The sequence below is a fragment of the Demequina globuliformis genome (assembly GCF_000975155.1).
In the GTDB taxonomy this organism is placed as follows: Bacteria; Actinomycetota; Actinomycetes; order Actinomycetales; family Demequinaceae; genus Demequina; species Demequina globuliformis.
On sequence record NZ_BBRG01000001.1, the window covers coordinates 227,890 to 285,560 of the forward strand.

Sequence of the window (57,671 nt, forward strand, 5' to 3'; positions counted from 1 at the left end):
ACAGACGGCGGCGTCATCCTCACCGAACCCAGGCGCCATGTGGACAATTCCCGTACCGTCCTCGACGGACACAAAGTCAGCGACGAGCACCTGGTGCGCGTTGGCGAGGTCGGTGAAGTAGCCGAATGGGGGCTCATAGGTGAGGCCACCCAGGTGTGCACCCGCGACGGTGGCCAGCACCGTGGCGTCCTCGCCTAGCTCGCGGGAGTAGGCGGCCAGACGCGCAGCCCCAAGAATCAGCTTGCGGCCGGCAAACGCGGACTCAGCGCCGGGCGCGACCACGACGTAGTCGATCTCAGGGCCGACGGCGACCGCGAGGTTGCTAGGCAACGTCCACGGCGTGGTCGTCCAGATCAGCACCTCTGCCCCGGTCAGTGCGTCCCGCACTGAAGCCTCGAGAGCCGACTCCGCCACGGCATCGGCCATGAGCGGCATGGCCACGGTGAGCGCCGGGTCCTGACGGTTGGCGTAGACGTCGTCGTCCATGCGCAGCTCGTGGTTGGACAGGGGCGTCTCATCACGCCAGCAGTAGGGCAACACTCGGTGACCTTCGTAAGCCAGGCCCTTGTCGTACAGCGTCTTGAACGCCCAGATCACCGACTCCATAAACGTGGGGTCGAGCGTCTTGTAGTCGTTGTCGAAGTCCACCCAGCGCGCCTGTCGCGTGACGTACTCCTGCCACTCATCGGTGTAGCGCAGCACGGAGTCCTTGCAGGCCTTGTTGAACTGGGCGATGCCCATTTCTTCGATCTGCGCCTTGTCCGTGATGCCAAGGATCCGCTCGGCCTCGAGTTCCGCTGGCAGGCCGTGTGTGTCCCAGCCAAAGCGGCGCTCCACCTTTTTGCCGCGCATGGTCTCAAAGCGCGGCACCACGTCCTTCGCGTAGCCCGTCAGCAGGTGACCGTAGTGCGGCAGTCCGTTCGCGAATGGCGGTCCGTCGTAGAACACGAACTCCTCCGCGTCGCCGCGGTGATCAATCGACGCCTGGAACGTGCCGTCTGCCTTCCAGTACTCGAGCACCTCACGCTCGATCGCAGGGAAGCGCGGCGAGGCGGGGACAGAGGAATCGGGCCGATGCTGGGGGTAGGCACTCATAGCGGCGTCAGTGGTCCTTACGGGAGTTGTCTCTCACAGTTCCGTACGAGGACGCCGTTGCCGTGCTGCTGCACGCCCGCGACGCGGTACCACCTCGCTTGCCACGCTCCCCTGCCGTTGCAGGCGGATCGCGACCGCTCATGCCCTCGCTGCCACGAGGACGGACGCTGTGACGGGCTGCCCGTGCGGTTCTACTGAGTCCCGCGCATGGCGCGAAGCCGTTCTTCCGCAAGCTCTCCGGTGATGGCCGGGTCGTCGCTGATGGCACTAGTGTATCCGCTCGCATGATCTCGCCGGCAAGCGGCCCCAGGCAGCGACGCGAGGCCGCTGTCAGACGCTCATGGGGGCGGCACGCAGGCACGCGATGTGCATCGCGCCACAGCGCATGATTTCCTGGAACATCGCGGCCGTGCGCACCGTTGTCGGAGCAGGTGTCCCCGGTCGCGTCCTTGCGCCTGCGATGCCGCCCCCACACACGCCCCCCACCTGAAGGAGTTTCTGCATTGAGCACCATGCCGCGCACGCGTGAGCTCGATATGCAGGCGTACCTGGGGGAAGAGCGAGCTACAGACTCCTCGTTTGAGGAAGAGTCCTTCACCGACGAGCCCTACCCGGACAGCCAGCCTTACCTTGCTGCCGACGCGACTCGCACCATGGAGATTGTCGAGCGCATCGAGGCTGAGGAGCACCTCGCGGCTGAGGACGGCCTCGCGAGCGCCGACGACGATGCCAGCGAAGGCACGGCGCCCGCCGCGGGAGCCGCGGGGCCAGCCTGGGCGCCAACGGTGAGCGCGGACACCGAAGACCCCGGCGACAGTGCCGAGAGCGCCGTCGAGTCCACCCGCGAACTGCCCGCGATTCACGACGCGGACCCGCTGAGCGATGAACACACGGCTCACCACGATCCGCTCGAGGCGGAACCGACCACGCTGTCTCTCCCGGTCGTCGGTGGCTCCGCCGCCGTGGTCCTGGACGAGCCGGAACCTGGCTACCGCTCCGAGGCGTCGCTGCTGGTGTCTGCCAAGCGCGCAAAGCTGGGCTTGTTCGCTCTCGCGACGGCCGCTTTTGCGACGGGCGTGAATGAAGCGTCAGTGGTCGCGCTCAGCGCTGACATCGCCGCGGGGCTGGGCATCCCGGTCGCCACGATCGGCATCCTGGCGACTGCGTTCGCTCTCACGGTGGTGCTCACGGCCATTCCCCTCACCCTGGTCACCAAGCGATGGAGCCGGCGCGTCTCGCTGACCATCGCCATGGCGGTGTGGAGCGTGGGCCTGGTGATCGCCGCGTCTTCCACGTCGCTTGGCCAACTCGCGGCCGGCCGCGTGACCTCGGGGCTGGCACACGCGCTCTTTTGGGCGATCGTGGCTCCTACAGCCGCAAGCCTCTTTGCCCCGCACCTGCGCCCCAAGACCGTCACCGGGATCATGCTCGGGTCTGCGGCCGCCGGCGTGCTCGGCACGCCCCTGGTGACGCTGGCAGGTTCGCATCTGGGTTGGCAGGCGCCCTACATCGCGCTCGCAGCGCTGGGAATCATCCTGGCGGTGGCACTCGCATTCGTGTTGCCGTCATCCGCCACGACGTCGGGCACCTCCCACACTGTGGGTGACTTGCCCTCGCGCAGCGCGTTCTTCCGAGTCCTCACGGTCGCGTTCCTAGTCGCCATGGGAATGTCGACCACTTGGACCTACATTGTCCCGTTCTTCACCGAGGTCTCGGGCCTGTCAGCGGACATGCTGCCGCTGCTCTTCGCTCTCGGCGGCCTGCTCGCGGTCGCCGCCACCATGCTCGTTGGCAAGTTCCTGATCCGCCACGCCGTCCGCACGGTAGCCGTGGGCGCCGCAATGGTCGCGGGCGCGTGGTGCATGTTGGCGCTGGGTCAGGCCTGGTCCGCCATCGCCTTCCAGGCCATGCAGGCGGCCGGCTGGGCCGTCCTCGTGGCCGCCCTCCTTAATTGGGCGATGCGTCACACACCGTGGCGCACAGAAATGGGTGGCGGGATGTACACCACAACCGCCAACGCCGGCGCAGCGGCGGGTCCACTGGTAGGCGCCGGGGTGGTCAGCGTGTGGGACACCACCGTGCTCCCCTACGTCTCCCTCGCCATGTACGTGGTCGCGCTTGCCGTCACCGTCACGGTGTCCAAGCGCACGCGCAAGAAGCTCAACGTGCCTCGCAGCGTGCGGGCGGCACAGACCTCGATGGTGCAGATGCAGGCGCGGCGCTCCGCGTGGGCACGCCGCCAACGCGACCTCGCCCGCGAGCGCAGGGCCGCCGGCCGCCCACGCCGCCGGGCCGCACCGAACGCTAAGAGTGAGCGCATGGCCAATCGCAGCGAACGCCCAGAGTTCACCTCCGCCACACCTATGCGCTAGGGATTTCCCGCCGCTTCCACTCGCGGCCGACGTGCTCCGGCGTGACACTGGACGGGAAAGGAGAACACCATGCTCCACAACAGCCCCGCATTCAGTAGTTTCTCGACCGACTCGGCCGCCACGGCAGCGAAGTTTTACGGCGAGGTCTTAGGCCTCGACGTCACAGCGATGGACGGCGAAGGCATGGGCGCGATGGTGCGCGTGCGGTTCACCCACGGCGCGACCGCGTTGATCTACGAGAAGGAAGACCACGCTCCGGCCACCCACACCGTGCTGATGTTCCCGGTCGACGACGCCACCGCAACAGCGCGGTGGCTGACCGAGCGTGGCGTCGCACTTGAGCGCCTCGAATGGTGCGATGACGACGGCGTGGCGCGCGATCCGTCAGGCCTCACACCGAACACGGCGTGGTTCAAGGACCCCGCCGGCAACTGGCTCAGCATCCTGGAGTCCGATGACGAGGGCTAAACGCCATGTGATTGCCTTCATGGGCGTGGGCGCCGCCACCCTCAGTGCCTGCGCGGGGACGCCCTCCGAGGCGCCGGCCGCCACCACCGGCGGCTCACCGGTGCCCGCAGTCTCCGCAGGAGGTGCCACAGCCGCGCCTTCGATAGCGCCACCGTCTGTGAGCACCCCCATCACCGAGCTTGACGTCGCGGGAGTGACCGACGCTGCCACGGGGCTGCCCGCCCCGTGGGACGCGGAGGTGGCGCCCGACGGCACCGTATGGGTGTCGCTGAGGGACACAGGCGAGATCGCCCGTGTCGAAGCCGGGGAAGTCACCACGCTCGCGGGTCCGGGCGCGGATGCCCTGGCTGCCACCGTGGAGGCCGCGGGCGAGGCGGGGCTCCTTGGGCTCGCCCTCCTGCCCTCCGATCCCCGCGTTCTCTACGCCTATGTGACCCGTGCGGACGGCAACGCTGTGGTGAGAATGGCGCTGGAAGACGACGCCCTCGGCGCACCTGTAGACGTGCTGACCGGCATCCCGAAGGCTGCGAACCATGACGGCGGACGTATCGCCTTTGGGCCCGACGGCTACCTTTATGTGGCGACGGGAGACGCCGGCCAACCCGAACTCGCGCAGGATCCTTCCTCGCTCGCGGGGAAAGTTCTGCGGCTCCAGGCGGACGGCACGGACGCAGACGGGGCGCCGGCGCCGGACAACCCGTGGGGGACGCTGGTGTGGTCCATGGGGCATCGCAATGTTCAGGGACTCGCATGGCTTCCTGACGGGACCATGGTCGCCTCCGAGTTTGGGCAGTCTGACGCCGACGAGCTCAACGTCATCGTTCCTGGCGCAAACTACGGGTGGCCCCACGTCGAGGGGCTCGTCGGCGCTCCGGAGGGAACCGAGTTGGGCGCCACAGTCTCGGGATTCACGTATCCGGTCGCGCAGTGGAGTCCCACGTCGACGGCGTCGCCCAGCGGCATCGCCGCCAGCGCCGCAGGCGTGTTCGTGGCCGCGCTGCGTGGCGAGGCAGTGTTCTGGGTCCCACTCGACGGTTCCGCTGCGAGCGGCTTCGCGGAGCCACAGACTCTCCTGGACGGCGTGGGCCGGGTGCGGGACGTGTCTCATAGCGCTCGCGGGGAACTGCTGGTGCTCACGAACAACACCGACGGTCGCGGCGATCCGAACGACGGCGACGACCGCCTGCTCCGTGTGGAGTTGACGCAGTAGGCCACCGATAGGTCCCGTAGGACGCGGAAGCCCCCTGAGGCAGCGGCGTCAGCCGCCTGCCGCGTCGTCTCCCCTGCACACGCGCTTTTCCGGAAGTGCAGCCACCATGAGCGCGTGGGGAGCGGTGCCATCGCGCTTGTTGAGCGCGGTGTACTTTGCGTAGACGGCGCGCAAGTCCTCGGACAGTTCCGCGCGCTCCTCAGCGGTAAGCCAGACGGAGTCGTGGCGCATCGAGTAGCGCTCGTCCTTCCACTTGTCCCCTGTGGCTGCGACCGTGTGCGCAGCGGTCGTGACGATCAGGTCGGAGAAGGTCTGCACAGCCGCGAGGAACTCGGACACCGAGCCCGAGGTGAACTCCTCTGGCGTCAAGAGCGCCTGGTCAGGCAATGCCCGGTAGGTGCGCTCCATCGCACCGCCCTTGCGCTCCTCCTTCACGATCTCGATCGCGCCGCCCTGTTCCAGCTGCTTGAGAGCGCGATAGAGAGAGGCCTGCGGGACGTCAGGAAGAATGTTTTGCAGATCACGCGCGGTGAGGTCCTCAGCGCCCAATGCGATCACCACCTGCATGCGGACGGGGTGGAGGAGGAGTCGTGCGCGGTCGCTGGCCATTGGGCCATGCTACCCGCGAAGGACCAGGTAGGTCGTGGACACGCGACAATGGCGCCAAGCCCGACAAACGGGACGAGACGGCTGAATCGTTTCGACCCGAAACCTAGTCGCGACGCACAGTCTTGGTGGCGCCGCCTTGCTCGCGCGGGCGCACGACCAGCAGGTCGATGTTCACGTGGTGAGGGCGGGTGAGGGCGTACTCGATGGTGTCGGCGACGTCATCTGCCATGAGTGGCTCAATGCCCGCATAGACCTGATCGGCACGCTCACCGTCACCAGCGAAGCGATTGAGCGAGAACTCCTCGGTGTGCACCATGCCTGGCGCGATCTCGATCACCCGCACACCCGTACCGGTGAGTTCCAGGCGCAGCGTGCGTGTCATGGCCGCCTCGGCGTGCTTGGCCGCAACATAGCCCCCGCCATACTCATAAGGCTCGTGGCCCGCGGTCGAGGTCACGTTGACGACGTCGCCGCGACCCGAGTCGCACAGCGCGGGCAGGAGCGCCTGCGTGACGCGGACAGTTCCGACCACGTTGAGTGCGTACTGCTGGGTCCAGGCCTCGAGGGGCGCGTCAGCGATGAGCTCCCAGCCCACGGCCCCTCCAGCGTTATTGACGAGCGCATGCACTGGCTGCTCCACGGAGTGAGCAAGCTCATCGACGTCCGCGTCGCTCGTGATGTCCGCGACCACCACGTCACAGCCGGTCTGAGCAGCGAGCGCCTCGAGGCGCTCGGCGCGACGCGCCACTGCTGTCACCCGCCACCCGGCGGCGATCAGCCGCTTCACGGTTGCGGCACCGATCCCAGACGAGGCTCCTGTCACCACGGCATGCAATTGAGGTGTCGTCATGGTCCGAGCCTAGTGTCCCCACGTCACTCTTCAGGAGCGTGCGCACACACTGACCGGGGCATCGGCCCACTGCCACATTTGCGGCGGCGCTCTACTGTGTGCGCGGCCGACGCCGTCCCAGGCCCGGAAGGAACTTTCCGGTGCGTGCTGCGTACGCGTCGTATCCCTCATACGCGCGTACCAGGTAGCGCTCTTCGACTCGCGTCTTGACCTCAAAGAACACGACGAGCGCAAACACGCTCGCCCAACACAGCACGCGCCCTGCGCTCACGGCCACCCCGGCGCACATGAGGATGAGCGCCGTGTACATGGGGTGGCGGACCCATCGGTAGAGTCCCCGCGCCACCAGACCCACGCCGTTGGGGACCGGTGACGGCGTCAATGACCCGCCCAGGGAGCGACCCGTCCACACCACACCCACGGCGCCAGCAACGATCATCGCGAGCGCGAGCCCCAGCGATGACCACAGTTGCGGGCCTACAGGCGCCACCGCCGTCACCGCGACCGCGAGGAATGCAAGCCCCTGCACAGCGACCATCACCCAGCGGCCCTCGTTGATCACTCGTGCGAGGCGACTCATGAGACCTCCTCGCGGGCTTCCCGCTTGGCCGCCGCGACAGCCTCAGGAGATGTTTCCGGCTGGTTGTCGTCAATCCATGCGTCGATGCGCTCCCACCACGAGTACAGCCACTCCAGGCGGGCGTCGCGGTCGGCGGGGATGTCACCGGGTTCCGTCGCCCACCCGCGCAACACGATCTCCTTGTCGACGGGCAGCTCGCGCCACACATCACGCACGGTGCTGAGCCGCTCGAGGCCGGTATGCGCGACCATCACCACCGTTGCCTCAGGACAGGCCTCCATCGCCGCGAGCACTCCCCCGGCGTGCGGCGGCATCACATGCGGCATGGCCTCGGCACGCGCCGCGAGCTCGTCATGGCCCGCCTGTCTCAGCTGCGCAATGCGCTTGGCTCGGCGCTTGGGGGTGGCGTTGGCCCCCTCGGGAAAGATCAGCAGCGCGTCGTCACCCTTGAGTCCAGCGGCGAGGGAAGCGATCGACGACGTGCCGCTCGGTGCGCCCTTCTTGCGGCGACCGTAGGGTGCCACAAACCGCGTCGGGACCCTGTTGAGCAGAACATCGACGGCGGGGTCCCATTGCAATGTGTCCTTGAGAACGATCGCGGGCTCGCGCCGCAAGCGATTGATGAGGGCCTCCACGATGATGAAGGAGTCGCCCGGACCAGCGTGGCGTGACACCACGATGACGGGACGTCCTGGCGCCAGCGCATCCAGATCCGCGTCCTGGAAGGTGATGGTCAGGCGCAGGATCCGGCGCGCCGCTCGGAACAACGACTTGAGCATCACTCCGGCAAGTCTGTAGTGCTTGCGCTGGAATCGATCGCTGCGCACCTTCCAGCCAAATCCCGAGCCCACCCATAGGAAGAACATCCACACCAGCGCCAGTGCATCCCACATCAAGTAGAGGCCGGCCATGAACAGCACGCGCAAGATCCGTACGCGGCCAGGGAGCGCCCACGCCACCGCTCCCGCAACGATGAGCGCCAGCCACACCGCCGTAGGCGTCCACAGCAGCGCGAGCAACACGATCCCGGGCGCAATGACGCAGCGGCGTACCCACACCGGGGGCAGCCTCCACGACATGCGCCGGCGCGCGCGCGATGCCTCGCTCATGCGCCCACGCCCGCCTCGCTGAGGTACGCCGCACTCGCCTCATACGCGGCGGTGATCCTGTCCTTTGTCAGCTCCAGATTCTTGAAGGCTCCGAGTTTGCGGTCGCCCGGTTGAGGCCCTCCGTAGGGCAATACGTGGACCGTGACGCCGGCGGGCACCTCGGCCAGTTCGCGGACAAACCGGTGCCTGCGGGAAATCTCGAAGGTCACTTTGGCGACGTCCGCTGGGTTAGCTGGGACCGTCAGCGGCTCGTCGATCCGGCCCACCTGCAATACATAGACCATGTCCGCGCCACGCCGAATCGCCTCAGCCAACGGAATCGAATTCACCACGCCGCCATCGACATAGTGCTCTCCGTTGATGAGAGTAGGCGGCAGCGCGGCGGGAACGGAGGCGCTCGCGATCACCGCGTCAATGAGCGGTCCCGAGTCGAACCAGGTTTCCGCATTGCGCTCGATGGACGCCGCGCACACGGCGAAAGGGATCGTGAGTTCCTCGAACGTGCGCACGTCATCCAGCACCGCCTCGATGAGTTTCTTGAGCGGCACTGACGAGTTCAGGTGCGTGCGCGAGCGGGCCAGGCGGCTCAACTGCTTGGTGAACGGCTCTCCGTAAATCGTGGAGGCCGTCGGCGAACTCCACGCCGCCTCCAGCGACTTCACGACGTCCAATGACGGCTTGTGCGCCACGGCCGCACCGTTGATGGCGCCGATTGACGTGCCCACCACCACATCAGGCGTAATGCCGGCCTCGAACAGCGCACGCAGCATGCCCACCTCGACGGCGCCTCGCACCCCGCCGCCTCCCAGAACAAAACCGACTGTCATGCCACTGATACTGTCACGAGACGTGATGCCCGCGCAGGCGCCGCCAAAGACCGCTCCGCGCGAGCCGTGCGTCACCCAAGGCACGCTCTCGCAGGGGCGACCGGGCCAATCGCACGCCGGACGTCACGAGCGCTACGACACCTCCCGGTCGCGCCGGCGACGCCACGCGGCGCCGAGGACGAGGGCCGCACCGAGGGCCACGAGCAACCCCGCGAGCCCCACCGTCGCCGGCGAGAGTGAGCCTCCCGTCACGGGCAGTGCCGGCGCCGGCGGCGATGACGGGGCCAATGGCGTGGACGTGCTGTCACATGGCAGGCCGTCACTGGTCACCCCATCAACGCACCACCCGCTGGAGCTGCCCGAGCCACCACCCGGCGGCGTCGGAATACAGTCATTGCCCTCGCAAGCGGGGTTGGCGGGCTGGAAGGCGACGTTCACGATGCTTTGGTCGCCGGCTGCCGTGACGGTCACCGAATAGGTCAGCGTCACGGTCTCACCCACCTCTAGCGGCCCTTCCCAACGCAGGTAGGGATCAGTCATGGTCACCGTGCCGACGCTGGGCTCGGCCGCCGCGTCGTTGTTGAAGTTCGCGTCGTCGAGGACATCCGTGAGGTCATCAACGACGACCGCGGCAAGGGCATCCGTGTACGGCGCGTCGCCGGTGTTCGTGGCCGTGACAGTGAACGTGACGGTGTCACCGATCTGTACGCCGCCTGCCGGAGCATCTGCACGCTTGTTGATGTCAAGGGCGGGGAGGTCGATCGGGTTCTGCGTCGAGCAGTCCGGGTTGAACACGGCGAGCACGGTTGGCAGGTAGAAGCGCGACGTCCGTGGTGCGCTCATCGAGGGATCCACCGCGCACACGGATTCCGGCGGTCCGGTCACGGTGTTGTCGAGAACGCCGTCACCCATGGGCGGCGCGTCCACCTGGACCGAATAGGTGATCGTCACCGACTCGCCCGGGGCCAGCGCGCCAGTCCACCTCAGAGTCTCCCCCGGCACAGATACCGTCACGGTCCCGCCGGTTGCCTCAGCGTCCTCCAAGTACATGGCGTCGTCGAGGACACCGGACAGATCATCGGTGATAGTCGCGGGGTCATCAAGCGTGTACTCGAACGTGCCCGTGTTGGCGACCACAACCGTGTACTCGACCTGCTCCCCGGCCACGACTGACGCGGCGGCATCCGAGGTCTTCACAATGTCCAGCGACCGCACCGGAATTGTCACCACGCAGCCGTTGCCCTCGCAGGTGGACTCTGGCGGGCCTTCAACCACGTTGTCCAGTTCGCCATCACCGGTCGGCGGGTCGTTGACGCGCACCGAATACGTGAGCAGGACCTCCTCCCCGGCCACGAGAGGCCCCGTCCACGTCAGGTCGGTGCCAGAGAGTTGGAATGACCCTTCGCCCGTGGAGCTGACGGCATCGTCCAGATATGTCGCGTCGTCAAGCACGCCGGACAGGTCGTCCGTGACGATCACCGGGTCGCTACCTTCGTAATCCACGCTGCCGGTATTGCGCACCGCGACCTCATACGTGACGGTTTGGTAGGGGCCAATCCAGTCATCGACATCGGACGCCTTCTCAATCGCCAACTGGCGCACCGGCACGGTCACGGTGCATTCCTCGGGGAGCCCGGCGAGCGCATCTCCTTGGGGTGGGTTGCCTGCGAAGCAGTTGGACTCGGGCGCGCCGGCCACAGTGTTGACGAGCGTGGCTCCCTCCGCGACGGGGTCGTCCATCTGCACGGTGTACGTGATGGTCACGGTTTCTCCCGCGGCAAGCGGGCCCGTCCACGTGATGACCTCTTCCCCATCATCGAAGGCGAGCGTGACGCCTGGACCCTCGGAATCAGCAGCCAGCTCATCGATCCACGTGGCGTTGTCCAACACATCAGAGATGTCATCCCAGACGTAGGCCGGGTCTTCAGCACCGTAAGGAATGAACCCGGGATTGGTGACGGTGATCTCGTACGTCAACAGCTCGCCTGGCACCACCTCCTCTTGGAGGGCACGCTTGGTGAGCTCGACAGTTTTGTCAGGCGACAGCACCTGGCAGTTCTCGGGATCTGCTTGCTCGTCCGGGTAGCAGTTGGACTCCTCAGGGCCTGTGACCGCGTTGAAGAGATCTCCATCCCCAAGCGACGGATCGTCAATCGAGAAAGCGTACACGAGCTCGATTGACTCGCCGCCGGCCAGTGGCCCGGTCCACGTAATGGTCTCTGAGCCCTCCGTCGACCCGTCATAGATGGGCGGGTTGGCGGGGTCCTGCACAGGGCTGGTCGTCGCGTCCAGGAACGAGGCGTCATCATCCACTTGGCTCACGTCATCGACGATCACTACTGGATCGTCATCCGTGTAGGCGCCACCACCCGTGTTGGTCACCGTCACCGTGTACTCCACGGTGCCAGTGGCGGCGATGTCCGCCGCGTCGTTGACCGTCTTCACGATGGTCAGCCCGCGCACCGTCGAGGTCGTGGTGCACTCGCTGGGTAGCTCCTCGCCAGCGCCGGGCTCCGCGCACGTCGACTCAGGCGGTCCTGTCACCGCATTGACGAGCACTCCGTCGCCTGCACCGGTGGCGGGATCGTCGACTGTCACGGTGTAGCGAATCTCCACGCTCTCGCCTGACGCCAAAGCGCCCGTCCAGGTAAGGGTCGGGGCAACGAAACTTCCAGGGCCGGAGGCCGTGGCGGTGTTGCCGTCAACGATGGTGATGGCGTCATCCCACGTGGCGCCCTGGAGAACGTCGCTCAAGTCATCGCTCACCCGTGCGGGATCGCCCACCGTGTACTCAAAGGCGCCGGTATTCGTCACGGTGATGACGTACTCAATGGTGTCGCCGTCCACGAACGGGCCGTCATCGGTCGTGATCTTACTTACCGCGAGCGCCCGCACCTGCGCCGTCGTCGTGCAGCCCTCCTCCTCGCCCGTGTCACACGGACCCTGGCCGTCAGGGTTGACGACCGCATTGGTGAGCACGCCATCGGCACCGTCGGGGGCATCGGCCGGATCAAGGACCGTCACCGTGTAGTGAATCTCAACGATCTCTCCCGGCGCCAACTCGCCTTCCCACAGCAGCGAGGGTTCGGTGTAGGTCAACGTCACCGTTGGGGTCTCATCGTTGAGGTCGACCACGGTGGGGCCGCTCGTCAGATCAGCGTCGTCCTCGACGTTCGACAGGTCATCCGTGACCCGAGCGGGGTCGCTCGCGGTGTAGGTGTAACTGCCCGTGTTCGTCACCGTGATGGTGTACTCGATTTCCTGCCCGGGAATCACCGCGCCGCCAGCATCAGAGGTTTTCGTGACGTCGAGCGAGCGCACAGGGTCGGTGGTCGAGCACTCGGCGGCGGGGTCAGCCTCGTCGCACGAGGACTCTGGCGGACCCGTCACCGCGTTGCCGACGGCGCCGTTCCCGCCCACATGCGGATCGTCGATCGTCACGGTGTAGGTGATGATCACCTGCGTGCCGGCTGCGAGCGGGCCCTCCCATGTCAGCGTCTCCCCGGCCTCGTCCGCCGTGGTTGTCCCCACGTCAGGAACGGTGGAGTCGAGGACGAGGTTGGAGGCGTCATCCAACACATCCGACAAGTCGTCAACAATGACGGCGGGCTCGTCCTCCGTGTAGTCGCCGGATCCCGTGCTGTCGATCGTCACCGTATAGGTCACGTCATCCCCGGGCCCCACAGGGCCGCTTGCACTCGAGGTCTTGGTGATGCCCAGTGCTTTGACGCCGGTAGTGGTGCCGCAGTCGCCATCCTCTGAGTCGGTTTCGCAGTTCGACTCCGGTGGCCCCACGACGAGGTTGTCCATCTGTGAATCCACGCCCGCGGGTAGGGGATCATCCACGGTCACGTCGTAGGTAATCGTGATGACTTCGTCCACGGCGAGCGGACCAGTCCACGTGAGCTCACCGGTCGCGTCGTCAAAGGCCACTTCTGTCTCGGGGTGGTCGGCTTGATTGCTGGCCACCTCAATCCCGTCCGGACCATCGGCGACGAGCAGGACGTCGCTCAGATCATCAGTCACGGTGGCAAAGTCTGGATCCGCATAGGCATGCGAACCGGTATTGGTCACAGTGACGGAGTACGTCACCGTCGCGCCCGGCACCACTGCACCGTCGGGCGAGGCCGTCTTCACGATGTCGAACTGTCGCACGTCGGTTGTGGTGGTGCACCCCGGCGCGGAGGGGTCTTCACACGATGACCCCTCGGGCCCCGTCACCGCGTTGACCAGCTGGGCGCCCTGCGAGACCTCGTCATCGACGTTGACGGTGTAGACGATCGACACCGAGCCGCCGACCGCGAGGTCACCCGTCCACGCGATGGTCTCGGTCGAGGCCTCAAAGGTGGCGCCCGGATCCACTGGGTCCACGAAACCCACCCACTCGGCGTGGTTCAACACACCGTTGAGGTCATCCTCGACCGTGACATCAGTGAGGGCGGCCGAGCCCGTGTTGCTGATGGCAATGGTGTACGTCACGTCTTCCCCAGGAGACACCACACTCTCCGACGCCGCCTTCTCGATGTCGAGCTGGCTCACCGGGACGGTCACGGTGCAGCCGGGACCGGCAGGGGTGTCGGGGTCGCCGTCGTCCTCACAGGTTGACCCAGGCGGACCCACAACCGTGTTGACCAACTCGGCGCCTTCGGCGACCGGGTCGTCGAGTTCGACCTGGAATTGAATCTCGACTACCTCTCCCACTGGCACATCGCCGGTCCAGGCGACGGTGGCGGTGTCCGCGTCGAATGCCGCTTCTGGCGGCGTGGGGGGCGTGATGAACCCCGCCCATTGGGCGTGTGTGAGCACGTCCGTGAGGTCGTCTGTCACGCTCGCGTCCAGGTACACGGTGTCGCCGGTGTTCTCGATCGCAATGGTGTAGGTCACGGTGCCACCGGGTTGAGCGACATCCACATCCGCAGTCTTCGTGATGTCGAGAGCGCGGACGGCGACGTTGGTGGTGCATTCGGTGGACAGCGGGTCGTCGTCTTGCGAGCAGTTCGCTTCCGGAGGGCCCACAACGGCATTGTCGAGTTGCCCATTGCCGGTCCCGTCCGGCTGATCGACGATCACCGCATACTGGATCGTGACCGTCTCACCGACGTCGAGGGTCCCATCCCACGTCAACGTAGAGGTGCCGTCGAAGACCGCGTCTTCGGGTGTGTTCCCGTCGACGGAGGACGTTTCGGAGATTCCGAAGTTTGCGTCCCACGTGGCATCGTCCAACACTTCACTGAGGTCATCGTCGATGTGAGCCAACGGCACTCCGTCAGCCCCATAGGCGACTTGCCCACTGTTTTGCACGGTGACCGTGAACACCACTTGATCGCCGGCGTCGACAAAATCGGTGGGTTCCGCCTGCTTGTTGATGGTCATGGAGCGAATGGGCACGGTCACGGCACAGTCGGGATCGACCGGGTCCTGATTGGCGTCACAGTTCGACTCGGGAGGGCCGACGACCGTGTTCTCGGCTAGCCCGTCAGCGCCTGCTGGCGGCGGGTCCGACGCCCGCACGGTATAGGTCACGGTGACCGCGTCGCCGGCAGCAAGCGGGCCCTCCCACGTCAGGATCGGCTGGTTGAACGTGGGCTGCGGCGCGGACAACGGCGTCGCCACCGCTCCGAGCCACACGGCGTCGTCGAGCACCGCACTGACGGTGTCCGTGATCACCAGCGGGTCGTCAGCCGTGTAGTCCACGTCGCCGGTGTTGGTGATCACCACCTGGTAGGTGATGAGGCCGCCTGCCACTGCGAACTCATTAGGCGACGTCTTCACGATGTCGACGGCGCGTACCGGGGTGGTGGTGGAACAGTCTGGGTTCGTGGAATCTGGCTCACAGGTCGAGCCCTCGGGCCCCACGATGAGGTTTCCCAACTCGTGGTCGCCCAAAGGCGGATCACCGACGGTCACCGTGTACGTCACGACCGTCGTCTCGCCCGCTCCTAGAGGTCCTTCCCAACTCAACAACTCCGACGCTTCGTCGAAGTCCGTGGCGCCTGGGCCCGTGCCCGGAGGGGGAACGATGGTGACGTTGTCGTCCCACTCAGCGTCGTCAAGAACCGCCGACAGGTCGTCATCAAAACTCGCCAACTCCGACGCGTCGTCGTAGTCGACAGCGCCCGTGTTGGTGATCTCGACGGTGTAGGTCACTTGGCCACCAGCGTCAACGCTCTCCGGGGCGACTGACTTGGCAATCTCCAGTGCACGGATCGGCACCTCGGTCGAACACTCGCTGCGGTCGCCGGAGTCGGCACCACAGGTGGACCCTGGAGTAGACGTGACCGCGTTCGTCAGGACGTGGTCATTCGCCGGGTCGAGGACCTGGTCAACGCTAACCGTGTACTCGACTTCGACGACGGCACCCGGGTTGAGCAGCGGCGATTCCCAATGAAGAACGTTGCCGTTGAGGTTCGCGGTGCCGGCGTCTCCCGTACCGGCCACGAGCGTCGCGGTCGGACCGGAGGCCAGCGTCGCCTCCAGAAGGACGTCCGTCAGGTCGTCATCGAAGTACGCGTAGTCCGGGGGTGCAAGAGGTGCGCCACCTGTGTTCTCGACCGTCACTGTATAAGTCAGGTCGTCTCCGGCATGGACCTCATCGACAGGCGAGACGGACTTACTGACCGACAGAGCGCCCACGAGGGTCTCGGTCGTGCATTCCGCGGGGAACTCTCCTGTATCCGGGTCCTCGACGCAGTTGGATCCGGGCACGAGAGCCACGTTTGACATGTCGCCGTTCGAACCGGCGTCGGGCTCATCGACGATGAAGGAGAACGTCAGGACGAGCACGTCGTCTGGGGCCATCGCGCCAGACCACTCGAGGATGTCGCCGGTCACTGTCGGGTCGGGCGCGGGCGCGCCGTTGAGCACAGCCGCCGCGTCCCCCTGATACGTGCCGTCATCGACCATCTCCGCCAAGTCATCGGTGACCACCACGGGGTCAATCGTGGTCGCGCCAAAGTTTTCCGCGGTGATGGTGAACTCCACGGTGTCACCCACGGCGACAATGCCCTCTGGAGTGACCGACTTGTCAACAATGAGGCCTTCGACGGGAACGGTCGTGAAGCACTCCTGGCCCTGAGGGTCAGCGAGCGCGGGACAGTTGGACTCCGTCGGCCCCGTCACCGAGTTCGTGAGCACGTCGCTCACGGTTGCCTCGTCGCCGTCATCCACTGGAGGCGTGTCGACCATCACGTCGTAGGTGATCGTGACGCTCTCCCCCGCGGCGAGAGGTCCTTGCCAGACGAGCCGTTCGCTCACTGCATTGAACGTCCAACTCCCCACGTCTGCAGGGATGGTCGGGGTCACCGCAACGTTGCCCACCCACGTCGCGTCGTCGAGCACATCAGTAAGGTCGTCAATGAACCGTGCGGGTGCGCCCGTCGTGTAGTCGATGCCGCTCGGATTGGTCAGCGTGACTTCATACGTCACGACCTCACCTGCAAACACCGCCGCCGGATCGCCAACGATCTCCTTGGCGATCGCGATTTCCGGCGCGGCGGTCAGCACCGGGAAGTCCTCGACTTCTCCACCAATGACGGCGCCGTAGGGTGACAAATCTTCTGTGTCCACCACGCCCGGCAGCAGTCGAATGCGGCCATATGTGTTCAGCGCATTGAGCTGAATCGGGAAAACGAGGTCAAAGATTCCAGTGGTGTTGGCAGGAATGGTGAGTGACTGTTGCTCCGTGTTCACATCAAGAACGTCGTTGCCGTCGAAATCAATGAAGCCCACCAAGGTCGCGGCTTCGTCAGTGTTGTTGGTCACCGCGACCGGGACCACCGGGAACGTCGTGGTGTCGACAACGATCGAACCCTGAACGGCGTCTTCGTCGTCCACATTGGCCACGTCGTCACCGTCAGCGCCACCGCTGGGTGCGCCATCGAACTCCGCATCGAGACCACCTGGGAAGCCGAGCATCAGTGGAGCCTCCCCGGCGTCGGCATCGAAGTCGAGCAGAGCGTGACGCGCACCGTCCGCGTTCAGCGTGGTGAAGTACTCGTCCGGCAAGTCACCAAAATCCATCGGCATCGCCGCCGTTGGACAGCGCGCGCCGTCGAGCGCCTCGGTAGACGCGCCATACGCGAAGAAGTCGGCATCCCCCGTCACTGACAGCCGCCACAGGAGACCGGAGGCGTCATGATGCGCGTAGAAGTAACCGTCCTGGTCAGTGAATACCGCCGGGAATTCGCCTCCACTGACGGCCGTACCGTCAGGAGCCTCAAGAACCCCCACATCTGCGACCGTGGCGAAGGTGCCGGCCGCAGTGTCGAACGCGACGACAGTCCACTCGTCGGTGGCACTCGGCGTGGACCCAAGTGAGTACAGGACGGGGTCGGCCGCCCCATCGGGCACCACTGCCCAGTCGCCGAGGCCTTCTGCGCCGTCGAGGTCGGCAGTGCCGCTGGCGACCACGTCGAGGAAGGTGGCGGAGCTTGGGTCGAGGTCAACGCGCGCCCACTCAACGGGGTCGCTGTCCCCGCGGGCGAGCCACAACTGTCCAGCCGCATCGATGTCACCCGCAGTCCACGCGCCGCTGAGCGGCACAGCTGTGCCGGCCTCCATCGGGATGCCCAGCACTTGGATGGTGCCGTCTGCACCCACGCGCACAATCTCCGTGGCATCATCGCCAGTCACCGTCGCCCCGTAGAGATAGTTGTCGAGCGGGTTGTAGCCGAGCGCGTCGACCTCATCGGGATAAGCGTCCGCGAGGAGCTCCGATTGCTCCCCGGTGACAAGGGTGACAGTCACAACGTCAACGGGGCCGGCGCCGGTGGTCATGATGCCGTCTGGCGTGCACTCGAGGGGGAAGGGCGGCACAGCGAGAATGCGGTGGTCTTCGATTTCCCCGTCCGCAGCGGGTCCGTCTGGCGTGGGGTCGTCCCATGCACCCGGAACGATGCGCAAACGGACATACACCGATGCATCAAACGTCGTTGCCTCATCGAACGTGAGATTCGCAGTGGTCTCGCCGGCGTTCGCCGGGACCGCTGCGGTGGCTCGCTCGTCTACGGTGAACGTGCCGTCACCATTGAGGTCCACCCACCCTGCGACCGTGGCGGCGGTGTCAGAGTTGTTGGTGACGGCGACGGCGAGCGACACGGGAGCGTCCATGTCGAATGTGGTGCCCGGCGCAAGGCCTTCCTCGTCGGCCCCGCCTGTGGTGTCGTCCCCGCGCGCGCCCGCGCCTGGCTGACCGTCAAACTCGTCGTCTACTGTTCCGGGGGCGCCGAGGTAGACCTCCGGGGCATCGGTGCCATCAGGGTGGATCAAACTGTGGCGCGCTCCATCGACGCCAAGGGTGGTGCCAAAGGAGTTGGGGGCGTCACCAAAATCGACGGGAATGACCGCCTCTGGGCAGCCCACAGCATCGATGGCCTGGGGCGCAGGTCCGTAGGAATAGAAGTCTGTTGCGCCACCAGCGAGTGCAACACGCCAAATCTGCCCGGTGTCGTTGCTGGTCGCGTACAGGAATCCATTGCCGTCGACCGCGACACCGCCGATCTGCGGGGTGGCGCTGCCCCCCGTGATCGAGGTTCCATCTGGCGCGGTCAACAATCCGAGGAGTTGCACTGTCTCGAACGCCTCAGTGTCCGTATCGAACTCCACCAACGCCCACGTGCCCCCGGTCGTGAACCCGAGTGTGTACAGGTTCCCTGAGGCCGGGTCGAAAGCCCAGTCCAGCGCCACAGACTCGATGGCGGATGGCAACGGCGCAGTTCCCGCGGCCACTACCGACAGGAACGTGGGATCGCCGTAGGTCGTGTTGATGCGCGCCCAGGTCACCGGGTCGGTGCCGCCCGTCGCCACCCACAGGTGGTCCGCCTGGTCCATGTCGCCCAGCGTCCAGCCGTCAAGCGGCACGGCGGTCCCTGTCGAGTTGGTGGCCTCCCCCAGCTCCAGGTACTCACCGTCCCCCGTCGCGAGCACCACTGCCGGCCCGGTGTCCGCTCCGGTGCTCACTCCGTACACGTAGCCGTTGTTGGTGTTGTAGCCGGCTGCATCGATGGTGACGATGTCCTCCGCGAGCAGCGCAGACTCTCCGGTGACGAGGTTGAGACGGTAGGCATCCACGGGGTCGCCGTCGATCAGCACGGGGCCGGGCAGGCACGGGGACGGCTCGGGCACAACGCGTGCCGCCCAGTCCTCAACCTCGCCAGTGCGCACGCCAGCGCCCACGGTCGAGGTGTCCGTGGGCATCTGGTCCTCGTCCTCGTAGGCAAGGCGCAAGCGCATAAAGGTGTTGCCGAATGCGACGTCGGGAGCATTGGGGAAGGACAAGGTCACCGTTCCCGAGGAGGTGCCCGCGTCTGTAAAGGCCCGCTCGTCGTCCTCGAACGTGCCGGATTGGTCGAAGTCGACCCACCCCACCAATGTCGCGCTTTCGCCACCGTTATTCGTCACGGGGACCTGAATGGAAGCGCCCGACTCGCCGTGGACAATGACCGGCGCCTCCGCGAAGGCGTCATCGTTGTCGGCGTCTGCCTGCGGGGATGGCTGTCCGTTGGTCTCGCGCGACACGGAGGAGCCGATCATGACCAGCGGCTGGTCGAGGTCGTTGGAGATCAGCTCGTGGTACGGCCCGCCGCTGCCAATGAGGGTGGAGTACGTGTCGGGAGCGTCAGCGAAGTCGACGCTCACTGGAGCACTCTGGCAGCGGGCTCCGTCGTTGGCCGTTGAACTGGGCCCGTAGGCAAAGAAGTTGAGGTCTGATGGATCAGAGACGTTTACGCGCCAGATGTGCCCCAGGCCATTGGTCGAGCCGTACAGGTAGCCATCGAGGTCCGCATACACCGCACCGAACGTATTGCTGTTGTTGTTCCAGCCAGCAGCGTTGGGATCGCGTTGCGTGGCTACCCCGTTGGGAGCGATGAGACGGCCAAGTCCTTGCACGATCGTCGACGTCGACGCGCCGCTCAAGGGGTCATATGACACGAGTGCAGCACTGAAGTTATTGGTGTTCCAACCGATCGCCCACAGCGTCCCCTCAAGCCGGCCGTCCGGCGCGAACGATTCCGGAACGCTCGGGACAAAGGCCCAGTCTGCGCCAATGTTCCAGTTGCTGTTGGTGTCCGCCCGCCCGTTGTCGATGACCTCCATGAACGTGGACGACCCTGGGCGAACGTCGACTGCAATCCATCGCCACGCGTTAGGGCCTTGCGGAGCGCGCGCATAGTAGATCCCATCGGGCGAGACATCACCGACGTTAGGAAAGGTTCCCCCAAAGGTGCCGGACGTCCAACCGGAATCCGCCCAGTCCACTTCTCCCAAGCGGATCACGTTCTGATAGTCCGGAGAGATCGCCGCAATCTCTAGGGTGTTCGCTGTCCCGGTGGAGTCAGCACTCGACACCGTCCCGTAGTAGTAGCCATCGAGCTCGTTGTAGCCCACGGCGTTCACGGTGAGGTTGTCTGGAAGTGACCCCTCGTCAAAGGAGTCTCCCGTGACCAGGTTGATCTCATACGGGTGCGTGGGGTCGCCCTGCCACAGCGTCGCGTTCGAGGGGCACTGGCCGGGGTTGACGTAGAGCACGTCCGCGTCTGCCGGCAAGGTCAGTCCGTCCGTCGTGACGTCGGAGGCGGCGTTGGTGTACGTGCCCGCCACCGTGGCGGTGACGTTGATCGACAGTGTGCAACTGACAAGCGAGTCGCCCGACAGATCGCCGGAGCCGGAGATGGTGCCACCGGTACCGGAAATAGTGCCGTTGGTACAGGTGGTCGCGGCGTCCGGTGTGGATGAGACTTCGAGGCCAGGCGGCAGAGCATCCTCGAACGACCACCCCACCTTGGGTCCCGTCGGCACCGCATCGTCGAACGGCATGTGGGTGTTCGTCACGGTGAACGTCACTCGCGTTTGCTGTCCGACAACGTGCGTGCCCTCGAGGAAGTCCTTGTCCAACTGTGGCGTCGCGTCCAGCACCACAGCGTTGTCCGCATGTCCGCGCAGGCTCGGCACATCCACCAGCGACAGCGAGTACTGCAGAGGGCTTCCGTCACTCACGACCGAGTTCTCGCCCACGAAGGTTGCTGTCCGCGTCATGCGGTTGAAGTTGCCATCGCCTGCCTGCACGCCAATGCCGGACGTCGCGCACGAGTCAGGGACCGACGCGAACATGTCGGTAGCGCCGGCTCCGCTGGTGAGCGTGATTTGCGGGTGCAACGATGTTGCGTTGTTTGTTTGGCACGTCATCGTTGCCAAGTCAATCGAGGCCATATAGGTATGGCCGGCGACGGTGGGGATGGAGGCGGCCGTTTCGAACACGACTCCCGAGGCGGCCGTGGGCGAGTTCACGACAGACAGGGAGTAGTTGTTGGCGTCCGCCCCCAAGCCGGGCGTCTGTCCTGCGTACGGATACGAGTTGTCGTTGTACCAGCGCCCGAGGTTGAGCGACTTGAACAGAGTCGCCGTCCACTGCGCGTTGGAACCGCATTCAGAAGCGACGGCGTCCGAGGGCAGTGCGACGTTGTTCGAGGACACGGTGACGTTGCCGTTGGCCTTGACCACGAGCCCATTGCAATTGGCGCCCAGGGCAAACGCGGGGTCCTGAGAATACGTTTGGCCGTCGTCCGCGACATATCCAGGATGGGTACCATCCCCAGGGACAGGCAGCAGCGTGTTGACGTAGCTGCCGGACTGGGCGATCTGGATGTTCTGGAAGTCCTCGATCCATGCGACGGCGGGCGGCTGCATTTGCCCCGGCGTTCCCGGAGCGGCGCTGGCTGGCGCGGACTCGACCACCGCCGCGGACACCGCTCCAGCGGTCACGAGCAGGGCAATGGCGAGGACGCTCGCGACACGGCCTGCGGAGCCGTGCGGGTGCGTAGAGTTCCGGGCGCGACCAGACGAGCGCCGTGCCGTGGACCGCAACGTACGCATCCGCCACTGCCTCCCCCGACGCTGCCATGCACCCGTTGGATCACGGTGGGAGCGCCATTGCTCCTGGCCCGGCCACGACTCGTGTGCGACCAGGTATCTCTTTCGCCATCTAAACCGATGGTGGGGAGAGCCGCAACCGGTTCAGGCTCCAGCGGCCCATATCACCGCGAACTGTGACCTTGCCGAGACCCAACCCCCTGTCCACCCGCACCGAACACTCCACATGATCACGCTCGCCATCGTCGGCCTGTTGTCCGGCATCATCACCGCCCTCAGCCCGTGCGTCCTGCCCGTGCTGCCCGCCATCCTGACCAGTTCGGTTCAGGACGGCGCTACGTCGCGGCGGCGCCCCATCGCGGTCGTCGCAGGTTTGGTCACCAGTTTCGCGTTCTTCACGCTGCTGGGGGGCCTACTGCTGTCCGCGCTGGGGCTGCCCGATGCACTCTTGCGGTGGACTGGCATCGTGGTTCTCGCGGTAGTGGGCCTGGGGCTTGCGATCCCGCCGCTAGGAGAGTTGCTGCAACGGCCGTTCGAGCGCATCCGCCCTATCCGCATGGACCGCGACGGCAATGGCTTTGTGATGGGGCTCGCGCTCGGACTCGTGTTTGTGCCCTGCGCGGGGCCAATCTTGGCGTCGATCACGGTATTGGCGGCGACCAACGGATTCTCCTGGGGCCTCGTGGCACTCACGCTGTCGTTCGCTCTAGGCATCGCCATCCCCCTGCTCGCTTTCGGCTTGGCGGGTCAGGCCATGGGGTCGAGGATTCGGTTCATTCGTGAACGCCTTGAGGCGATCCGCATTGGCTCTGGCGTGGTGCTGATTCTGACGGCAGTCGTGATCGCCACCAACGTTGCGGAACCCCTCCAGCGATGGGTTCCCGGGGTGCTCGCGAGCGCACAGGAGGCGATCGAGGACAACGATGCCGTGCGTTCGGAACTCGATGACCTGACCGGGCGCGAAGAACAGTCGGCGGCAGTGGGCGCGATGACGTTCGACGAATGCGAGGACGCTGGCGGGGACGTGCTGCGCAACTGCGGACCTGCACGCGACCTCCCTGGCATTCAGGAGTGGCTCAACACCCCTGACGGGCAGGCAATCGATCTCGATAACCTCGACGGCCCCGTTCTTGTCGACTTTTGGACGTACTCCTGCATCAACTGCCAGCGCACATTCCCTTACATCACGGCCTGGGACGAGAAGTACCGTGACCAGGGCCTGACGATTGTTGGCGTCCACTCCCCCGAGTTCGCCTTCGAGAAGCAGGTGTCGAATGTCGAGGACGCGGCGCAGCGCTACGGGATCGAGTACCCCATCGCGATCGACAACGACTTCGAGACCTGGCGCGAGTGGGACCAGCGGTTCTGGCCAGCCCACTACCTCGTCGACACGGACGGCACTGTCGTTCAGGTACATTACGGCGAGGGCGCCTATGAGGACACCGAGCGACTCATTCAGGAGCTGCTGGGCGCGGAAGACTCGGGGACGGTCGAGGCCGATCCCGGCAGCCACACCGCTGGCCGCACCCCCGAGACCTATGTGGGATACGGCCGCCTGGAATACGCCGAAAACGCCGAGCAACTGGTCGAGGACCAGCCCGCGCAGTTCAGCTACGACGGCACCCCGGGCGAAGACCGCTTCGCTTACCGGGGAGAGTGGACGCTGACTGACGAATACGCCCTCACGGGGGCCGATGCCTCACTCACGTTGAACTACTACGCAGCCGACGTGCACCTGGTCATGGCCGGCGAAGGAACGGTGACGGTCACGTCTAAGGCGACGGGTGAGGTGACCGAGGTGACCGTTGACGGCACCGCAGACCGCTACGACCTTGTGACGGGCGAGCCTATGCAGGACATCATCGACATCTCGTTTACGCCGGGAATCGAGGTCTACGCCTTCACCTTCGGGTAAAGGACTTGGGCAAGATTTTGCCCGTCTCGGCTGGCAGAAACGGACTTTTCGGGTGTGAATGGTAGGGGCGGGTCACCGTGGCCCGCCACCACACTGAGTCCCCAGGAGGTATCCAATGGAGCTTCGTAAGGCAGTTGCCATCCCCGCCACTCTCGCATTGGCGGGCGCCATGCTCGCCGGTTGCGGCGACTCGTCGTCTGACACCGACGAGGGCTCGACGATGGACACCGACATGGAGTCCACCATGGAGTCCACCATGGAATCAACGATGGACTCCGACGGCTAAAGCCGTCACCCTCCCACTCGAGGGGCGTCCCCAGTGCCGGGGCGCCCCTCGAGCCATGTCTAGGCGAGTTTTCCTCCCGACCCATCCGCGGGCATCGGCCCTCCGAACTCTCCATACAGGGCCAATCCGGGCCCGCGACACGCAACATCAGGAGGAAAAGATGCCCGCTCTGCGCACATTCGCCGTCCCTGCAGTCATTCTGCTGTCGGGCTCCCTACTCGCCGCCTGTGGTGACTCGTCCGAGCCGGAGGACGCCATGAGCGAGGACACCATGATGGAAGAGTCCATGGAGCCCTCGGAGGACGCGATGATGGAAGATGAGGACTCCATGGAGGACGACTCCACGATGGAGGAGGACGACGCCATGGAAGAGGACAGCATGGAGGACGACTCCATGATGGAGGAAGATGACTCCATGGAAGACGACTCGATGGAGCACGACGACTCCATGGAGGAAGATGACTCCATGGAAAAGGACGACGCGTAACTGACGCGCGTTGGACGGGGTGATCACGAGTGACGGAGGGAGACGGCGACATGAACGCTGAGCGTCATTTGCGCGCCGTACCCGCGTCCGGGTCACCCGCTCCGCAGGCCGCGACGCCCGATTCCCCGGAAGCTCTCGCTGGCCTCGTGGAAAGCACCGCCCGCGGCGACGAGGATGCGTTTCAAGCGCTCTACGACCTCGTCGCCGCGGCGGTGTTCGGCCTCGCCCTGCGAATAGTGCGCGACCGCGACATGGCGCGCGATGTTGCGCAAGAGGCGCTAGTCGAGGTGTGGCGGCAGGCGGCGCGGTTTGACCGCTCTGCCGGCACCGCACGTTCATGGATCCTCACCATCGCCCACCGGCGCGCCGTTGACCGTGTGAGATCCGAGCAGGCACACTCCACACGGATGCTGCGCCATGCGGTCGTGGAAGAGGTGGACCACGGGGGCCAGGAGCAGGTGCTCGACCGCATGCACCACGAATGGCGCGCCGCCCGGGTGAGGACGGGCATGCAGGCGCTCACGGAGCGTCAGCGGGAAGCAATCGAACTGACATATTTCAAGGGCTACACCCACAAGGAGGTGGCCCACGCCCTGGAGATTCCGTTGGGCACTGCGAAGGCTCGCATCCGCGACGCCCTCATTAAACTTCGAGACACGTGGGGAGCGGATCGATGAACGACAACATTCATTCACTTGCCGCGCCCTACGTCGTCGACGCGCTCACGGACGCCGAGCGCGCAGAGTTCTCGCACCACCTTGCGGGCTGCGACGATTGCCGCGACGAGGTGCGCTCACTCGCGGGTGCCGTTGACGAGCTCGCGTTGGCACAGGAAAGCGCGCCTCCCATGAGCCTCAAAGGTGCCGTGATGGATGAGGTCCGCCGCACGCCGCAGGTCACCCCAGACGGCGCAACCTCAGCCGCTCATGCAACCGCTATCGGCGATGCGGCCGTGCCGCACGACGAGCTGGCCGGACGCCGCGATCGGACCCCTCGTGGCGACGCGCGCGTGCGTGCTGCCCGCCGTCGGTGGGTGCTGTCGGGAGTCGCCGCGGCATCGGCCGTGCTCGCGGTGATCGCCGGGGTCACGTGGACGGGAGCCCGTGCGGAGCGCGAGGCCGAACTTGCGCTGGAAAAGGACGTGATGATGGTCGCGTCCGCCCCGGATGCTGCCTCGATGGATCTTGAGCTGGGGCGCGGTCACGTCGTCACCAGTGAACGCATGGACTCACTGGTGGTGATGGGCACGGCCGCGCCGATGCCCGACGACGGCATGGAGTATCAGCTATGGCTGGTGATGGCCGACGGCACCAAGATGGCCGGGCCCACGTTCATGCCACACGACGGTGAGTACATGGCCGTGGCAGAGGGCGCGATGGGTGATGTGGCGGCAGTGGCCGTCACAGTAGAGCCCCCCGGCGGATCAAGCGAACCGACGTCCGACCCCGTGTGCGTGACGGAGATGCCCACCAAGGCATAGGACGTGAGCGCGAAGTCGCCCACCGTGCAGACCAGCCCGATCCGCGTAAGACTGGACCTATGGCGGAGATTCTGCTGTTCCACCACGCGCACGGCCTCACCGACGGGCTGTGTGCGTTCGCTGATCGCCTGCGCGGGGATGGCCACACCGTGCACACGCCTGACACCTACTCCGGGCGCGTATTCGACAACCTGGACGAGGGCATCGCGTTTGCCGCGACCATTGGCCGCGACGCCGTGGCACACGTCGCCATGCGGTCGGCGCGCACCTTTTCGCATGCTGACGTAGCGATGGGGTTCTCGATGGGGACCATGCAAGCGCAATTGGTCGCGCAGCACGTGCGCCGGATGCGCGGGTGCGTGCTCATGGGCGGCGCCGCCAATCCTGACCACCTGGGGTCCTCATGGCGCCCTCAGGTGCCGCTCCAGGTCCACGTCGCTGACCCGGACGACTGGTGCACGGCGGAAGAGGTCGAGGTTCTGCACCGCTCAGCACCCCATGCAGAGGTCTTTACCTATGCGGACAAGGGCCACATGTTCGTGGACCCCTCATTGGACGACTACGACGCCGACGCTGCCGACAGGTTTGAGGAGCGGGTGCTCGCTTGGCTCGGCGACCTTTAGAGCCGCTCGCGGGAGTCGCAGCGTAGCTCTTGCGCAACTCAGCCCTGTATCGACTGAGCCCAGTGTCAACCCAGTCCAGTAGCGACTCAGTCGAGTGGATCTGTCGCGTCCGCCACTGCGGCATTGAGCACGTCTACGAGCTGGGCGGGGTCCATGCTGACTGCTACTCCGTGCGCTCCCCCGCCAATGGACACGGGGCCCTCTCTCGACACCACGAGCCGGTCGGCAATCACGGGCCAGGGCGTACCATCTGCAGACCTCGCTGCGCCAAACGGCGTGATGGTTCCGCGCTCGTAGCCAGTGACCTCGCGCGCCACATCCTTGTCAGGCATCGAGAGCCGGCTCACGCCAAGGTAGTCGCGCAACTTTGGCCATGAGATCTGCCGGTCTCCTGGCACCAGCACAAACAGGAAGTCGCCCTCGCCGCGCCGGACCACCAGTGTCTTGAGAATTTGTCGCGGTTCCAAACCTCGCACCCGCGCTGCTTCGTCGAGTGAGGCGACGGGCCCGTGCTGGGTGATCTGGTGCTCAATGCCTAAGTCTTGAATAGCGCGGATAGCGGCGGTGTCGGGGATGTCGGCTTCGCGGGCGGGCTCGCTGCCGGTGTGTGTCACGCGGAGCCTCTCACTTGCCCGTGCGGACAACGGCGGAGTCCGTGGAGAAGTTGCCCGAGGGAACGCGCACGTCGTCAACGTCGACAGCAATCCACGGCGCTACTTCCTCGCCGTACCAAGAGCCGACGGCGTCCGTCGCGGCGCCAAACCAGTTCCCTGAGATCGCGCTGTACACCAGGGCGATGATCGCGGCCAGGACGGCCGCTTTGACGCCCCACTCGAGGCCGACGACTCCAATCGATGCGCGCCGTGCCGCAACGTTGCTCGCGTGCTCGGGCGCTGGGTGCGCGGCATGCGGGGTGTGCGCCTCATCGATGTCGAGCGGGAACGGGTCCGCGATGGGGTCGGTTGATGGCTGCGGCGCCCTCGACGCGCGGGTACGAGTGGCCGTCACACGCCACGCACCTGCACGGGGCACCGGGAGTCCGGGGGTTGTCACGTTTCCTCCATGGTGTGGGGACTGCGCGCCATCAGTGACCAGTTTTGCACCATTTGCACCCTCCCGCCGAGGGCGATACCCAACTGTGACCTGATGATCATCTCGATGGCCACAACACCGCGCACGGCCAGGTTATTCCCCAGCCTTTACTTCCCATTGACCCGCCTGCCGCACCCCGAGCGCACGCCCACATGACAGCTTCCCAGCCCCGGCATCGGCCCTTACCGTCCGGTCGGAAAGTGTGCCACACTTGCGTGACATCAGTGTTGAGATGACAGGACCCGCCGTGCCTACTGACGACCACCCACTGCCGCGCGCCGCCGCCACCGCTGCCGCCCACACCGGTGACGCCACGTGGGTCCCCTCCCCGTCAGACCACCGCCCGCAGGCACGCGGCCACGGTCCGTCGTGGACGCCAGTGACGACGCCACGACGCGCCCGCGCCACGCTCGTGGTCATGGCCTGCGCCGCGTTCGCCCTGGTCACCAATGAGATTGCCCCGCTTGGCCTGATCCGCTCCATGGCCGTGGACCTCAATCAAAGCGAGTCCACCATTGGCCTACTCACCACCGGCTTCGCCGTCACCGTCATGGTCGCGACCGTGCCGCTGACGCTCCTCACCACCCGCCTTGACCGGCGAGCGGTGCTCGTGGGCGTGATGGCTTTCTGGTCACTTGGCGCGCTCGTCATTGCCCTGTCCGACTCCTTCGCGCTCGTCATGACCGGCCGCGTGATGACCGCCCTGGGTCACGCGCTGTTCTGGGCGGTCGCCACCCCGGCGGCGGCCGGGCTCTTCGCGCCTCACCTGCGGGGCCGCTCAGTCACCCGCTTGATGCTCGGCGGGGCAACGGCGGGCGTGGTGGGGCTGCCGCTCGCGACGGTGCTGGGCCAACGCACGTCGTGGCAGGTGCCGTTTTGGATTCTGGCGGCGCTCGGAATCGCGGTGGCCCTCGCAATCGCTGTCCTCATGCCGAGCTTTCGCACCTCAGAGGGCTCCGTGGCACGGGGCGACGTGCCATCACTGCCCCGGTTCATCCGGGTGCTCGTCGTGGTGTTGCTCACCTGTACGGCCACGGCGACCACGTGGACTTACATCGCCCCCTTCTACGTCGACGTGGCGGGGTTCTCGGAGGAGTCGGTGCCAGCTCTGCTCGCCCTCGCCGGCGCGTCCGGCATGGTGTCGATGTACGCCGTGGGCCGCTTCCTAGACCGCTGGCCCGTGAAGTCCCTGGCGGTGGGCGAGGGCCTGCTGTTGCTGTTGTGGTGCGGCCTCGCAACCATGGGGCACATGCCGGTGGTGGCAATCGTGATGCTGGTAGTGCAGGGGCTCGCATGGTCGACCGCGGTGGCGGCGATGGCCAACTGGGCGCTGCGCCACACGCCGTGGTCCTCCGACATTGGCATGAGCGCTCAGGCCAGCACGTTCAATGCTGGCAACGCCTTGGGATCCGCCCTGGGCGCAGGGATCCTGGCCTGGTGGGGCGCGCAGTGGCTGCCGGTTGCCTCAGCGCTCATCACGGCGGTGGTTGCAGTGTTGGTGTGGCAGGTCGCGCCCGAGGCCACTCGCCTTCTCCACCGGCGCGCCCGCACCCCAGAGGCGCGCCGGCGCGCTGCGTCGCGAGGGACCATCAGTTAGGTTCCGGCTATGGCTTCTCTCACCACTGACGGACGGCTCCAGGCCCCCGAACTCGCCGCGCTCAAGAACACCTCGACACTCACCGTGCTGTTCGCGGTGTGGGTCGGCGGGCAGATTGCCCTCGCGGGATTCGTTGGCGGCTATTACGGGGGTCTGGTGACAGACCCGTTCGCGTCGTTTCCGTTCTCGTTCGCCGGCATGCTGGGCGGGCTCATCGTGGGGGCCTTCGCGGTGCTCCCGGTGTATGCGATCTATAAGGTCGTGGAGAAGGTCCTCCACACCCTGCATGCGCAGTTTGAGGCGAAGGTGCTCATCGACAATTGGCGGTCACGCCGCCCGCAGCCCGGTGACGCGCAGGCTGGTACCGACTAGCAGCTGCCCGGCCGGGAGGCGATGTCGCAGGTCGCCGATACTGTGCCACCTATGAGGTTTCTGCACACCAGTGACTGGCACATTGGGCGCACCTTCCACGGGCACAGCACAGACGAGCATCTGCGCACCGTCTTGCGTGCCATCGCGGACACCGCACGCGAGCGGGATGTGGACGCTGTGATCGTTGCGGGCGATGTGTTCGACTCCTCAACCCCCAAAGCGGAGGCCTTCACGATCCTGGCTGAAGCGCTGAAGAACATCCGCGCCACAGGTGCCCACGTGATCCTCACGTCCGGGAACCACGACGGGCCTGCACGGTTGGCGCACAACGCCGCCTTCGCCAGCGCCGGTGGCGTCCACATCAGGGCAGACCACACGGACCTCTCCCCCGTCGCGGTCGCCGACGCACACGGCGAGGTGCTGGTCTACGGCATCCCGTACCTGCACCCGGAGTTCATGCGCAGCGCATACACGGACTTCACCGGCAGCACGCATCAGGACGCGCTGGCCTTTGCCGTGGACCAGGTGAGGGCGGATGTCGCTTTGAGGGCGGATGTCGCTTTGAGGGCGGATGTCGCTTTGAGGGCCGATGCGGCCGGGAGGGTCGCTTCCGGCTCGGCTCATTCTGGCTCGCCGAGGTACATCGTCGCGGCGCACTGCTTCGCCGCATCCGTCGGTGGCGAGGCGCCGCCGGAGACCACAGAGGACTCGGGGCGTGCGGAGGAGCGTGACATCACGCGCGGCGGGCTGAACCTTGTCGCGGCGAGCACCTTTGACGGGGCTGCCTACGCGGCGCTCGGTCACATCCACTCGCGGCAGGTGCTGGCCGACACGGTGCGCTACTCAGGTGCGCCGCTACGGTTCAGCTTTGGAGAGCGGTCGAGCGCAAAGGGTATGTGGCTCGTCGACATCGACGGCAACGGGTCCGCACAAACGGAGTGGATCGACCTGCCTACACCGCGGGCGGCCGTGCGGCTCGAGGGCACTCTCGCCGAGCTGATGGGTGACGGCACCCACGAGGATGCCCGCGAGGCATGGGTGGAGGTCGTCCTCACCGACGACCAGCTTCCCCGCGACGCCATGCGCACCATCCAAGAGCGCTTCCCGCACGCGGTCACCCTGACCCACCGCCCGTCTAACGTCCACGATCACGGCGAACAGGATTACGCCGCTCGCGTGGAGGGCAAGAGCGACGTGGAAGTCTTCGAGGAGTTCCTCACGTACGTGCGCAACGGCGCCGGCCCCAGCGAGCCGGAGCGCGAACTGTTCAACGGCGCCTTGGACGCGTTGGAGCGCACGGAGGCCTCGCAATGAAGGTCCTGACACTCGACATCGAGGGCTTTGGCCCGTACCTGGCGCGCCAGCGCATCGACTTCACCCAGTTTGAGGACGACATCTTCTTGCTCACCGGCAAGACTGGCGCGGGCAAGTCCACCATCCTGGATGCCATCGTGTTCGCCTTGTACGACAAGGTGCCCCGCTACGACGGCGCCGACAAGTCTGTGCGCAGCCACTTCTGCGCGCCAGGCGACCCCACCGAGGTCACGCTCACGTTCGAGGCCGGCGGCGCGCGCTACAAAGTCACCCGCTCCCCCGACTTCATGCGGCCCAAGCAGCGCGGCGACGGGCTCACCAAGCAGGCGGCGAGCGCGCAACTGTGGATCGAGCGGGACGGTGACTGGGAGGCGCTCGCCGTGCGCCCCGTCGAGGTGGGCCAGGCGATCGCCGACATCATGCGCCTCACAGCCGAGCAGTTCTTGCAGGTGGTGCTGCTGGCGCAGGGACGCTTCCAGGAGTTCCTCCAGGCGGACACCAAGGACCGCCTCGCGGTGCTGCGTAGCCTGTTCGGCACGTCGAGGTTTCGCGCCATCGAGGAGCACTTGCGCGAGGTCGCGCGGGAGCGTGGCCGAGATGTCGAGGCGGCCGATGCCTCCTTGAGCGACCTCGTGGCGCGTGCGGTGACGCTCGTGGGCACTGAGGCTCCGGAGCCCGCGCGGGTCACGCAGTGGTGGGGGGACGCAGCCGAGCGAGTGGCAGGGGCCGCGGAACAGGCAACGGGCGCGCGTAAGGAGGCGGCTCAGCGGGCCGATGCCGCGGCGGAGGCGCTCGCGCAGGCGAAGGCCGTCGAGGACAAGCGTGGCCGGCTCGAGCGGGCGCGCGCGACGCTCGCCGAACTCGAGGAGGCGGCCGACGCTCACGCCGAGGACGTCGAGCGCCTGGGGCTCGCACGCGCCGCAGCGCCCTTGGTGGGCGCCGTCCGGTCCGCGCGAGACGCCGCACAGGCGCTCGAGACGGCGCGGTCGCGGCACCGACTCGCGTGCGAGTCGGCGACTGCGGACCCGGCGATGGTGCTCGCATGGCCGGCCGGTGCGGCGGCAGATGAGGACCTCTCCGAGGCCTCGGAGGATGCTCTGCGCGTAGCGGCAGAGCAGGCCGCGTCGAAGGCAGGCGCTCTGGCCCCGGCGCTCGAGGCCGAGCAAGCCCTCCCTGACCTCCGCCAATACCTCACGGAGTCTGAGGCGACGCTCACCACGGCACGCGAGCGCCATGCGGAACTAGACGACCAGCGCAAGCAGTTGCCCACCCACCTTGCTGAGTTGCGCGAGCGGCGCGAGGAGGCAACCGTGGCATCGGCCCGTCTGGACGACGCCGCCGGAGCGCTCCGGCGAGCAGGCGACGTGCTGGACGCCCATGCGCGGGCGGCCGAGCTCGAGGCCGCGCTGGCGACGGCGCGCGTGAAGGAAGGCGAGGCGTCCACGGCTCATGTGCGCGCCGCCGAGGCACACAACGCCCTGGTGCACCGGCGCCTGCGATCACAGGCGGCTTACCTCTCACAGGCGCTAGAGCCGGGTGAGCCGTGCCAGGTGTGCGGGTCAACGGAGCATCCGGCGCCGGCGAGGCCCTCCGACGACCACGTCACCGATGACGAGGTGGAGGCGGCCCGCGCGCAGATGGAGGCAGCGCACGCCGCGCTGACCACAGCCACCGAGGCGGCGAGGGTGGTCGACAGGGACGTGGCGGCCGCGCGTGCCGCCACCGGCGATACCGATGAGGAAGAGGCTCACGCCGCGCTCCTCGAAGCCCGCGAGGCGCACGATCGAGCGACCGACGCCGCGGCCGAGCGCGACCGACTCGGCGCGGAGGTTGCTGCTCTCGAGGCACGGGTGGACGCGCTCGAGGCCGACGTGCAGGCGGCGGCGGATTCCGTGGGCGAGGCTCAGGTAGCAGTGGCGGCGGCGACCAAGGACGTGGCCGATGCCGAGGCGCTCACCGCGTCCGCACCCGAGGGCTATGAGTCCGTGCGCTCGTACGCGGATGCGCTCGGTCACGCGCGGGAACTGTTGCAACGCGTTGCCGGCGCCGCCGGGGACGTGGATGAGGCTGGGCGTGCGGCGGCGGCGCGCGAGGCCGAGGTAGCCCAGGCGCTCAGCGCGAGCGACTTCGACACCGCGGATGCCGCGCTCGAGGCCTCACTCTCATCGGGCGAGCTGGACGCGCTGGCCCGCGGCGTCGAGGAGCATCGCACGCGGCTCAGCGGCGCCCAGGCCGTGGTGGCTGAACTCGCTGAGGAGGACCTGCCTGACGAGGTCTCGGACCTTGAGGCGCTGGCGTCGCAGTCCGCGGAGGCGTCTCAGGCGCGCGATCAAGCGGTCGCGGCGGAAGCATCAGCGAAGGCCACCGCGACTCAGGTCGGGACCATGCGAAACGAGTACGACGACAAGGCTGCCGCCACGCAGGCGGCACGCGAGGTCCGCGATGTGGCGCTGACGCTCGCGGACTCCGTCGCGGGAGATCCACCTAATGAGCGACGCATGCGGCTGGAGTCCTTTGTGCTGGCCTCCAAGTTGGAGCGGATCGTGTCCGCGGCCAACCAGCGGCTGCAGGTGATGTCCGGCGGGCAGTACCGGCTGGAGCACGACGACGACCGGCAGTATCGCAACACGCAGACCGGTCTGGGGCTGCGCATCGCCGACTCTCACACGGGCAGGTCCCGCTCTACGCGATCGTTGTCTGGTGGAGAGACGTTCCTGGCGTCGCTCGCGCTGGCGCTGGGTCTCGCGGAGACGGTGTCTGCTGAGGCTGGCGGAGTGCGGCTGGACACCTTGTTCATCGATGAGGGCTTCGGTTCGCTCGACGGCGACACCCTCGAGGTCGCGATGTCGACGCTCGACGAGTTGCGGGCCGGCGGCCGCACCATTGGCCTCATCTCCCACGTGGAGGCGATGAAGGAGCAGATCCCGGCAAAGCTGGATGTGGTGAAGGCCGCCGACGGATCGAGCCGGGTGGTGGCCAAGCAGATGTAGGCGCCGCGTAGGGGGTCTATGCCTCGCGCGCCTCCGGAAGGCTCCGGCCCACGATCGCTCCGGCAACACCAAGCGCGGCCAGCAGTGCCAGGGCGTAGTCGTTGCCCCAGGCCGCGAGCGCCGCGGTGATCGCGCCGGCGGCGAGCAAGAGCACGCCCATGAGGGTGTTCGCGACGGCGACATACTGCGTGCGCTGGTCGCCCTCGGCGATGTCCACGACGTAGGTCTTCCTGGCCAGCCGCGCACCCACGTGCACGAGGGCGAGCAGCAAGTACGTGGCGGGCGCCAGCCAGGCGGCTTCGCCCGTGGCAGGCAGCGCTACGAGCCCCAAGAACACGACGATCACGGCGGAGCTCGCGAGCGAAGCTCCGATCATGAGGCGGCGCGAGGACTTGTCCGCGAGACGCCCGAACAGCGGGCCGCCGATGATCCCTGCCACGCCCTGTGCGAGCACAAACAGGCCTAGCGAGCCGAGCCCGCTTGCCCCCTGCGCCAGCCCTACGCCCACCACGAATGGCGGGCTCAGCGCGGTGACGAGCAACAGCGCGCGGGCGATGACGAACTTACGGAAGACGGCATCGGCCTTCCACAGTTCCCATGCCTGCGCGGCCCAGTTGGGCCCGTCCTCGGCCTCAGGCTCGACGTCCTCCGCGGGTTCACGAATGGTCGCGTAGACCGCGGCGGCGATGCCCCACGCGACCGCAGCGCCGGCGAACAGCACGGCCAGCACGCCCACGCCAACGCTGTCCCCGCCCCAGATGCGTAGCGCCAAGCCGAGGGTGAGCGCCACGACGGCGGCCGCAACCGTAGTGACGCCCTTGATCTGCCCGCGCACGCCCTTAGGCACGGTGCGTCCCAGGACGTCCTTGCTCGCGATTGACGTCAGTGAGCGGGCAAGTGCAAAGACCGCGAGCGCGGCGAGCACACCGATGCCAGCCAACACGCCTTCAGCGGTGGCCGCCACGAGCGCAAGCCCTGCGGCTGCGAGCGCCTGACCCACGGATCCGGCCACCCACACCCACTTGCGCACCCGCTGGCGACGCACCCACGGCGCCCACGCGGCCTGCGGCAACATTGACCCGGACTCGCGGATCGGCACCACGAACGCGACAAACGCGCCAGGCGCGCCCAGGGCGTTGAGCAGCCACGGCAGCACCGTCTTCGCGTTGACGACCTGGTCGCCCGTGGACTGAAGCGCCTGCGCGGCCATCTGCCGCACTGCGTTGCCGGCGACGTAGGGGCGGGCGTCCTGACTCACGCTGTCGAGGTCGGCGTCGTCATCCTTGATGAGCTTGGCGAAGATGCGTTGGGAGGGCACGGGTTCATTGTCTCAGGCCCGCTCAAAGGGCCGATGCTCGGGCTGAGCGGGCGAGCGAGCCGCAGCTGGGCAGGACTAGCCCCGAGGAGCCGCCGCGCGCGCCGCCGCCAGGGCTTGCTCCGCACTGAGCGTGGGGGCGAGCACGTAGAGCTGTTCGACGTCCTCGCCCTCCACGGCGTCGATGCCCGGCTGTGCCGCCAGCGCCGACTCGTATTGGCCGTACGCCTTCTCTCCCCACTGGTAGAGCGCGGCGTTGTCGACACTGACCACGTAGGTGAACTCCACGCGGTCCGAGGGTTCGACGAACTGAATGAGCTCCTCGACCGGCAGCTGACGAAACGCGACTTCCTCGATCACCGTCACGGGCGGGGCCTCAGCCAGCATCGGCGGCACATCGATATGCCAGGTGGGCGCCCCCTTACCCAGCAGTCCGCCCAGGCGGCGCTTGGACGCGCGGCGCGCCTGCGCGAGCACCACGTCCTGGTCCTGCGGCCACGCATCCGCAGCGGCGGCGTGCGCCAACTCGCGGCTCACATGGAACGGGAATTGGAAGCGCGACGTCCCGCAGCCGCCTTCGGCCCAATACAGGGCGGCAGACATCGTCGACGAGGCGCAGCTACGCCCGTCATCGCCAACCATCGCCTCGCCGTAAAGGATTGCAGTCCGGTCCAGGATGACCGACCAGCCGCGCTCGTGGACCCCGTACAGGTGCGCCACGTGAAAGGCCAGAGCGTCGATGAGCCTCGCACCCACGGGCGTGATTCCAAATGTCTGCGGCGCGTGTCGAAGCCATCCAGGTTCGGGCACGTCGCCGCCGTCCCACAGGTGCGTGAGCACCAGCGACACCGCCCACCGATAGTTCGCGATGGTGGACTCGTACGGCGCGCCGTGCTCCGCGTTCCACACGGTCTCCATCACTGCTCGGCTGATGGGCTCGCCTTGCAGCCATTCCTTGACAGGCGCGACCTGATCGGCACTCTCGTCACGCTCAAAGCGACTCAAGGACCCCTCCCCTGTCAACTGTTAGTCGAAGCCTATCGGGCCGTCTGGCCTGGCTGTTGATGCGCCGGGAATCTCGCGTCGCTCACATGTCGCGCGTGCTGGGCGCCCTCGTCGCCCTCGACGTCGACTTCACAGCGACCTTTGAGGGTGACTAGCCCGTAGCTAAGTGGTGGCGATTCCACCAGTACGATCAACCCTCGTCACCATCTGCCTAAGGGAGTCAGAATGCGCAAGCGCTGGATCGCGCTCATCGTTGTCGGAGTCGTGCTCGTCGCGGCACTCATCACCGCCTACTTCATGGGACGCCAACTGTTCCAGATGCCGTCAGCGCAGAAGGTTGACTCGGTGATAGGCGAGATTGGCGGCGAGCGAGTGCTGGGTGTCTTCTCGCACCCCGATGACGAGCAAACAGTGAACGGCCTGTTCTGGCGCGCGCATGATCAGGATGACGCCTACACCGCGATGGTGACCATGACGGCGGGCGAGGCTGGCACGCAGGTGCCGGTCGTGGCGCGGCAAGAAGACCTCGGCGTTGTCCGCACAGCAGAGGCCCTCAAGAACAGTTTTCACCTAGGAGTCGACGAGCACGAGGTGTGGGACTACCCCGACGGTGGCGTGCCCCAGGCAGACGAGGCGGAGCTCGTCGACCGCCTCGCGGCGACGATCACGCGGGTCGAGCCCGATGTGATCGTGGGCTTCTGGCCCGCCAGCGGCGCTACCGGCCACGCCGACCACATGGAGACCGGGCGCATCACGGAACTGGCCATCGCCCAGGTCGCCGGGGAGGGCGGCACCTACGCCGGGCCGGACTACCTGGTGTACACGATCAGCCCCACCAAGGCCCTCGAGATGTTTGGCGGGGAAACCGGCGCGTTCGTGGCGGCGAACCAGCCCGACCCTCACTACGCCATGCCCGCCGAGGTGGGCCTCAAGAAAGACGGCTGGGAGATCCATGCCTCCCAAGAGGACTACCTCCAAGCCAGCTACGGCCTACCGGAGTGGCTCGTCTACGCGTTGTGGGACCAGGAGTTCTACTACGTTCGCGACCTCACCGAGGACTCGATTTCGGTTTCGTAGTAGGGCCGATGTCCGAATCGGTTTACCGTACGGGTGACCGTCACACCTGAGCGCTGGTCCGGCACGATCCGCTAGGCGTCCCAAGGGTCGTGAACTCCCGCGATGTCACGAACCTCCGAACGCAACTCAACCGCAGACGCGAGAATGGAGCGCTCAATAGCCGCATCTCGCTCGCTCAGATTGCCCGCGATGGCCTCGGTGAACAGCCGAGCGCTTCGATCAACGTACTCGTCAACGAGCCCGAGCGCTTCCGCGACGTTGTCTTTATCGCAATCCTGATGAGTGAACAACGCGGCAATGAGGTTATGAAGCAGCGCGGTGAAGTCAGACTGCGCGAAAGGGTCGGGAGTCTCACACGCAAGTTCCTCGCGGACCAATCGGACTGCCGCGCGCTTGTCTGCGATTTCAGGGACGCACCAAGTGTGCGAGCGCGACGTCAAGCGGCGCGAACTCAGCTCCCAAGCCCGGGTCATACGCACGGAGCGCTGCACCTCGCCCCCGTCGTTTTCGTCTTGGCCACCATCGTGTGAGGTCATTCGCTCAAACTAAACGCACACACTGACATTGTGACGTGTCGGACCGTGTCGATATGGTCGTTACGGGCCGTACGAGTGCCCACCACATTGCTGAGGAGCACATATGTCACATGTCGACGACAACAATCCCACGGACGCACGGTTTCCCCGATTGCCAGCGGACTTGCGAGTCGAACTCGGGAATCGTCCCCCCGGGCATCCGCCCGTGAGATTCCCAACGGAGCCGTGGCAGGCACTCATCAATGCGACGGCACAAGTGGAGCTCGATCTCAGCTCCCTCGGCGGCAGTATCCGTCGCGATGAAGTTGTCGCACTTGCAGATCGAGCCATTGGCTCCGGGAGGTATCTCGATGCCTTTATCTTGACAATGATCTGGGGCTACGGACCCGCAGGATACGGCCCATCGCGAACGCGAAGCGTCATAGAGAGCGAGCCCGCCGAAAACTCAAAGGGTGCCTCATCGGTAGAGGCACGGCTCGCCGGGGCAAGCAATCTCGCGCGGACCGGATCGCTCATAGACAGAGCCGACAAGGCGTACCGGTTCATCAACCGTGGCGAAGGTGAATGCAAGAACCTAGGTCCGTCGTTCTTCACCAAGTGGCTTTACGTCTCGTCGGCCCAGGGCGCCGCGCGAAGCGCGATGGCGCTGCCTATTCTCGACGAAGTCACGCGCCAATACGTAAATCGCAACCGAGGCACCATTGCGCCGATCCGTGTTCGCTATACCGATGACTACGTCCGCTATGTGAAGGTACTCAACCATTGGGCCGGCGAGGCCGAGGAGGGCACCTCAATCGTGGATGTAGAAGAAGCGATCTTCGCGGTTGCCCGACGGTCGCACGTGTCTTGGACCGACGACCGCTCACTCGACACCGTATTGCGGTGAGAGTCGATCGTCGGACGTCATCCTGAGCATGCATCGACAACTCTCCTGTGGCGACACAGTGCCTAGCCAATAGACGGGTGTCGAGCGAAGATATGAGCGGCCACAACAACCTCGTCCTGATCCTCGACACCAAATCCCAGCGATGGAAAGACCGGACGCGCGACGTCCGCAACGTCCAGCCAACAGACCAGGGCTTCGCGGTGACGTTCTCCAACGGCAAGCGTTACCAGTACGGTCCGGAGCGGGTTGTATTTTCGGAGGCCACTGAGGACATCTCTATTGCCCCCGACCAACGCGTCACCATCGCTGGCGCCGTCGCCGGAGGAGCCACGCGCGTCCAGTATTTCGGGGACCACACGACTGGGTGGGGCCGCGTGCAGTACACGAATGGGTTCTGGTCAGTGGCGCGCGCAGCTCAGGACATCGAGATTCTGGCTTCCGGGGTCACCCGAGAAGCCACTCCTGTATGGGAAGCACTGAAGGCGTACTCGGAGGGACTACCCGAAGACGACCCCACGCGGCGGGGATTCGAGCGAATGCGCTTTGTCCACCCCGGCAGTGCACTCGCGCGCTACCTCAACGCAGGCGACCCCACGGATCCCACTTCCGACCCAGAAGCGGCCGAGCCCATCTTCCCGTTCCAAGCGAACCTCTCGCAGCGGACAGCGGTTCCTCTCGCGCTCACCCAGCCGATCACGGTGATCGACGGGCCTCCGGGTACGGGCAAGACGGAGACAATCCTCAACATCATCGCGAATGTCGTCGCCGATCCGGGCGGCAAGGTCGCGGTGGCAACCCTCGCGAACGCCGCCGTGGACAACATCTACGAGAAGCTCACAAAGGAGGGGCTGGGCTTCGTCGCTGCACCGTTGGGCAATCGCGAACGTGTCGAGGCGTTTGTCCAGGGCCAGCGGCTGCGCGCGAACGAGCTCACCACCTACGTGCAGGGGCTCTCCCCCGCCATCATCGACCCCACGCGCCTCGCCGCAGCGCGCTCGGCCGTGACGACGGTGTACCGGACCCAGTGGCGGCTTGCACAGGCACGCGCGGAGCTCCGTGTGACGCGTGCAGAACAGTCCCTATTCCTCGAGCGGCGTGAAGCCGCCCTGACTGATGCGGTCGAGTTACCGCGGAAGGTGACCAAAGCATCGGCCGATGCTTTGGTCACCCTGCTCGCGGAACTTGAGGTGCGTGACACCGGCCTGTCGAGGTGGCGGAGTTGGCGACAGAGGCGGCGGCTGCGGCGCACCTTTGGGTTGCGACCGCACGTGCTCGATGCGGACATCCGCGCGCAGGTTCAGCAGGAGTTTTACACGGCGCGCATCGACGAACTCACTTACGAAATTGACCAGGCCGAGGCGCTGCTCGGCTCTGCCGAACTCGAGGCCGCCGTTCGCGACGTGCGGCACATGTCGAGCGACGTTCTGGACGCGGGAATCGTCGCCAGGTACGGAGGGCGCTCCGATGCCGACGCTCCCACGTTCGACGCGGACACCATGTGGCAGGACACCGACCGTCTGGCACGCGAGTACCCAGCGATCTTGAGCTCGTGCCACTCGCTTCCTAAGTACGTCAACGCCAACGAACTGCTCGATGTACTGATCCTGGATGAAGCCTCGCAGATCAGCCTGCCCGTGGCAGTACTGGCCTTGGCAATGGCGCGGCGAGTGGTGATCGTGGGCGACACTAACCAGTTGGGACACATCCTTAGTGATAGTGCCTCAAACGCCACTCCCCCGGACGGGCCGTACGACTTCGAGCGCCACTCCATCCTCAGTTCCGTCATCGAGCTCTACGGCGATACGCTGCCGCGGGTCATGCTGCGCGAACACTACCGCTGCGATCCGCGCATCATCGAGTTCTGCAATCGCCAGTACTACGGCGGCGCCCTACTGGCCATGACCGGCGAGGGCGATGGCCCCGCGATGTCCCTGGTCCGTACCGCGCCCGGCTATCACGCCCGCCGCGCTCCTACGGGCGGCGGCGTCAACCAGCGCGAACTCGACGTCGTGGCCCAAGAGGTAGTTCCGCACGTGCTGGCCGACTTCCCTCTCGACGACATTGGTCTCGTAACGCCCTACCGCGCGCAGGCGAACCTTGCAGTGACCGCGTGCCCGGGTCTCGAGGCGGACACGGTGCACAAGTACCAAGGCCGGGCGAAGAAGGCGATGGTCATGTCCGCAGTGGTGTCGGGCCCGGATCCGGCCGATGCCGTGGTCGCGTTTGTCGACGACTCAAGGATGATCAATGTGGCCGTCTCGCGAGCGCAGCAACACTTCGCCCTGGTCGTGAACCCCGACCTCCCCGCCGACTACGCGAACCTCACCGCGCTATCCGAGTACATCGCGATGCAGTCCCCGGGCGACGTGTACCGCTCGAAGGTGGTGTCCGTGTTCGACGTCCTCTACTCGACCTATTCCCAACGCCTGCTCGAGGTATCGCGACGCATCACGGGCCGGCTCCAGTACCGCTCGGAGGAGGCGATGCTGCTGGTGTTGGAGCGCACGCTCGAAGGGCCCGGGTTCGAGGGCATTGGTGTCGCCACACAGGTGCACCTCATCAACCTGCTCCCGCACCTGGACCTGCTGGACGATGCCGCTGCCGGCTACGTGCGCCGTGGGGCGTCGCTCGACTTTGTGCTTTACTCCGAGGTCACAGGCCGCGCGCTGGGTGCGATCGAAGTGGACGGGCACGCATTTCATGCCGCCAATCCTGAGCAGCTCGAGAAGGATGCACTCAAGGACCGGATCTTGGAAACGTATGGTGTTCCGCTCGAGAGGTTTGCGACGACGGGGAGCGGTGAGGACCAGAGAGTTCAAAGCTTCGTGAAATCGGTCACACGAGCATGGACAAGTAACAGCAGGCATTCTCCGGTCCGATAGAGTCGCCTACACCAACGATGCTGAGGGGGCGTCCATGGCCGGATACGCAGTCATTGATGTCGAAACCACGGGCTTTGCCTACAAGACGACCGACCGGATCTGTGAAGTCGCGGTGGTCCTGCTCGACCGCGAAGGACGGCGCGAGGACTCGTACTCGACTTTGGTCAATCCGCAACGCGACCTCGGAGCCCAACACATCCACCGTATTGATGCGACCGACGCTCGCCTTGCGCCAACGTTCGAACGCATTAGCGGCGACTTAACCGCCCTCCTCGGGGGCCGCACGCTCGTCGCACACAACGCACCATTCGATATGCGTTTCCTCATCGCGGAGTACGCACGTACCGGTGTCACGCTCTCGATCACCCCGGACGATGCGGTCTGCACAATGAGCCTGGCGCGACAACTCAGCGTGCCGACAAAGCTGGCGGACGCATGCGCCTATTACGGCATCCCGCTCGATGGGGCGCACGCGGCCCTTGTCGATGCGGAGGCGACCGCGGACCTTTTGCTGCACTACCGAAAACATCCCGCCGTCGGCCACCAGTGGGACCGGCTGTGCTGCGCAGGCGAGCAACTTTACTGGCCCACGACGGAACCGTTACACACCCCGACTGTGCCACGCGGTGCCTCGGCCCCTGGCAGCGGACTCCTCGAGGCAGTAGTCACGTCGTACCAGCCACTCGCATCCAACGCGAACGAAGACGCATACCTGCAGCTTCTCGAGCGAGTACTCCTCGACAGGAAGATCACCGCAAAAGAGCGTCGCGACCTCGACGCTCTCGCCGCAAACCTGGGACTCTCCGAGTCGGCCCGTGCCGCTCTCCACCGCACATATCTGCTCGCCGTCATCGATAGCGCCTGCGAAGACGACGTCCTTACCGCGGACGAACGAGCGCACATCATCAATCTCGCGAGCCTCCTCGATCTAGAAGACATCGAAACCGAGGCGCTGCTCGCGCACGCCTCCACGAATGTCAGCACGGTCTCCAGCGACCTCAACCTCGCACCGGGAGCACTGGTCGTCCTCACCGGGTTTGGCGCCGCAGACAAGGCCCGGCTCACTGCGCTAGCCGAGTCTCAGGGGCTGGCGGTGTGGCCCGGCGTCAAGAAGGGCGTTGCAGCGGTGATCGCCAAAGAGCCAGGTTCCAACTCCGGCAAAGCGAAAAAGGCGCGGCAGACCGGGGTTCCCGTAGTTTCCGAGAGCGTCCTCACCTAACCCCGCGCAACACGTTGTTGTTTCACGCGTATTTGCACGACAAGAAAGACTGACACACATGACTTCCACGGTTGAAGACCTCCTCGACAAGTTTCTGTTCGAGTCGCAGTCCACTGCCGAGCAGGGTTCCAAGTTTGAGCGCCTGATCAAGGCGTTCCTCCTCAATGACGTGGAGTGGTCGCAGCGCTTTGACGCGGTGTGGGAGTGGATGGAGTGGCCTGAGCGCGAGGGCACGCGCGATACCGGGATTGACTTGGTCGCGCGCTACCGCGAGTCCGGCGACCTGGTTGCCGTGCAGTGCAAGTTCTATGACCCTGAGACGGTGCTGTCCAAGCAGCACATCGACTCGTTCCTGTCCGACTCTGGCAAGGACCCGTTCCAGGAGCGCCTGGTCGTGTCGACCGCGCTTCGGTGGGGGCCCAACGCCGAGGCCGCTATCCGCGGCCAGTCCAAGCCCGTGCACCGCATCGGCCTGCACGACCTAGTCGACAGTTCGATCGACTGGGAGCAGTTCGACTTCGCGACCCCTGAGATCCTGGAGCTGAAGGAGCGCAAGCGGCTGCGCCCGCACCAAACGGAGGCGCTGGGCAAGGTCCGTGCAGGCTTCGAGGAGCATGATCGCGGCAAGTTGATCATGGCGTGCGGAACGGGTAAGACGTTCACGTCACTGAAGATTGTGGAAGACCAGGTGCCGTTGGGTGGCTCGGTCCTGTTCCTGGTGCCGTCCATCGCACTGCTGTCACAGACGCTGCGTGAGTGGTCGATCGAGGCCGAGGCGTCACTGCGCACCTTTGCCGTGTGTTCAGACATCAAGGTGGGCCGCAATGATGACTCCCCCGAGATCTCTGTCGTCGACCTCGCCATCCCCGCCACCACAGACCCGCTCAAGCTCGCCGCTCAGGTCAAGAACCCGGACGTTGCGCAGAACCGCATCACGGTGGTGTTCTCGACCTATCAGTCCATTGATGTAGTCGCCAAGGCGCAGAAGGATGCGGGACTTCCCGACTTCGACATGATCATCTGTGACGAGGCTCACCGCACCACCGGTGCAACCTTGGCTAACACGGACGAGTCGGCGTTCGTGAAGGTCCACAACGAGGACTTCATCAAGGCCTCCAAGCGCCTCTACATGACTGCGACGCCTCGTATTTATGACGACAATTCCAAGGCCAAGGCGGGACAAGCCAACGCTGTGATCGCGTCCATGGACGACGAGAACTACTACGGACCGGAGTTCCACCGGCTCGGCTTTGGTGAAGCAGTGTCGATGAATCTGCTCACCGACTACAAGGTGCTCGTGCTTGCCGTCGACGAAGGAAGCGTCTCCAAGACCTTCCAAGGAACGATGGAGGCCAACAGCGAGCTCAAACTCGACGACGTCGCCCGCATCGTGGGCTGCTGGAACGGCCTAGCGAAGATCGGCCAAGCCGAACACGACTTCTCCGTCGACCCCGAGCCCATGAAGCGCGCCGTCGCGTTCTCCCGTGACATCAAAGCGTCCAAGCAGTTCGCGGCCATGTTTGACGAGGTCATCGGTGACTACGTCCGCAACCAGGGCATCGGCGAAGACGAGGGCGACCGTACACCGCTGGATGCGACCGTGCATCACGTGGACGGGTCGATGAACATCCTCACCCGCAACGAGGAACTCGACTGGCTCAAGACCGACCCCGGCGCAGACGCCTGCCGAGTCCTGACCAACGCCAAATGCCTGTCCGAAGGCGTAGACGTCCCCGCACTCGATGCGGTGATGTTCCTCAACCCCCGCAAGTCCGTCGTCGACGTCGTCCAGTCCGTGGGACGCGTGATGCGTCGTGCGCCGGGCAAGAAGTACGGCTACATCATCCTGCCCATCGGCATCCCTGCGGGGACGAGTCCCGAGGAGGCGCTACGGGACAACGAGCGCTACCGCGTCGTCTGGGAAGTCCTCCAGGCCCTGCGCGCCCACGATGAGCGCTTCAACGCGATGGTCAACAAGCTCGAGCTCAACAAGAGCCGTGACCAGCGCATCAACGTCATCGGCATCGGAGGCGGTCGCGACGACGACAACGAGTCCACCAAGCCCAAGACCGATGGCCCGCAGCACCAGCAGCTGGCGTTCGATCTCGCCGCCCTTGAAGAGTGGCGCGACGCGATCTACGCCAAGATCGTTCAAAAGGTCGGCACCCGTAGGTACTGGGAGGACTGGGCCAAGGACGTCGCCCAGATCGCCGAACGCCACCGCACCCGGCTGCTCACAATCCTTGACTCCGGTCACGCCGCCGACGAGTTCACCGCCTTCCACAAGGCCTTGCAGGCGAACCTGAACGACGGCATCTCCCGCGACGACGCCATCGACATGCTCTCCCAACACATGATCACCAAGCCCGTGTTCGATGCGCTCTTCAGCGAGTACGCGTTCGCCGACCACAACCCGGTGTCCAAGGTCATGCAGACCATGCTGGAAACCCTCGAGGGAGCCAACCTCGGGTCCGAGACCGAGCCCTTGGAGAAGTTCTACGAGTCCGTCCGCCTACGCGCCGCAGGCATCGACAACGCTGAGGGCAAGCAGCGCATCATCACCGAGCTCTATGAGCGGTTCTTCAAGCTCGCGTTCCCCCGCGCCGCCGACGCCCTTGGCATCGTCTACACCCCCACCGAGATCGTCGACTTCATCATCCGCTCCGTAGACCACCTCTCCCGTGAACACTTCGGCAGGGGACTCACCGACGAGGGCGTGCATGTCCTTGACCCCTTCACCGGCACCGGCACCTTTATCACCCGTCTCATCGCGTCGGGCCTGATCGAGCCTCACGACCTGGCACGCAAGTACGCGTCCGAGCTACACGCCAACGAGATCATGCTGCTGGCGTACTACATCGCCGCCATCAACATCGAAACCACCTACCAACAGCAAATGTCCGACGCCGGGGTCGAGGCCCCGTACGAAGCATTCGATGGGATCGTGCTCACCGACACCTTCCAGATGACCGAGAAAGACGACATCGACGACCTCCTCGTCTTCACCCACAACAACGCCCGGGTCGAAGCACAACGACAGCTGGACATCCGCGTCATCATCGGTAATCCGCCCTACTCCGTCGGCCAAACCTCCGGCAACGACAACAACGCCAACGTCAAGTACCCCCACCTGGACAAGTCCATCGAGACGACGTTCGCAGCCAAGTCAAGGGCAACGAACAAACGCAGCCTCTACGACTCCTACATCCGCGCGATCCGCTGGTCCGCGAACCGCATCGGCGACGCCGGGCTCATCGGGTTCGTGACCAACGGCGGCTTCATCGACGCGAACACAGCAGACGGGCTGCGCAAGACCCTCGCCGACGAGTTCACCGACATTTACGTCTTCAACATGCGCGGAAACATGCGTGCTACCAACTGGAAGGCAGAAGGCGGCCAGGTCTTCGGCGCTGGATCGCAAACGACTGTCGCTGTGACCTTCCTCGTCAAGAACCCAGAACGTGATCAGGACCGCGCGACCGTGCACTACTTCCAGACGCCTGACGCGGCCACACGCGAGGACAAGCTTGAGCTCGCCGAGTCAGGTTCTGCCAGAACCATCGCATGGCAATCGATCGAGCCCAATGACGCCGGAGACTGGATCAACCAACGTTCCGACCAGTTCCAGTCATGGCACCCCATAGGTGGCGGCAATGACGCCGCGTTCCGTACCTACTCCGGCGGGATCAAGACCAACCGAGATGCGTGGGTATACAACTTCTCGTCGACCGAACTCGAAGCCAACGTGCGCCGGATGGTCGACTTCTACAACTCGCAGGTCGAAGGCTACGCAGCTCACCTTTCGCGACACCCCGGCACCGACCGAAAGAATGGCGTCGACAAGTTTATTGACAATGACCCCACCAACATCAGTTGGAACCGCGCAGACAAGGCCAACGTCGCACGGGGTCGCACCTACGCTCTTGATCCCTCGCGCACTTTCGTAGGGGCCTACCGTCCATTCACCAAGCAAACGGTTCAGTTTCAACCGGACCTGAACGACATGGTGTACCGCATGCCGTCGATGTTCCCCACCCCCGGACACACCAACATCGGTTTCGACATCACAGGCGCAGGTTCCCATTTCGAGTTCTGCCTAATCGCCACAGACCAACTGCCGAACCTGCATTTGCTCGACACCGGCCAGTTCTTCGCCCGCTATACCTATGAGCCCGTCGAGGACGGCACGCTCGAACTTTCAGACGATGTCATCGACGGGTACCGTCGCCTCGACAACATCACCGACGCCACGCTCAAGCAATACCGTTCCTGGTATGGCGGCGACGTCACTAAGGACGACATCTTCGCGTATCTTTACGGCTTCCTCCACTCCCCCGACTTCCGCAGCCGGTTCGCTGCGGACCTGAAGCGTTCGCTGCCACGTATTCCACGCATCGGCGCAGAGCAGTTCCCTATGTTCCGTGACGCGGGGAAGGTGTTGCTCGACCTGCACATCGGGTACGAGAACGTCGACCCCTACCCCGTGGTGGTGGACGGGGTACCGGACAGGCTCTATGGCGACGCACTGTACGACGCGCTGCGGGTCCAGAAGATGAAATACGGCAAGCGGGGCAAGAGTCAAGACAAGACCGTCATCCACTACTCGCCGACGATCACGGTCTCCCGCATCCCCGAGGAAGCGCAGCGCTACATGCTGGGGTCACGCTCGGGCCTCGACTGGATCATCGACCGCTACCAGGTCAAGACGGACAAGGCCTCCGGCATAGTCAACGACCCCAACAACTGGTCGCGGGAGGTCGGTAACCCCCGCTACATCCTGGACCTCATCGCCAAGGTCACCACGGTGTCCGTCGAGACGATGAAGATCGTTGACTCCCTTCCTTCGCTCGAAATCGTGAAGTAGAACGATGAGGAACTTGCAGCAAAAGATGAGAGGTGTCGAGATTGAAGGCCGGTGACGAACTGCTCAGCACCGTATTCAGCAAGGATCACCGGTACGTGATCCCCATTTTTCAGCGGCCTTACATCTGGGATGAGCAAAACAACTGGCGTCCCTTGTGGGCAGACCTACGCAAAGCCGCCGAAGACGTCGAAGACGAGTCAGGGCATGAGTCCGAGGACCCCATGGAGTACTTCCTGGGAGCCTTCGTCACGCAGTATCGGCCTCCGACGCCCCGGCGCAAGCCCACGTCCGATGTGATCGACGGCCAGCAGCGGATGACCACCATCCAGGTGTTCCTCGCTGCCGCGCGCCGCGTCGCGACCGAACTCGAGTGCCGTGAAGCCGCGGACAACTTCGCATCGCTCACGAGCAATCGGGTGAGTCCCGACAGTGATCACCCCGAGGACCGGTTCAAAATCGCTCCACTCGCAAACGATCGGGCAGCCTTCGAGTGGTCCATGCGCCCTCCGGGTGATGAATCGACCGCGCCTGATCCAACGCACCGGTTGGTCCGAGCAAGTGACTGGTTTGAGCGCCAGATCTTGGCGTGGGCACGCGAGCACGGCAACGAGGCAGCGCGGCTCGACTATCTCCACTTCGCGATTGAACATCGCGTCAAGGTCGTAAGCATCTTTCTTGACGCGAAGGACGACCCCCAGGTCATCTTCGAGGTGCTCAACCACCGCGGTGTGAGTCTGGACGCAGCCGATCTCATCAAGAACCTGCTCTTCAGGGAGCTGGAGCGGCAAGGTGACGGCCACCTGGCCCACGAGCTCCTACACAAATACTGGAATGCTCTTGACTCGAGAGCGTGGCGCGCTGAGGTTACGACCGGCCGCGTTAAGCGATCACGGGTCGACGTGCTGCTCGCGTACTGGCTGAGTGCACAGCGGGGCGAAGAGACGTCGATCGAGCACCTCTTCGACGACTTCAAGCGCTGGATGCGGACCACAAGGTCCCGCGTCGCGGAGGTCATTCCCAACATTCGCGCGTATGCCGACACCATGGATCGGCTCGAGAACCTTCCAATCTCGGATCCCGTGGCTCAGGTCATTGATCGTATGGACGCAACCAATACGACCACGCCGTGGCCACTCCTCCTGTTCCTCCACGCGGAGGAAGCCGTGCCGGCTGAGCAGGCAACCGCGGGCGCGCTTGCCATCGACTCATTCATCATGCGGCGTGCGATATGCCGCGTGACGACCGCGGACTACAACCGGTTGTTCTCGGCAGTTCTCCGTGATCTCAAGGCAACCGACCTGTCACGCGCCGGCGACGACCTTCGGGATGCCCTCGCGCGCCAGACAGCCGTGAGCCGGGCCTGGCCGGACGACGAGACATTCATCGCGGGCCTGCGCAATCCAAATCTCTACCGCGACCTCATCCGCGCGCGGCTTCGCACCCTGCTCGTGGGGATCGAGAACCACCTCATGTCGCCGCGCTCGGAGCCTGGGAGCACCTATCGTTCCAAGACGCCGGCTCTATCCATCGAGCACATCCTCCCGGTCACGTGGCAAGAGCATTGGCCCCTCCACGACGATGAGGACGAGGAGGCGTACGAGACCCGCGAAGCGGTAGTCCATTCACTAGGGAATCTCACACTCGCCACCAAAAGCCTCAACTCGACCTTGAGCAACTCCCCTTGGTCGAAGAAGCGACACCTCCTGACGACTCATAGCCGCACACGACTGACGAGTGCGGCCGTTCTGACTTACCCCGGGTTGGCACAGAACTGGACGCAGGAAACTTGGGCCGAGGTCTGGGATGAGCTGCGCATCGATCTCCGTGCCCAATGGCTGGTGACATTGGCCCTCGAGGCCTGGCCGCGCCCCGACCATGTCCCTACGTTTGACGGCGACTTGCTGGCCACCGACGAACTCGTTCAACAGTCTCCGACGAGGGGCAGCCAGTACACAGAAGAGCGGTCCGAGCCGGGCCCCGTCCGGGAGCCGGCGGGCGCTACGCGTAGACGTAAACGCCGCAACGAGCACGCCGTCCGTGGTGACCTAGTCGCCCTACTCCGAGCAGGCCTCATTCGCTCAGGCGACACACTCCGATACTCGCAGAAGCGAGCAGGTGAGACGTACGAAGGCGTGATCACTAACGAAGGAACGATCCGCACGAACGCTGGGGTCTACCGTGCGCCATCGAGCGCCCTGATTGCGTTGATTGGGTCCAACATCAATGGCTGGACGGCGTGGACCCACGTTCAGAGCGGCCGAACCTTGGCGCAGCTTCGCTCTATGACGGAATGAGAAAGGGTCACAAGGACCTGCCCGCTCCAGCCGAAGGGCACTCGCGATCGAGCCGAGTCAACAACTCGACGACTTCAAACGGGCCGGAGCTCCCTGCCTCTGGGCCCAGCCAACAATAGGCCCGGATGTGCCATGCTCGACCCATGAGCGTTCTGGGACTCGATTCTTGCAAGGGTGGCTGGGTGGTTGTCACCGCGAATACCAGCGGCATCCTTGACATCGCTACCGCGCCGGACGTCAGCGCCGCGGTAGATCGTGGTCACACACGGTGGGGAGCGACGACCGTCGTCATCGATATTCCGATTGGACTTCCCGATCGGTCAACGCGCGCAACGGAGCGGGAAGCGCGCTCTCGCTTGGGGCCGCTGCGCAGCTCTGTGTTCGACGTGCCCATTCGCGATGCGATTTACGCACCCTCCCGCGCTGAGGCTGACCTCATTTCGCGCGAGCGAGCGGAGCGTGGCGTTGGAGCGCAGTCCTTCGCTCTGGCTCCCAAGATCATCGAAGTCGATGCCTACGTCCGCGACCGCGCGCCGTCTGGGATCGAGATCCGCGAGGGGCATCCCGAGGTGTCCTTCGCGGCGATGCAAGGCGCGCCACTTACCGCCAGCAAGAAGACGCTCAAGGGTGCACTCCTACGTCACTCGTTGCTAGCGCGTGCGGGGCTATCGGTTCCACTGGATGCGGAACTCGCGCTCAAGGGCACGGGATTTGACGACGTCTTTGACGCGGCAGCCATGGCATGGACCGCGCTCCGCATCAGCGAACGCGAGGCGTTCCCCCTCGTTGAGCCGCCCCAGCGCTTCTCTGACGGCATCGAGTGCACCATGTGGGTTTGAGTCTTGGCTGCACTACACGCCACGCGCTGGAAGCGCTACGGCCACGACCGCTTGTACTTCACCACTGCCGACGGCGATAAAGCGGGCTATCTCGACCTCGCCACGGGTACATACGAAGGCGTGCCCGCTCACCTCATGACTACGGCGGAGGAGAGCGCTGGCGACTGGTGCGCTCACAACGACGTCACACCTCCCGGGATGCCGCTGCGAGCCGTCACACCACTGCAGTCGGCCTCCTCCCCCGCGGAAACTGCGCCCGAGGACGCAGCGGAAGTCTCCCTAGCTCCGGCCGCACCCCAACCCGAGCCTCCCAGTCACGCCGTGCGCGAATGGACAGACCTGTCCACCAATGTGCCCGGTCAAGGGGTGCGCTTGGAAGCCGCGGCAGAATGGGAAACCGCCAAGGGCCGCTCCAAGATCGCCGCGTACGCGAACCGCTACGTGTTCAACAACCACACGCAGGAACGGGCTTGGCGTGTGGGCGCCGAGGGCGAGGAATACATCGGTGCCCGGCTCAATAAACTGCGCGACCGTGGGTGGCACGTGCTTCACAGCGTGCCCGTGGGAGAGCGTGGTTCGGATATTGACCACGTGGTGATTGGACCCGGAGGCGTCTTCACCGTCAATAGCAAGAAGCATCCCGGCAAGAAGATCTGGGTCGCGCAATACCAAATGCGCGTAGGAGGGCAGCCTGTGCCCTACCTCAGGAACTCTCGGCACGAGGCGGCGCGCGCCAAGCGACTGCTCGAGGCACAACTGGACTTTGAGGTTCCCATGATGGGCTGTGTCGTAGTACTCACCGGAACGCTGGTCCCCGAGGTGACATACAAGCAGCAGCCGGACGACGTGCGGGTTCTCGACAAGTGGGATGTGCCGCGGTGGTTCAGGAAGCGTCCTGAGGTCTTGGGCCCGGCGCGGGTGCAGGCGGTTTTCGACGTCGCGCGTAAGTCGACGACCTGGGTATGAGCCGTGGCCGGGCATTCTCCTCGTTGGGAGCTCAACCGCGAAACTCGGCGACGAGCTACTCCCGTGCACCCGTATCAACTGATTCCCCGATGCGGATGCCTAGTTGTTGCGTCTCATGAGGTCGGTATCGACGCGGATGGCGGCATCCACGGCCGGGCCGCGTTCACTACACGCAGATAGTCCTCCCGCGCGATGGGGGCAGTCGACCCTCCGTCCACGAGCGCAGTGACAGCCTCAACGAGGCCCCCGCACCCGGCCACGGCACGCCGCGCCGCCACGCAGTAGGCGGCGTCCTCGGCGCGACTGAACTGGGCAATCGACACACCGTCGCCGTCGCGTAGCGTCGCGCGCTCCCGTGGAGAGCCCTCGCCACACATCCACACCGGAGGCCCGTCGACGATCTGCTGGCGCAGCAGCGGAAGGATGCGGCCCAGTCCCGCACCTGCGGCCTCCACCACAGGAACCTGCCAACTGTCGTACCAGCCCGGCCCCTCGGGCACCGTCCGCGGTCCTCGCGTGACGGGGTCCCAGCCTTTCCAGAACCACGGGTGCGTCCGCACGTCGGCCGGGCTCGATAGCGCCCTGCGCAGCAGGTCAGGGTCGACGGAGTCCGTCACCGACTCGCTCACCTCGATGAGCGCACTCGCCGTGGCAAACAACATCGTCGCCCAGCCGCGCAGTCGCGAAATGCGCAAAGCGATGCCGCTGGTCTGTGCCCACGCAACGTGGACAGGAAGGGCGACGAGACCCGTGAGGGAGATGACCGCTCGCGAATCGCCATACCCCACGGACGGCTGTTGCCACGTCGGCACCGTCGCCTGCGGGACGAGGGCGCGTACATCATCGAGCAACACGCCCGCCGTTCCCAGCGCGGAATCCGCAGCGCCCCCAACCCGATCATCCATGGCGTCACTGTATCCACCCCCTCGGAATACCCCCGCCTCCCCCACCGTTGCCCTTCACGTACCCCACGTGACGCCTGCCCTTACCCAGGGCCTGTCCGCCACGCCACCCAACAAGGAAGGCCCACCCATGCGCGCACTCGTCCAGCAGCAGTTCGGAGACCCCACCAAGGTCCTCAAGGTCGAGGAGGTCGCCACCCCCAACCCGGGCCCGGGCCAGGCACGCGTGCGCATGATCCTGTCCCCCATTCACAACCACGACCTGTGGACCGTGTCTGGCAACTACGGTTTCAAGCCAGAGATGCCCGCAGGCGCTGGCACCGAGGCCGTCGGCATCGTCGAGGAGCTCGGCGAGGACGTCGATGGCCTTGAGATTGGCCAGCGCGTGGTCTCGGCCGGGACATTCGGCGTCTGGGCGGAGGAGTTCGTTGCCGACGCCGCCTCGCTCATCCCCATCGCGGAAGCCGTCCCCGACCAGGTCGCCGCACAGTTGGTCTCGATGCCGTTCTCCGCGATCGCGTTGCTCGACTCCCTGAACCTCGACGAGGGCGACTGGCTCATCCAAAACGCCGCCAACGGCGCCGTGGGACGCCTCGTCGCTCAGCTCGCCAAGGCCCGCGGCATCCACGTCGTTGGCCTGGTGCGTAGCCCCGAGCGCGTCGACGAACTGGCCGCCCAGGGCATCGAGGACGTGGTCGCGACGGACCAGGACGGCTGGAAGGACCGTGTCGCGGAGATCACCGATGGCGCACCGCTCAAGGTCGGCGTCGAATCCGTCGGCGGCACCGCGGCCGGCGACGTCCTGTCGCTGCTCGCCGAGAACGGCACCCTGGTGGTGTTCGGCGCCATGGCCTCCCCCAGCATCCAGCTCGCCTCTGGCGACGTGATCTTCAAGCAGGCCACCGTCAAGGGCTTCTGGGGTTCCAAGGTCTCCGCGACCATCTCTGCAGAGGACCGCTCGCGCCTGATGCAGGAACTGTTCGCGCGCCTCACCGACGGCACCATCACACTGCCCGTCGAGGCCGTCTACCCGCTGGACCAGATCGCGGACGCCGCGCGCGCCAACTACGTTCCCGGCCGCGCCGGCAAGGTCTTGCTCAAGCCATAGCCGCGCAGCCCACGCTTGTGTGGTCGGCGGCCCAAGCACTCAGCGCCGCCGGCCACACAGGCCGCAATACATCGCAGCCAGCCACCACCTCGTCCCCTACGATGGGTCTCACTCTCAACGCTGAGAAAGAGGATCCATGGCGGACACCACCGCAACCACGGGCCCGCGCTCCACGACGCCCAGCACCCTAATTATTGGCGCCGGCCCGGCCGGGCTCGCCGCGGCACGCGCCCTCGCGAATCACGGCTTGGACTACGACCACGTGGAGCGCCACCACAGCGTGGGAGGCCTGTGGGACATCGACAATCCCGGCTCCCCCATGTACGAGTCGGCGCATTTCATCAGCTCCAAAACCCTGAGCAACTTCCCCAGCTTCCCCATGCCTCAGGACTATCCCGACTACCCCAGCCACCGCCAGATCCTCGCCTATTTGCAGTCGTTCGCCAACCACTTCCACCTCACCGAACGCATCCAGTTCGACACCACCGTCACCGAGGTAACCCGCACCGAGGCCGGGCGGTTCACCGCCACTGTCACCGAGGCATCGGCCCCCAACGAGCCCATCCACCGCACCTATGACCACGTGATCGCCGCGTCCGGCGTGCAGTGGGAGCCGAACGTCATTGACGTGCCTGGCTTCACCGGCGAGGTGCGCCACAGTGTCACGTACCGCGATCCGCAAGAGTTCGCAGGCAAGCGCGTCCTTGTGGTGGGCGCGGGCAACTCCGGCTGCGACATCGCGTGCGACGCCGCCCGCACCGCAGCCCACGCGGAGATCTCGATGCGCCGCGGCTACTGGTTCATCCCCAAACACATCTTCGGCATGCCGGTGGACGTCTTCGCCGAATCTGGGCCCGCCCTGCCGATGGCCGTCGAACAGAAGGTTTTTGGCCGCCTGCTCCGCATCATCAACGGCGACGTCACCCGCCTAGGGCTTCAATCACCAGACCACAAGCTCTTCGAGACCCACCCCATCCTGAACGACCAACTGCTGCACTACCTGGGCCACGGCGACATCACCGCACGCCCCGGGATTGCCAGCGCAACCGGCGCGACGGTGACCTTCACCGACGGCAGCGCCCAGGACTTTGACCTGATCTTGCTGGCCACCGGCTACCGCCACACCGTGCCGTACGCACAGGACCTCTACGGCGACGAGCAGCACCCAGACCTGTACCTCACGGCCTTCAGCAAGCACACCGGCCTGTACGGATTGGGTTTTGTCGAGACCAACTCGGGCGCGTACCGGCTGATGGACATGCTCGCGGAGATGATCGCCTCCCACATCTGGGATCGCGCCCACCGCCCGCGTCAATGGGAGCGGTTCGAGCACCACATCGCCCACGACCGCCCGGACCTGACCGGTGGACTCCACCTCGTGGGCTCACCCCGGCACCAGGGCTACGTGGACTCTCACGCCATGACGCGCTATCTGCGCATGGTCGCCTCGCGCATGGGATGGGAGCTGCGATGAGCCGCACGCGCTGGGACGGCCGCGGCAAGGTCGTCGTCATCACGGGCGCCGGCGGGGGGATCGGCTCCGAGTTCGCCCGGCTCGTCGCCGCTCGGGGTGCCACGGTGGTGTTGGTAGACCTCAGGGCGCAGGCGGCCGATGCCGTCGCGGCCTGGCTACCCGGCTCCGGTCACGAGGTGGTCACCGGGGACCTCACGCAACGTGCGGAAGTAGACCGGGTACTCGCACACGTGCGGGCCCGGCACGGCCGCATCGACGTGTTGGTGAACTCGATGGGCATGACGAGCGCTGAGAGGTTCGACGAGCGCAGCCCCGAGTCCATTGACCGCGAACTCGCGGTCAACCTCAACGCGCCACTCATGTTCACTCGCTTGGCGGTGCCGCTGCTCAAGAAGTCGGCCGATGCCCGCGTCATCTCGGTCGTGTCCCTGGGCGCGATCTTCCCTTTGGGTGAGACCCCCATCTACACCGCGTCCAAGTACGGTCTGCGGGGCGCCATGCTGTCGATCGCGCTCGACCTCAAGCCCAAGGGCATCACCGTCGGCTCGGTCATGCCGTCCGCGACGGACACAAGGATGCTGCGCCAGGAAGCCCTCGACGGCGGCAACGCATTCCAGTTCCAAGACCCGCCCCAGTCAGCCGAGCACGTCGCCGCGACCATGGTGGGACTGCTGGACAAGCCGCGCCTGGAGGCCTACCCCAAGCGTGGAGAGTCCTGGCTAGTCCGCGTGGCACTCCTGTCCCCCAACCTATTGCCGCGCATCATGCCGCTGTTTCGCGCCAAGGGCGAGCGCGGCCAGGCCAGGTACATTTCGCACCTCAAGTCACGCGGTCTCGTCACTCAGGACGGCGAGCTTGTCGACGAGCCCACACCGGGCATCGGCCCTCACCACTAGGGCGAGCCTCCGCCAACGTGAGCCGGTGATACACGCACGCGGCGCACTTCAATCGTCGATCACGGCCTCGCCGCGCTCGGCGAGGGCCGCCAACGAGTCCTTCATCGCCTGCACCTGCTCGGCCGGGTGGCCCACCCAGTCGGTGAGTTCCCCCACGACTTTCACGGCGTGCCGAGTCCGGTAGGACCGCGTGGGGTTACCCGGGAAGCGCTTGTTCGTGACATTGGGGTCGTCCTCGAAGTCGCCGGTGGGCTCCACGATGTAGATGTGGCCCGGTCCGTCTCCGGCGGCAAGTTCGGCGCCCCACGTCGCCGCGTCGAGCGTGGCCGTGAAGTACAAGTGGCGAGAGACCCGACCGTCCTCGAAGTTGGACCCGTGCCCAGGCTCGAGCATCTGGCCAACCGCGAGCTGAGCCTTGGTCCCATGCAGGTAGGTGGCACCGTCCTCGTAAACCTCAAACGGAGTGGGAACTGCAGCCATAGTGGCGACCTTACTGCGCGCCGCATCGCGATGCGCCCCCTGCGCAAGCGCCCTCGCTGCGTGAACACCAGTGTCGCAGTGGCGCACAAGAGCAACACTCACATTCACACCGCACCCGCGGACCACACGCCACCCGCACGTGCCGTCGGGGCAGTAAACTGATGTGAGGGCGACCCGTCTCGCCCGACCTCCTTCGCGGCACTCGCGCTGCCGCCGACCGGCTCGCCGGTGGAGGCAAAGGGGACCGTGGAGTGCTCGACGCGGGACTGCCGTGTCACACGCGCGTCCCCGATGGCGCGAGCATGCGGGGCCGCGCTCGACAACGGGAGATTCCCATGACCAACCAAGAATCATTCAAGAAGCGCGTTCGGACGCGCATGGCCGCGACCGGCGAAAAATACAGTGCAGCCAGGCGAGCACTCCTCGAGAAAGCACAGCCGTCGTCGTCGGGCTGGGTCTCCCAGCCCGAGGTCTCCGACGCTCGCGTCACAGAGGCGACGGGAACAGGGTGGGACGCGTGGGTCGCGCGCCTCGATGCCGGACCTGGACGCGATGCCACCCACACCGAGATCGCGACATGGATCAACAGCAACTCGGACATTGGCGGCTGGTGGGCGCAGACCGTGACGGTTGGCTACGAACGCATCACCGGCATGCGTCTGCCCGGCCAAATGCCGGACGGCACGTTCACGGTGTCCCGCTCACGCACGTTCTCCGTGCCGCCGCAGGAACTGCGCGCCATCATCGAAGACGACGACTCACGTGCGGCACTCCTGCCCGACCTC

Annotated in this window: 39 protein-coding genes (2 of these 39 only partly in view); 25 read left to right on the forward strand and 14 right to left on the reverse strand. The window is 65.6% G+C overall.

Annotated features, from left to right (window positions below; genetic code table 11):
• A protein-coding gene (gene ileS, locus AOP75_RS01065) for an isoleucine--tRNA ligase (RefSeq protein ID WP_062076539.1) crosses the window boundary here: on the reverse strand, nucleotides 1-1,095 show its 5' end (the start). The gene continues 2,139 nt to the left of window position 1, outside the view; only the first 1,095 of its 3,234 coding nucleotides appear in the window; the start codon lies at nucleotides 1,093-1,095; its stop codon lies off the left edge, out of view.
• Nucleotides 1,096-1,607: 512 nt separating this feature from the next.
• Between ileS and AOP75_RS01070 the strand changes: the two genes are divergently transcribed.
• The 3 genes from AOP75_RS01070 to AOP75_RS01080 all read left to right on the forward strand — a co-directional run bounded on the left by AOP75_RS01070 (nucleotide 1,608) and on the right by AOP75_RS01080 (nucleotide 5,145).
• On the forward strand, nucleotides 1,608-3,467 hold the full coding sequence (locus AOP75_RS01070; protein ID WP_062076540.1) for an MFS transporter: 1,860 nt from the start codon (nucleotides 1,608-1,610) through the stop codon (nucleotides 3,465-3,467).
• 69 nt (nucleotides 3,468-3,536) lie between these two features.
• Nucleotides 3,537-3,935, forward strand: coding sequence for a VOC family protein (locus AOP75_RS01075; protein ID WP_062076541.1), 399 nt, complete (start codon nucleotides 3,537-3,539; stop codon nucleotides 3,933-3,935).
• Between the two features lie 157 nt (nucleotides 3,936-4,092).
• Nucleotides 4,093-5,145, forward strand: coding sequence for a PQQ-dependent sugar dehydrogenase (locus AOP75_RS01080; protein ID WP_236683051.1), 1,053 nt, complete (start codon nucleotides 4,093-4,095; stop codon nucleotides 5,143-5,145).
• Nucleotides 5,146-5,193: 48 nt separating this feature from the next.
• Here AOP75_RS01080 and AOP75_RS01085 read toward each other — a convergent pair whose 3' ends face one another.
• The 6 genes from AOP75_RS01085 to AOP75_RS01110 all read right to left on the reverse strand — a co-directional run bounded on the left by AOP75_RS01085 (nucleotide 5,194) and on the right by AOP75_RS01110 (nucleotide 21,990).
• Nucleotides 5,194-5,754, reverse strand: a complete 561-nt coding sequence (locus AOP75_RS01085; RefSeq protein WP_062076543.1) for a helix-turn-helix domain-containing protein — start codon at nucleotides 5,752-5,754, stop codon at nucleotides 5,194-5,196.
• A 103-nt stretch (nucleotides 5,755-5,857) separates the two neighbouring features.
• On the reverse strand, nucleotides 5,858-6,604 hold the full coding sequence (locus tag AOP75_RS01090) for an SDR family oxidoreductase (protein WP_062076544.1): 747 nt from the start codon (nucleotides 6,602-6,604) through the stop codon (nucleotides 5,858-5,860).
• Between the two features lie 91 nt (nucleotides 6,605-6,695).
• Nucleotides 6,696-7,184, reverse strand: coding sequence for a methyltransferase family protein (locus AOP75_RS01095; protein ID WP_062076545.1), 489 nt, complete (start codon nucleotides 7,182-7,184; stop codon nucleotides 6,696-6,698).
• Nucleotides 7,181-8,293 carry a 1-acyl-sn-glycerol-3-phosphate acyltransferase gene (locus tag AOP75_RS01100; protein WP_236683052.1) on the reverse strand — a complete coding sequence of 371 codons (1,113 nt, stop codon included), beginning with the start codon at nucleotides 8,291-8,293 and terminating at the stop codon, nucleotides 7,181-7,183. Before AOP75_RS01100 ends, AOP75_RS01095 begins: the two co-directional genes overlap by 4 nt.
• A complete protein-coding gene (locus AOP75_RS01105) occupies nucleotides 8,290-9,120 on the reverse strand; it encodes a patatin-like phospholipase family protein (protein WP_062078264.1) in 831 nt (276 codons plus the stop codon). Before AOP75_RS01105 ends, AOP75_RS01100 begins: the two co-directional genes overlap by 4 nt.
• A 132-nt stretch (nucleotides 9,121-9,252) precedes the next feature.
• Complete coding sequence (locus AOP75_RS01110; RefSeq protein ID WP_062076547.1) at nucleotides 9,253-21,990, reverse strand: DUF7927 domain-containing protein; 12,738 nt, start codon at nucleotides 21,988-21,990, stop codon at nucleotides 9,253-9,255.
• Nucleotides 21,991-22,213: 223 nt separating this feature from the next.
• On the opposite strand from AOP75_RS01110, the gene AOP75_RS12470 reads away from it, so the two are divergent.
• The 6 genes from AOP75_RS12470 (at nucleotide 22,214) to AOP75_RS01135 (ending at nucleotide 26,778) form a co-directional block, all read left to right on the forward strand.
• A complete protein-coding gene (locus AOP75_RS12470; protein ID WP_062076548.1) occupies nucleotides 22,214-23,902 on the forward strand; it encodes a cytochrome c biogenesis protein CcdA in 1,689 nt (562 codons plus the stop codon).
• A gap of 115 nt (nucleotides 23,903-24,017) precedes the next feature.
• Nucleotides 24,018-24,188, forward strand: coding sequence for a hypothetical protein (locus AOP75_RS12590; RefSeq protein WP_161794513.1), 171 nt, complete (start codon nucleotides 24,018-24,020; stop codon nucleotides 24,186-24,188).
• A 160-nt stretch (nucleotides 24,189-24,348) separates the two neighbouring features.
• Nucleotides 24,349-24,675, forward strand: coding sequence for a hypothetical protein (locus AOP75_RS01120; RefSeq protein ID WP_062076549.1), 327 nt, complete (start codon nucleotides 24,349-24,351; stop codon nucleotides 24,673-24,675).
• Nucleotides 24,676-24,725: 50 nt separating this feature from the next.
• The gene (locus AOP75_RS01125; RefSeq protein WP_062076550.1) at nucleotides 24,726-25,352 is read left to right on the forward strand and encodes a sigma-70 family RNA polymerase sigma factor; all 627 of its coding nucleotides are present in this window, start codon (nucleotides 24,726-24,728) and stop codon (nucleotides 25,350-25,352) included.
• Nucleotides 25,349-26,155 (forward strand): anti-sigma factor, encoded by an 807-nt coding sequence (locus AOP75_RS01130; RefSeq protein ID WP_062076551.1) that lies wholly within the window; start codon nucleotides 25,349-25,351, stop codon nucleotides 26,153-26,155. The genes AOP75_RS01125 and AOP75_RS01130 overlap by 4 nt, the downstream gene beginning before the upstream one ends.
• Before the next feature lie 59 nt (nucleotides 26,156-26,214).
• Entirely contained in the window at nucleotides 26,215-26,778 is a 564-nt protein-coding gene (locus AOP75_RS01135) for a dienelactone hydrolase family protein (protein WP_062076552.1), read from the forward strand.
• A gap of 86 nt (nucleotides 26,779-26,864) precedes the next feature.
• Here AOP75_RS01135 and AOP75_RS01140 read toward each other — a convergent pair whose 3' ends face one another.
• Together AOP75_RS01140 and AOP75_RS01145 are read right to left on the reverse strand one after the other, a co-directional pair.
• Nucleotides 26,865-27,392: an aminoacyl-tRNA deacylase gene (locus tag AOP75_RS01140; protein ID WP_439645178.1), complete on the reverse strand. Its 528-nt coding sequence runs from the start codon at nucleotides 27,390-27,392 to the stop codon at nucleotides 26,865-26,867.
• A 10-nt stretch (nucleotides 27,393-27,402) separates the two neighbouring features.
• Nucleotides 27,403-27,831, reverse strand: coding sequence for a hypothetical protein (locus tag AOP75_RS01145; protein WP_062076553.1), 429 nt, complete (start codon nucleotides 27,829-27,831; stop codon nucleotides 27,403-27,405).
• 286 nt (nucleotides 27,832-28,117) lie between these two features.
• Here AOP75_RS01145 and AOP75_RS01150 point away from each other — a divergent pair, with 286 nt between their 5' ends.
• Genes AOP75_RS01150 through AOP75_RS01165 form a run of 4 tightly spaced genes read left to right on the forward strand, consistent with a single transcriptional unit; the run spans nucleotide 28,118 to nucleotide 34,143 of the window.
• Complete coding sequence (locus tag AOP75_RS01150) at nucleotides 28,118-29,467, forward strand: MFS transporter (RefSeq protein WP_062076554.1); 1,350 nt, start codon at nucleotides 28,118-28,120, stop codon at nucleotides 29,465-29,467.
• Nucleotides 29,468-29,476: 9 nt separating this feature from the next.
• Nucleotides 29,477-29,839 carry a hypothetical protein gene (locus AOP75_RS01155; protein WP_062076555.1) on the forward strand — a complete coding sequence of 121 codons (363 nt, stop codon included), beginning with the start codon at nucleotides 29,477-29,479 and terminating at the stop codon, nucleotides 29,837-29,839.
• 51 nt (nucleotides 29,840-29,890) lie between these two features.
• Nucleotides 29,891-31,153: an exonuclease SbcCD subunit D gene (locus tag AOP75_RS01160; protein ID WP_062076556.1), complete on the forward strand. Its 1,263-nt coding sequence runs from the start codon at nucleotides 29,891-29,893 to the stop codon at nucleotides 31,151-31,153.
• Nucleotides 31,150-34,143 carry an AAA family ATPase gene (locus tag AOP75_RS01165; protein ID WP_062076557.1) on the forward strand — a complete coding sequence of 998 codons (2,994 nt, stop codon included), beginning with the start codon at nucleotides 31,150-31,152 and terminating at the stop codon, nucleotides 34,141-34,143. Before AOP75_RS01160 ends, AOP75_RS01165 begins: the two co-directional genes overlap by 4 nt.
• A gap of 16 nt (nucleotides 34,144-34,159) precedes the next feature.
• Here the strand turns inward: AOP75_RS01165 and AOP75_RS01170 are convergent, their stop codons facing one another.
• On the reverse strand, nucleotides 34,160-35,461 hold the full coding sequence (locus tag AOP75_RS01170) for an MFS transporter (protein ID WP_062076558.1): 1,302 nt from the start codon (nucleotides 35,459-35,461) through the stop codon (nucleotides 34,160-34,162).
• 75 nt (nucleotides 35,462-35,536) lie between these two features.
• A complete protein-coding gene (locus AOP75_RS01175) occupies nucleotides 35,537-36,463 on the reverse strand; it encodes a hypothetical protein (protein ID WP_062076559.1) in 927 nt (308 codons plus the stop codon).
• Nucleotides 36,464-36,688: 225 nt separating this feature from the next.
• Here AOP75_RS01175 and AOP75_RS01180 point away from each other — a divergent pair, with 225 nt between their 5' ends.
• Nucleotides 36,689-37,540, forward strand: coding sequence for a PIG-L deacetylase family protein (locus AOP75_RS01180; protein WP_062076560.1), 852 nt, complete (start codon nucleotides 36,689-36,691; stop codon nucleotides 37,538-37,540).
• Nucleotides 37,541-37,611: 71 nt separating this feature from the next.
• Here the strand turns inward: AOP75_RS01180 and AOP75_RS01185 are convergent, their stop codons facing one another.
• On the reverse strand, nucleotides 37,612-38,076 hold the full coding sequence (locus AOP75_RS01185) for a hypothetical protein (RefSeq protein WP_062076561.1): 465 nt from the start codon (nucleotides 38,074-38,076) through the stop codon (nucleotides 37,612-37,614).
• 205 nt (nucleotides 38,077-38,281) lie between these two features.
• On the opposite strand from AOP75_RS01185, the gene AOP75_RS01190 reads away from it, so the two are divergent.
• The 7 genes from AOP75_RS01190 (at nucleotide 38,282) to AOP75_RS01220 (ending at nucleotide 52,026) form a co-directional block, all read left to right on the forward strand.
• A complete protein-coding gene (locus AOP75_RS01190; RefSeq protein ID WP_152649903.1) occupies nucleotides 38,282-38,962 on the forward strand; it encodes an 8-oxoguanine DNA glycosylase OGG fold protein in 681 nt (226 codons plus the stop codon).
• A 92-nt stretch (nucleotides 38,963-39,054) separates the two neighbouring features.
• Entirely contained in the window at nucleotides 39,055-41,844 is a 2,790-nt protein-coding gene (locus tag AOP75_RS01195) for an AAA domain-containing protein (protein ID WP_062076563.1), read from the forward strand.
• Nucleotides 41,845-41,878: 34 nt separating this feature from the next.
• Nucleotides 41,879-43,063 carry an exonuclease domain-containing protein gene (locus tag AOP75_RS01200; protein WP_062076564.1) on the forward strand — a complete coding sequence of 395 codons (1,185 nt, stop codon included), beginning with the start codon at nucleotides 41,879-41,881 and terminating at the stop codon, nucleotides 43,061-43,063.
• A gap of 58 nt (nucleotides 43,064-43,121) precedes the next feature.
• The gene (locus tag AOP75_RS01205) at nucleotides 43,122-47,927 is read left to right on the forward strand and encodes a DEAD/DEAH box helicase (RefSeq protein WP_062076565.1); all 4,806 of its coding nucleotides are present in this window, start codon (nucleotides 43,122-43,124) and stop codon (nucleotides 47,925-47,927) included.
• 32 nt (nucleotides 47,928-47,959) lie between these two features.
• A complete protein-coding gene (locus tag AOP75_RS01210) occupies nucleotides 47,960-50,221 on the forward strand; it encodes a GmrSD restriction endonuclease domain-containing protein (protein ID WP_083966598.1) in 2,262 nt (753 codons plus the stop codon).
• 143 nt (nucleotides 50,222-50,364) lie between these two features.
• Nucleotides 50,365-51,060: a DUF429 domain-containing protein gene (locus AOP75_RS01215; protein WP_083966599.1), complete on the forward strand. Its 696-nt coding sequence runs from the start codon at nucleotides 50,365-50,367 to the stop codon at nucleotides 51,058-51,060.
• Nucleotides 51,061-51,063: 3 nt separating this feature from the next.
• Entirely contained in the window at nucleotides 51,064-52,026 is a 963-nt protein-coding gene (locus AOP75_RS01220) for a nuclease-related domain-containing protein (RefSeq protein ID WP_201774136.1), read from the forward strand.
• Nucleotides 52,027-52,139: 113 nt separating this feature from the next.
• Here AOP75_RS01220 and AOP75_RS01225 read toward each other — a convergent pair whose 3' ends face one another.
• Nucleotides 52,140-52,931 carry a hypothetical protein gene (locus AOP75_RS01225; RefSeq protein WP_062076568.1) on the reverse strand — a complete coding sequence of 264 codons (792 nt, stop codon included), beginning with the start codon at nucleotides 52,929-52,931 and terminating at the stop codon, nucleotides 52,140-52,142.
• 127 nt (nucleotides 52,932-53,058) lie between these two features.
• On the opposite strand from AOP75_RS01225, the gene AOP75_RS01230 reads away from it, so the two are divergent.
• The 3 genes from AOP75_RS01230 to AOP75_RS01240 all read left to right on the forward strand — a co-directional run bounded on the left by AOP75_RS01230 (nucleotide 53,059) and on the right by AOP75_RS01240 (nucleotide 56,406).
• The gene (locus AOP75_RS01230) at nucleotides 53,059-54,036 is read left to right on the forward strand and encodes a zinc-binding dehydrogenase (RefSeq protein WP_062076569.1); all 978 of its coding nucleotides are present in this window, start codon (nucleotides 53,059-53,061) and stop codon (nucleotides 54,034-54,036) included.
• 136 nt (nucleotides 54,037-54,172) lie between these two features.
• Entirely contained in the window at nucleotides 54,173-55,510 is a 1,338-nt protein-coding gene (locus AOP75_RS01235) for a flavin-containing monooxygenase (protein WP_174435788.1), read from the forward strand.
• Nucleotides 55,507-56,406, forward strand: a complete 900-nt coding sequence (locus AOP75_RS01240) for an SDR family NAD(P)-dependent oxidoreductase (RefSeq protein WP_062078270.1) — start codon at nucleotides 55,507-55,509, stop codon at nucleotides 56,404-56,406. The genes AOP75_RS01235 and AOP75_RS01240 overlap by 4 nt, the downstream gene beginning before the upstream one ends.
• Before the next feature lie 48 nt (nucleotides 56,407-56,454).
• Here the strand turns inward: AOP75_RS01240 and arr are convergent, their stop codons facing one another.
• Complete coding sequence (arr, locus tag AOP75_RS01245; RefSeq protein WP_062076570.1) at nucleotides 56,455-56,886, reverse strand: NAD(+)--rifampin ADP-ribosyltransferase; 432 nt, start codon at nucleotides 56,884-56,886, stop codon at nucleotides 56,455-56,457.
• Between the two features lie 335 nt (nucleotides 56,887-57,221).
• Here arr and AOP75_RS01250 point away from each other — a divergent pair, with 335 nt between their 5' ends.
• A protein-coding gene (locus tag AOP75_RS01250) for a hypothetical protein (protein WP_062076571.1) crosses the window boundary here: on the forward strand, nucleotides 57,222-57,671 show its 5' portion. 237 nt of this gene lie beyond the right edge of the window; 450 of the gene's 687 nt are visible here — the first part of the coding sequence; it begins with the start codon at nucleotides 57,222-57,224; its stop codon lies beyond the right edge, outside the window.

What these genes read in the sequence shown, in the direction of transcription:
- AOP75_RS01070 (WP_062076540.1), top strand. Translation starts at nt 1,608, where the DNA reads ATGCCGCGCACGCGTGAGCTCGATATGCAGGCGTACCTGGGGGAAGAG.
- AOP75_RS01075 (WP_062076541.1), top strand. Translation starts at nt 3,537, where the DNA reads ATGCTCCACAACAGCCCCGCATTCAGTAGTTTCTCGACCGACTCGGCC.
- AOP75_RS01085 (WP_062076543.1), bottom strand. Translation starts at nt 5,754, where the DNA reads ATGGCCAGCGACCGCGCACGACTCCTCCTCCACCCCGTCCGCATGCAG.
- AOP75_RS01090 (WP_062076544.1), bottom strand. Translation starts at nt 6,604, where the DNA reads ATGACGACACCTCAATTGCATGCCGTGGTGACAGGAGCCTCGTCTGGG.
- AOP75_RS01095 (WP_062076545.1), bottom strand. Translation starts at nt 7,184, where the DNA reads ATGAGTCGCCTCGCACGAGTGATCAACGAGGGCCGCTGGGTGATGGTC.
- AOP75_RS01100 (WP_236683052.1), bottom strand. Translation starts at nt 8,293, where the DNA reads ATGAGCGAGGCATCGCGCGCGCGCCGGCGCATGTCGTGGAGGCTGCCC.
- AOP75_RS01105 (WP_062078264.1), bottom strand. Translation starts at nt 9,120, where the DNA reads ATGACAGTCGGTTTTGTTCTGGGAGGCGGCGGGGTGCGAGGCGCCGTC.
- AOP75_RS01110 (WP_062076547.1), bottom strand. Translation starts at nt 21,990, where the DNA reads ATGCGTACGTTGCGGTCCACGGCACGGCGCTCGTCTGGTCGCGCCCGG.
- AOP75_RS12470 (WP_062076548.1), top strand. Translation starts at nt 22,214, where the DNA reads ATGATCACGCTCGCCATCGTCGGCCTGTTGTCCGGCATCATCACCGCC.
- AOP75_RS12590 (WP_161794513.1), top strand. Translation starts at nt 24,018, where the DNA reads ATGGAGCTTCGTAAGGCAGTTGCCATCCCCGCCACTCTCGCATTGGCG.
- AOP75_RS01120 (WP_062076549.1), top strand. Translation starts at nt 24,349, where the DNA reads ATGCCCGCTCTGCGCACATTCGCCGTCCCTGCAGTCATTCTGCTGTCG.
- AOP75_RS01125 (WP_062076550.1), top strand. Translation starts at nt 24,726, where the DNA reads ATGAACGCTGAGCGTCATTTGCGCGCCGTACCCGCGTCCGGGTCACCC.
- AOP75_RS01130 (WP_062076551.1), top strand. Translation starts at nt 25,349, where the DNA reads ATGAACGACAACATTCATTCACTTGCCGCGCCCTACGTCGTCGACGCG.
- AOP75_RS01135 (WP_062076552.1), top strand. Translation starts at nt 26,215, where the DNA reads ATGGCGGAGATTCTGCTGTTCCACCACGCGCACGGCCTCACCGACGGG.
- AOP75_RS01155 (WP_062076555.1), top strand. Translation starts at nt 29,477, where the DNA reads ATGGCTTCTCTCACCACTGACGGACGGCTCCAGGCCCCCGAACTCGCC.
- AOP75_RS01160 (WP_062076556.1), top strand. Translation starts at nt 29,891, where the DNA reads ATGAGGTTTCTGCACACCAGTGACTGGCACATTGGGCGCACCTTCCAC.
- AOP75_RS01165 (WP_062076557.1), top strand. Translation starts at nt 31,150, where the DNA reads ATGAAGGTCCTGACACTCGACATCGAGGGCTTTGGCCCGTACCTGGCG.
- AOP75_RS01180 (WP_062076560.1), top strand. Translation starts at nt 36,689, where the DNA reads ATGCGCAAGCGCTGGATCGCGCTCATCGTTGTCGGAGTCGTGCTCGTC.
- AOP75_RS01185 (WP_062076561.1), bottom strand. Translation starts at nt 38,076, where the DNA reads ATGACCTCACACGATGGTGGCCAAGACGAAAACGACGGGGGCGAGGTG.
- AOP75_RS01195 (WP_062076563.1), top strand. Translation starts at nt 39,055, where the DNA reads ATGAGCGGCCACAACAACCTCGTCCTGATCCTCGACACCAAATCCCAG.
- AOP75_RS01200 (WP_062076564.1), top strand. Translation starts at nt 41,879, where the DNA reads ATGGCCGGATACGCAGTCATTGATGTCGAAACCACGGGCTTTGCCTAC.
- AOP75_RS01205 (WP_062076565.1), top strand. Translation starts at nt 43,122, where the DNA reads ATGACTTCCACGGTTGAAGACCTCCTCGACAAGTTTCTGTTCGAGTCG.
- AOP75_RS01215 (WP_083966599.1), top strand. Translation starts at nt 50,365, where the DNA reads ATGAGCGTTCTGGGACTCGATTCTTGCAAGGGTGGCTGGGTGGTTGTC.
- AOP75_RS01225 (WP_062076568.1), bottom strand. Translation starts at nt 52,931, where the DNA reads ATGGATGATCGGGTTGGGGGCGCTGCGGATTCCGCGCTGGGAACGGCG.
- AOP75_RS01230 (WP_062076569.1), top strand. Translation starts at nt 53,059, where the DNA reads ATGCGCGCACTCGTCCAGCAGCAGTTCGGAGACCCCACCAAGGTCCTC.
- AOP75_RS01235 (WP_174435788.1), top strand. Translation starts at nt 54,173, where the DNA reads ATGGCGGACACCACCGCAACCACGGGCCCGCGCTCCACGACGCCCAGC.
- AOP75_RS01240 (WP_062078270.1), top strand. Translation starts at nt 55,507, where the DNA reads ATGAGCCGCACGCGCTGGGACGGCCGCGGCAAGGTCGTCGTCATCACG.
- arr (WP_062076570.1), bottom strand. Translation starts at nt 56,886, where the DNA reads ATGGCTGCAGTTCCCACTCCGTTTGAGGTTTACGAGGACGGTGCCACC.